Origin of the sequence: Phycicoccus flavus (assembly GCF_004025965.2) — a bacterium.
In the GTDB taxonomy this organism is placed as follows: domain Bacteria; phylum Actinomycetota; class Actinomycetes; order Actinomycetales; family Dermatophilaceae; genus Phycicoccus; species Phycicoccus flavus.
The window spans coordinates 1-55,298 of the sequence record NZ_SAYU02000023.1; the positions used below are offsets into that span (position 1 = coordinate 1).

The following is a 55,298-nucleotide window of genomic DNA, read 5'->3' on the forward strand; positions in this document are numbered from 1 at the left end:
CTCGGTGACGAACCGGGGTGTCGGCGCCTGCGACCGCGGAAGGATCGCGCCGTCGCCGCCGTTGGCACCCGTGTGGGCCGGCCCGCCGGCCGCGCCCCTCTTCCCCCGACGACGCAGGAGAGCCCCATGAGCCTCGACCGCCCGGTCGCCCCCAACCCCTACGAGATGCTGCCCGCGGTGCCCTCGTTCACCGTGACCAGCGACGACGTCACCGACGGCGCCCCGCTGAAGGACGACCAGGTCGCCTCGGCCGGCAACACCTCGCCCCAAGTGTCCTGGTCCGGCGCCCCCGAGGGCACGCAGAGCTACGTCGTCACCGTCTTCGACCCCGACGCCCCGACCCCGTCGGGCTTCTGGCACTGGGTGCTCGTCGACGTGCCGGCCGACGTCACCTCCCTCGACACCGGCGCAGCGGCCGGCGACCTGCCGGGCCAGGCGTTCCACGTCCGCAACGACGGCGGCGAGCACGGGTTCATGGGCGCGGCCCCGCCGGAGGGCGACATGCCGCACCGCTACTACCTCGTCGTGCACGCCGTGTCCGAGCCCAGCCTCGGGGTCGACGCCGACGCCTCCCCCGCCGTCGTGTCGTTCAACCTCGCGTTCAAGACCCTCGGCCGGGCCGTCATCCACGGGACGTACCAGCACTGACGCCGAGCACCGAGGACCACCGCGCCGGGCCGCTCCGGCGACGGAATCCGAAGGTCGCCGCCGCCCTCGCTGCGCTTTCGCGCGGCGGGGGCGGTTCCGTATGCTCACCGGCATGCACCAGTACATCGGCGGTGAGCGGCGCCCGACGAGCACCGGCGAGACCTTCGAGGTCCTCGACCCCAGCACCGACGAGGTCTACGAGACGGTGACCCTCGCGAGCGCCGAGGACGTCGACGCCGCCGTGGCCGCCGCCCGTGCCGCGTTCCCGAGCTGGGCCGGCGCCACGCCCGCCGAGCGCGCCGCCGTCCTCACCCGCGCGGCCGCGCTGCTGGAGGAGCAGGCCGAGGACCTGGCCCGGGTGGAGTCCCGTCAGGCCGGCAAGCCGATCCGGCTGGCCCGCGAGTTCGACGTGCCCGGCACGGTCGACAACACCGCGTTCTTCGGCGCCGCCGCCCGCCGCCTCGACGGCCTGGCCAGCGCGGAGTACTCCGGCGACCACACGAGCTCGATCCGCCGCGAGCCGATCGGCGTCGTCGGGTCGATCGCACCCTGGAACTACCCCCTGCAGATGGCGGCCTGGAAGGTGCTGCCCGCCATCGCCGCGGGCAACACCATCGTCCTCAAGCCCGCCGAGACCACCCCGCTGACGACGCTGACCTTCGCCGAGGCGTTCACCGCCGCCGGCGCGCCGCCCGGGGTCGTCAACATCGTCACCGGGACGGGCCCGGTCGCCGGGCAGCACCTCGTCGGGCACCCCGACGTCGACATGACCTCGTTCACCGGCTCCACCGCCGTCGGGCGGCAGGTCATGGCCACCGCGGCCGCGACCGGCAAGCGCGTCCACCTCGAGCTCGGCGGGAAGGCGCCCTTCGTCGTGTTCGACGACGCCGACCTCGAGGCCGCCGTGCACGGCGCCGCCGCGGCGAACCTCATCAACGCCGGGCAGGACTGCACCGCCGCCGCCCGGGCCATCGTCCACAGCTCGCTCTACGACGAGTTCGTCGCCGGCGTCGCCGACCTCTACGGCGAGGTGCGGATGGGCCCGACGGACGACGAGGCGACCGACCTCGGGCCGCTGTCGTCGCGGGCACACCTGGCCAAGGTGGCGGGGATGGTCGAGCGGGGGCGGGCGAGCGCGCGCGTCGTCCGCGGGGGTGCGGCGCCCACCGGCGACCTCGCGCGCGGCTGCTACTACGAGCCGACCGTCGTCGCCGACGTCCCCGTCGGCTCCGAGCTCTGGCGCGACGAGGTGTTCGGGCCGGTGCTCGTCGTCGTGCCCTTCGACGACGACGACGAGGCGATCCGGCTGGCCAACGACACCGCGTTCGGCCTGGCCGCGAGCGCCTGGACCCGGGACACCTACCGCGCCGGCCGCGCGAGCCGGGAGATCCGGGCCGGCTGCGTGTGGGTCAACGACCACATCCCGATCATCAGCGAGATGCCGCACGGCGGGTACAGACACTCGGGGTTCGGCAAGGACATGTCGATGTACTCCTTCGAGGAGTACACGAACGTCAAGCACGTCATGCACGACATCACCGGCGTCGCGCGCAAGGCGTGGCACCGCACGATCTTCGACCTGCCGGGCGCAGGACCCGACCCCCGAGAGGACCCCCGTTGAGCGAGTTCACCGTCCCCGACGTCCGGCCCGACCCCGAGCGCGGCGCCCGCGTCGCCGCCGACGACCGGGCCCACGTCCTGCACTCCTGGTCGGCGCAGGCGAAGATCAGCCCGCTGCCGATCGCCGGCGCCTCCGGGTCGTGGTTCTGGGACTACGAGGGCACCCGCTACCTCGACTTCTCCTCGCAGCTGGTCAACGTCAACATCGGCCACCAGCACCCGCGGTACGTCGCGGCCATCCAGGAGGCCGCCGCCCGGCAGTGCACCATCGCCCCGAGCTTCGCCGACGAGTCGCGCTCCGAGGCCGCGCGGATGATCGTCGAGCGCGCGCCCGAGGGCATGGCCAAGGTGTTCTTCACCAACGGCGGCGCCGAGGCCACCGAGAACGCGATGCGGATGGCCCGGCTGCACACCGGCCGGCACAAGGTCCTCTCGACCTACCGCAGCTACCACGGCGCGACGGCCGGCTCGATCCAGGCCACCGGCGAGCCGCGACGCTGGGGCAGCGAGCCGGGCGGCGCCGGGTTCGTCCACTTCTGGGGGCCCTACCCGTTCCGCTCGCCGTTCCACTCGACCTCGGTCGAGGAGGAGTGCGAGCGCGCGCTCCAGCACCTGCGCGACGTCGTCATGGTCGAGAACCCGGCGTCCATCGCGGCCATCGTCCTCGAGACGGTCGTCGGGACCAACGGCGTGCTCATTCCGCCGGACGGCTACCTCGCCGGGGTGCGCGAGATCTGCGACGAGCACGGCATCCTCTGGATCGCCGACGAGGTCATGTGCGGCTTCGGCCGCTGCGGCGAGTGGTTCGCCGTCGACCGCTGGGGGCAGGCGCCGGACCTCGTCTGCTTCGCCAAGGGCGTGAACTCGGGGTACGTCCCGCTCGGCGGGGTCGTCGTGTCCGCGCAGGTCGCGGCCACCTTCGACGAGCGTCCCTACCCCGGCGGGCTGACGTACTCCGGGCATCCGCTGGCCTGCGCGTCCGCGGTGGCGTCGATGCGGATCTTCGAGGACGAGGGCATCCTCGAGCACGTCCGGAAGATGGCCGACACCGTCGTCGGGCCGCGGTTGGCGGAGATCCAGGAGAAGCACCCGTCGGTGGGCGAGGCGCGGGGGCTCGGGATGTTCTGGGCGCTGGACCTGGTCCGCGACACCCGGACCCACGAGGCGCTCGTGCCGTTCAACGCCTCCGGCGAGGCCGCGAAGCCGATGTCCGAGCTCGTCGCCGCGTGCACCTCGCGCGGGATGTGGCCGATGACGCACTACAACCGCATCCACGTCGTCCCGCCGTGCACGACGAGCGCCGACGAGCTGCACAAGGGCCTGGACATCCTCGACGCCGCCCTCGACGTCGCCGACGCCCACGTCACCGCCTGATCCCCCACCCCACCCCTCCTCCCCCTCCCCACCCGTCCCGACTTTCCCGCCCCATCCGTAAATGCCGGGGTTCGCAAGGGAAGACTTCCGGCGCGAACCCCCGGTTTCCCGCCCCATCCGGAGCCGCTGGGGTTCGCAAGGCAAAGCTTCCCGCGCGAACCCCGGGTTTCCCGCCCCATCCGTAAAAGCCGGGGTTCGCAAGGGAACACTTCCCCCGCGAACCCCGGGTTTCCCGCCCCATCCGTAAAAGCTGGGGTCCGCAAGGGAAGACTCCCCGCGCGAACCCCGGGTTTCCCGCCCCACCCGTAAAAGCCGGGGTTCACAAGGGAACACTTCCCCCGCGAACCCCCGGTTTCCCACCCCACCCGGCGACGCCGGGGCACGGCTAGATTCGGCGCGTGGACCCCGTCGACGACGACGCCGCGCCGGCCGCCGACGCCCGCCGGCAGCTCGGGCTCATCGCCGCCGCCGTCGTCCTCGTCCTCTCCTGCTGGTTCGCCGCCTCCGCCGTGGCGCCGACGCTGCGGGCGGAGTGGGGCATCACCTCGCTGCAGGCGACGCTGCTCACCGTCGCCGTCCAGCTGGGGTTCGTCGCCGGGGCGGTGACGTCGGCAGCGGTCAACCTCGCCGACCGGTTCCCGGCCCACCGGGTCGCCGGCCTCTCCGCGCTGCTGGCGGCGCTGACCACGGCCGCCGTCGCCGGGCTCGTCGACTCCCTCGGCCCGGCCGTCGTCCTGCGCTTCGCCACCGGCGTCGCGCTGGCCGGGGTCTATCCCGTCGCCATGAAGCTCATGACCTCGTGGTTCGACCGCGGACGCGGCTTCGCCCTCGGCGTGCTCATCGGTGCACTCACCCTGGGCAGCGCCCTGCCGCAGCTCGTGTCCGGGCTGCCGACCCTGCCCTGGCGCGGGGTGCTCGCGGTGTCGGCGACGCTGGCCGCGGTCGGGGGCGGCTTGCTGCTGGCGCTCGTCCGGCTCGGGCCGCACGCCCGGCCCGCGCCACCGCTCGAGCCGCGCTTCGTCCTCACCCTGTTCCGGGACCGCGGGCCCCTGCTCGCCAACCTCGGCTACTTCGGGCACATGTGGGAGCTGTACGCGATGTGGACGTGGGTGCCGGCCTTCCTCATCGCCTCCGTCGCCGCGCGCTCGGGCGTCGAGCTCGGGCGGACGACGGTCGGTGTCACGGCGTTCGTCGTCATCGGGGTCGCGGGGGCGGCCGGGTGCCTGGCCGCGGGACGGCTCGGCGACCGGCTGGGGCGGGCACGGGTCGCCGGCTGGGCGATGCGGGGGTCGGCGACGTGCTGCGTCCTGGCGGCCCTGGTTTTCGCCGCGCCGCTGTGGCTCGTCGTGCCCGTGCTGCTGCTCTGGGGCATCACCGTCATCGCCGACTCCGGGCTGTTCTCCAGCTGCGTCGCCGACGTCGTCGACCCGCGCTACGTCGGCACTGCCCTGACCACCCAGACCGCGGTCGGCTTCCTCCTCACCGTGCTCACCATCAACGCCGTGCCGGTGGTCGTCGACCTCGCGGGCTGGCGGGTCGCCGTGGCGCTGCTCGCCCTCGGGCCGCTGGCCGGCGCGGTGGCGATGCAGCGCCTCGACGTCCTCCTGCGCACGCCCGAGCCCGTCGGCGACGCGGGGAGGCCGGCCCGGCCGGTCGACACCCCGGAACGTCACCGAGACCCCGGTTCGGAACCGGGGTCTCGATGACATTTCGGGGTCACCCCGAAATGTCCGCCGGGGGGCGGGGCGGGGAGGGGCGTCAGTGGGCGCCGGCGTCGGTCCGGGCGCGGCGGGGGAGGAACCAGGCCAGGCCCCAGGCGAGCGCGGCGAGGCCGATGCTCGCGAGCAGGGTGTGCTCGGCGGCCAGGAGGTGCCGTCCCGCCGCCGCGGCGGCCAGCGGGCCGCCGGACTCGAGGTCGTAGACGTGGAAGAACAGCGTCGCGAGCCCGGCGATGCCGAGCGAGGCGCCCAGCTGTTCGGTGGCCGTCAGCAGCCCGGTGGCCGACCCGACCTCGTGGTCCTCGATGCCGCCGAGCACGATGGCGAAGAGCGGCACGAAGATCATGCCCATCCCCAGCCCGAACAGCGCCAGACCGGGCGACAGCGCGGCGACCCCGACCTCGGCGGACCCCCGCAGCGAGAACCACAGGACGAGGCAGCCGGCGGCCATGGTCGTCGTGCCGACGTGCAGGACCGGACGGCCGACCCGCTGCGCCGCCCACGACCCGACCCCGGCCCCGACGAGCGAGCCGACCGCGAGCGAGGACAGGTAGAGCCCGGCGTCGAACGCCGACTTATCCAGCCCGACCTGCAGGAACACGCCGACGACGAACTGCACGCCGACGACCGCGCCGAAGAACACAGCCATGAAGACGATCCCCGCGACGTACGACGACTTGCGCAGGACGCTGGGCTCGATGACGGTGCTCGCCCCCGCGGCGACCCGGCCGCGCTGGTGACGGACGAAGACGACGAGCAGCGGGACGACGGCGAGCAGCAGCCCGAAGACCCACAGCGGCCAGCCGAGCGCGCGCCCCTCGACCAGCGGGTAGGTCAGCAGCAGGCTGACCGCGCCGAGCATCGCCGTGCCGACGACGTCGACGCGGGCCCCGGGCGCGCGCCGGTTCGCGGGGAGGACCCGCCGGCCGACGGCGATCGCCGCCAGACCGACCGGGACGTTGACGAGGAAGAGCGAGCGCCAGCCCGTCCCGAACGCGTCCAGCTGCATGAGCGACCCGGCGACCACCGGACCCAGGACGGTGGAGAGCCCGATGGCCGGGCCCATCGCCCCCATCGCGGTGCCGACCCGCGCCGGGGTGAAGAGCTCGCGGACCAGGCCGAAGCACTGGGGCACCATCGTCGCCGCGGCCAGGCCCTGGAGCGCCCGGGCGACGACGAGCGCGTCACCGGTGGGGGCGGCCGCGCACGCCACCGAGGTGAGGACGAAGCCGCCGAGGCCGAGCAGCAGCATCCGCCGCCGGCCGACGACGTCCCCGAGCCGGGCCGACGCGACGAGCCCGACGGCCAGCGCCAGCGTGTACGCCGCGGCGACCCACTCCAGGCTCGAGGTGCTCATCGCGAGCTCGGCCCGGATGGAGGGGGCCGCGACGTTGACGATCGTGCTGTCGAGGATGTTGAGGACCACGGCGCCGAGGACGACGGCGAACCCCGCCCAGGTGCGGCGGGTGGGTCCGGCGGGGGTGGCGTCGGCGGCCGGTGCGGCGCCCGGCGTGGCGGCGGGTGGGGTGTCTGCGGCGGTCGTCATGACGACTCCTTGCTCTCGGGGCTGTGGGGGCGGACCTCGTCCGCCTGCTGTCGTCGCCGACGCTAGGAGTCCATCAGGCACGTTCCCTTCCTGATTCCGACCTAGTCTGAGGACCGTGTCCGACACCTCCGCCCGGCTCTTCAGGCTCCTGTCCCTGCTCCAGGCGCCGAGGGAGTGGCCGGGGCCGGAGCTCGCGGCCCGGCTGCACGTCAGCGAGCGGACCGTGCGCAACGACGTCCAGCGGCTGCGCGACCTCGGCTACCCCGTCAACGCCACCCGGGGCTCGGTCGGCGGCTATCGGCTCGCGTCCGGCACGGCGATGCCGCCGCTGCTGCTCGACGACGACGAGGCGGTCGCCGTCGCGGTGAGTCTGCGGACGGCGAGCGGCGGCGAGGTCGCGGGGCTCGACGAGTCGTCGGTCCGGGCCCTGACCAAGCTGCAGCAGGTGCTGCCGGCCCGGCTGCGCGGCCAGGTCGAGGCGCTCGGGGCGGCGACGTCACGCGCCGAGCCCTGGCGTCGCCGGCAGGCCCCCGTGGACGGGTCGCTGCTTGCGCTGCTCGCCGGCGCCGCGGGAGCCCGGGAGGTCGTCCGCTTCGGGTACGCCGACCACGCCGGCGCCGGCAGCGAGCGCCGCGTCGAGCCCTACCGCCTCGTCACGCTCGGCCAGCGCTGGTACCTCGTCGCGTTCGACGTGCACCGGGACGACTGGCGCACCTTCCGCGTCGACCGGGTCCGCGAGGCGCGGTCCGTCGGGCACCGGTTCCGGGCCCGCGACCTGCCGTCCGAGGACGTCGCGGCCTGGGTGGCGCAGAAGACGCGGCAGGTGCTGCATCGCAGCACGGCGACGGTTCGGGTCGCGGCGCCGGCGGCGGAGGTGCAGGGACGGCTGGGGCACTGGGTCGAGGGGACGGTCGAGACCTCGCGGCCGGACTCGTGCGTCGTCCGGCTCGCCGGGCCGAGCGTCACGGGGACCGCGTTCTGGCTGGGGACGCTGGGTCACGAGTTCGAAGTCCTCGAGCCGCCGGAGCTGCTCGACGCCGTCCGCGACCTCGGTGAGCGCTACGCGCGGGCCGCCGGCGCGAGCGGAGGCGGCGGCGGGGCGGCGGCGCTGGGGCGTGCACGGCGCGACGGGCCCCGGGCTCCGGCTCGGTGACCTCGCTGGTGCCGGTGGTGCTCGACGGCACGGGGCGACGGGGTGCCGGGCCGTCCGACCGCGTCGTTCGGGCGGCCCCGGTCGGCCATCACCCCGGTTTGTCACCCAAACCCCCGGTTCGTAAGCGGGGGCTCGGTGACAATTCGGGGTGACCCCGAAATGTCACCGGGGGGTGGGGGTCAGGAGGGGGAGGGGAGGTCGGGGCGGTGGCGGGCGGGGGGCTGGACGCCGCAGGAGCGGGCGGCCGCGCGCAGGTCGTCGCGCACCTGTCGGCGCTGGTCCTTGGTCATCGGACCCCAGGGCCGGGTGACGTCGGCGTCCCGCAGGCACTGCCGCTGCTCGTCGGTGAGGCCGCGCCAGAAGCCGTGCGCCCTCCCGCCCGGCAGCTCCACGCCGCAGGCGTCGGCGGCCTGGGCCACCTCCTCACGCAGCGCCCGGCGCTCCTCCCTGCTCAGCGGCCCGACCGGCCGGGTGATGTCGGCGTCCCGCAGGCACTGCCGCTGCTCGTCGCCGAGGCCCTTCCACCAGTGCCGGCCGGGACCCCGACCGTGGTGCCGTCCGGGGTGCCGACGCTCCCCGGGCGCGGCGTCCGGCGCGTCGGCGGACGGCCGGGCCGACGGGGCCGACGGGGCCGCGGCGGGAGGCGCGGCGGTGGCCGAGACGGCGACGACGCCGCCGGTGACGACGGCCGCCCCGGCGGCGAGGGCGACGAGGGCGGTGCGGACGCGGGACATGGGGACTCCTTGCTGGCGACTCCTCCCCGATGACACCACATCGGGCCGCGGCACGCGAGGGTCGCCGGCACCCTCAAGGATCGGCTCGTGCGATGTCGGCCGCTCGTCGTACGGTGGGGTGTTCGGGGTCGCCGGTGCAGGGCCGGTGCGCAGCACGCCGCGAGGGAGGTCGCCGATGGCCCGGGTCGTCGCCGCACGACGCCTCGCCGCGCTCACCAACCGCGAGCTCGGCGACCTCTGCGGCACCGTCACCGTCGCCCGCGGGCTCGCGTACGCGCGGCAGGGTCGGGTCGTCGACGTCGAGGTCTCCGCCGACGGCGCGCACGCCACCGGCTGGGTCGGCGGCAGCACCGGCCAGACGTACACGACCCAGGTCGCGCTGCGGCCCACCGAGGAGAGCTCCGTCCGCCTCCCGCTGCGCCGCTGGCACAGCCAGTGCTCCTGCCCGATGACCGGCGACTGCAAGCACGCGGTCGCCGTCGCCGCCACCGTCCGCGACCTCGCCCCCGAGCCGGTCGACGCCGGTGACCCGCCCGCCCCCACGTGGGAGCAGGCGCTCGGCGGGCTGCTCGAGGACGACACCCCCGACGACGTCACCGCCGTCGGCCTCCTGCTCGAGGAGGCGACCCCCGCGACGGGCCGCGCCCGCCTCGCCGACGACACCGGCCGCGGCCAGCTCCGGCTGCGGCCCGTGGTCCCCGGCGTGCGCGGCAGCTGGATCCGCACCGGCGTCTCCTGGGAGACCTTCGCCGGCGGCTACTACGGCTTCGGCGCCAAGACCTTCGACGACGACCAGCGCGACGCCCTCACCGCCGTCGCCGACGCCCACCGGCGCTCGGTGCGGGCCTTCGGGTACGGCCGGATGCCGGACGCGATCCTCCTGGACCACCTCGGCGCCGGGTGGGTCGGGCTGCTGCGCGCGGCGGACCGGGCCGGCGTCCGGCTGCTCGCGGACCTGCGCGGCGAGGGCGCCGTGGCCTTCGCCCCCGAGCCCGCCGAGCTCGTCGTCGACATCGACCGCAGTGACGACGGCGCGACGCTGCGCCCGCACCTGGACCTGCCGGTCACGCCGGGCACGTCGACCCACCTCGTCGGCTCCCCGGCCACGGGGTTCTGGCTGCGCGACGAGGACACCCTCGTCCTCGGCTCGCTCGCCGAGCCGCTGGACGCCACCCGCCAGCGCCTCCTCGACCTCGGCACCGTCGAGGTCCCGGAGGCCGACTGGGCGCGCTTCACCGTCACCCACCTGCCCGGGCTGCGCCGCAAGGCCCACGTGCGCAGCCTCACCGGCGACCTCGACCTGCCGGAGACGGTGCCGCCGCGCCTCACCCTCGACGTCACCGCCGAGCCCGGCCACCGCACGCACCTGCGCTGGGGCTTCCGCTACGGCGGCCCCACCGGCGTGTCCGTCGGGCTGGGCTCGGACGAGCCGGACCCGATGCGCGACCGCGCCGCCGAGCGCCGGCTCGTCGAGGCGCTGCGCGCGGTCCCCGAGGCGGCGGAGTTCGCGCCGCTGTGGCAGGTCGTCGCCCAGCAGCCCCACCTCGTCCCCGAGGTGCGGCTGCACGGCTTCTCCACCATCGGCTTCAGCGCCGTGCTGCCCGTCCTGGGGGACCTGCCCGACCTCGACGTCACCGTCCACGGGGAGGTCGCCGACTACAGCGAGGCCGACGAGGCGCCGCTCATCCAGGTCTCCGCCACCGACTCCCGCGGCGGCGGCAGCGCGTCCACCGACTGGTTCGACCTCGGCATCTCGGTCACCGTGGCCGGCGAGGACGTCCCGCTGGCGCCGCTCATCGAGGCCCTGGCCCGCCACCACGAGCACCTCATCCTCGACTCCGGCACGTGGTTCGCCCTCGACCGCCCCGAGCTCGAGACGCTGCGGCGCCTCGTCGACGAGGCCCGCTCCCTGCAGGACAAGCCGAGCGACCCGCTGCGCATCTCGGCGGTGCACGTCGGACTGTGGGAGGAGCTCGCGGCGCTCGGCGTCGTCGAGGAGCAGAGCGAGCGCTGGCAGGCCACGGTCGGACGGCTCGTCGACGGCGTGGGCGTCGAGCCCGCCGAGGTGCCCGCCGGGCTCGACGCGACGCTGCGTCCCTACCAGGTCGACGGCTTCCGCTGGCTGTCGCTGCTGTGGGACAGCGGCCTCGGCGGGGTGCTGGCCGACGACATGGGCCTGGGCAAGACGGTGCAGATGCTCGCGCTCGTCCAGCGGGCGCACGAGCGCGGCGAGCTCACCCACCCCGTCCTCGTCATCGCCCCCACCTCGGTGCTGTCGACGTGGGCCGGCGAGGCCGCCCGGTTCGCGCCCGGGCTGCGCACCGCCGTCGTCGAGCGCACCCGCGGCAAGGACCGCCGCCCGCTCGCCGCCGCGATCGGCGACGCCCAGGTCGTCATCACCTCCTACACCGTGGCCCGCATCGACGAGGCCGCCTGGCGCTCGCGGCCGTGGGCGGCCGTCGTGCTCGACGAGGCGCAGTTCGTGAAGAACCACCAGGCCAAGACCTACCAGGCGGTGCGCCGACTGGAGGCGCGGGCGAAGTTCGCGATCACCGGCACGCCGCTGGAGAACTCCCTCATGGACCTGTGGTCGCTGCTCTCGATCGTCGCGCCGGGGCTGCACCCGCGGCCGGGCGCGTTCAAGGAGCAGTGGGCCACCCCCATCGAGCGCGACGGCGACCGTGACCGGCTGGCGACGCTGCGCGGCCGGGTCCGCCCGCTCATGCTGCGCCGCACCAAGGAGTCGGTGGCCACCGAGCTGCCGCCCAAGCAGGAGCAGGTGCTCACCGTCGACCTCCACCCCCGGCACCGGGCGGTCTACGACCGGCACCTCCAGCGCGAGCGGCAGCGGCTGCTCGGGCTCATCGACGACCTCGACGGCAACCGGATGGCGGTGCTGCGGGCGCTCACGGCGCTGCGGCAGATGGCGCTCGACCCCTCCCTCGTCGATGACGAGTACGCCGGCCTCGCGACGTCGGCCAAGGTCGACACCCTCGTCGAGCACGTCTCCGAGCTCGCCCAGGAGGGACACCGGGCGCTGGTGTTCTCGCAGTTCACCGGCTTCCTCGCCATCGTCCGGCGGCGGCTGGAGGAGGAGGGCATCCGCTACGAGTACCTCGACGGGCGCACCCGCGACCGCGCCGACCGGATCGCCGCCTTCCGCGAGGGCGACGCGCCGGTGTTCCTCATCTCGCTCAAGGCCGGCGGCTTCGGGCTCACCCTCACCGAGGCCGACTACGTCTTCGTCCTCGACCCCTGGTGGAACCCCGCCGCCGAGGCCCAGGCCATCGACCGGGCGCACCGCATCGGGCAGACCAAGCCGGTCAACGTCTACCGGCTCGTCGCCCGGGACACCGTCGAGGAGAAGGTCGTCGCCCTCCAGGAGCGCAAGCGCGACCTGTTCACCAAGGTCGTCGACGACGGCGCGGCGCTCGGACAGGCGATGACCGCCGACGACCTGCGCGACCTCCTCGCCACCTGAGCCGGCAGCTCGCCGGGACGCTCGCCGGCTTCCTCGTCGTCGACGTCGAGGAGCCACGACGCGCGACACCGCCGGGGTCCGCTGCAGCGTGTCGCGACCCCTCGACCGCGACGTCGCGGCCCGCCGCGACACGCGCGAGGACGTCCACGGGTTGCCACGTTCCGGGCCGGTGTGGTCGACTCCCTCCCGTGGATGCGCGCGACGGGGTGCCGGTGCTGACGGTGCGCGACGTCTCCGCGGCCGTCGAGGCCTTCCGCACGGTGCTCGGGTTCGACGTCGTCCGCGACCTGGGCTGGATGGCCACGGTCGCCGAGCCGGGCGGGGGCCGGGTGCTCGTCGTCGCCGAGTCGGCCGTGTCGGCCCTGGCGTCGGACCTCGACGCCCAGCCCGTCGTCCGCGTGGCCTGAGCCGGCGACCCGTGGCCGAGCACCTGCGGCCGGACCGCTTCGACCTCGCCGTCGTCGACGGGACACCGGTCGTCACGCTCATCGGCGTGCGCCTCGACTCCACCGCCTCCTGGCGGCTGCTCAACCGGGCCACGCTCGTCGTCGTCGACGGCCCCGAGGACGAGGGCTTCCTCCTCCCCCGGCACCTGGGTGACGGCACCGACGTCGCACCGTCCGGATGGGACGACGCCGTCGACGCCCACGGCGGGGCCGAGGTCACCGCGGGCCCGGAGCGGGTCCGCGCCGCGCTCGTGCGCTGACCGGGTCGCCCGCTACTCGCAGACCACGCCGTCGTCGTCGGCGTCGCGGTACCAGTCGTACTCCGGGTCCTGGCCGCGGACGTAGGGGCCGTAGCCGGGCGGCAGGTCCTTGCAGTACGGGAAGCGCGGGTCCGTCCTCGGCGCCGGCGGCTCGGGCTCGGGCGGCCTCGGGGCGGGCGGGGGCTCCGGCGCCGGCGTGACGACGCGGCCGCCGCCCAGGGGGACCGGCGCCGACCGCGGCACCCCACGGTTCGGGCAGGTCCCCAGCACCCGCCGGACGGCGTCCCGCTCGGCCGCGGTGACCCAGAGGTCGTAGCGCGCCTTGACGGCCACCTGCCGGGCGACGTAGGCACAGCGGAAGGACCGGCGCGGCGGCAGCCAGGTGGCGGCGTCGCCGTCGCCCTTGGCCGCGTTGGTCGGTCCGTCCACCGCGAGCAGGTTCAGCGGGTCGTTCGCGAAGGCGGTCCGCCCGGCCGGCGACAGCTGCTGGGCCCCCTTCTGCCAGGCGTCCGACAGCGCGACGACGTGGTCGACCTGGACCTCGGCCGAGGTCGCCTCGCCCCGGACGAACGGGATGGTGCGCCCGGTGTACGGCCCGCGCAGGGTGCCGGAGAGGACGAGGCAGCCGCGGGTCCCGGCCCCCAGGGTGAGACGGGTGAGGTCCCGGCGCAGGACGTCGTTACGGGTGTCGCAGCCGTTGCGGTCGGTGTCGGCCCAGCGCTGCCCGAACCGGTCCCGGTCGTACCCGGTCCTCGGGGCCCGGCCCTTGACCGGCAGGGTCGCCAGGAGGGCGAGCGCCGTCCCGAGGGCGGGCGGGATCTCGGTCGGCGTGGGCGTCGGGGACGGGGTGGGCGTCGGAGACGGGGTGGGCGTCGGCGTCGGGGACGGCGTCGTGGACGGGGTGGGCGTGGGGACGGGTGTCGGGGTCGCGCTCGGGCTCGTCGACCGCGTCGGACGCTGCGTCTCCGGGGCGGCCGAGGTCGCGTCGTCGTCGGGGGGACCGGCCACGGCACCCCCGACGCCGGCGAGCACGAGGGCCCCGGTGAGCGCGGCCCCGGCCGCGGCCCGCCCGTTGAGGCGCGCCCAGCGCACCCGACCCCGGACCAGCGCCACGACGGCGACGACGAGGGCGTAGAACGCGCCCATGACCAGCGCGTCGCCCGGCCCGCCCGCGGCGCCCAGGAGCACGGCGAGGACCAGCCCGCCCCAGCCGAACCACGCGGCCGGCCCGGAGCCCACGGGGTCGGCGGCCGCTCGTCCGCCCGGCCGGCCCGCAGCGCCCGGCCCCTGAGCGACGGCGGGGACGACGTGCGCGGTCCAGGCGGTGCCGTCCCAGTACCGCAGACCCTCGGGGGTCGGGTACCAGCCGGCGGGGGCGGTGCTGCTGCTCAGACGGTCCTCCCGGGCGGCCGGACCTCGCCCGCCCGGTGGCGAGGCTATCCGGCGCGCGGCGCCCCCGTCCGGCGTTCGCGGGACCCGGCGGGTCGGCGTCAGCCCGGGCGGGTCATCGCCGCCGGGTCGACCCAGCGGTCGTAGTCCTCGTCGGTGACGTCCCCGGAGGCCAGCGCCGCCTCGCGCAGCGTCGAGCCGTCCCGGTGCGCCTGCTTGGCGATGGCGGCGGCCTTGTCGTAGCCGATGTGCGGGGCCAGCGCGGTGACGAGCATGAGGTCGTCCTCCAGGTGCTCGGCGATCCGGACGGTGTCCGCCTCGAGCCCGACGACGCAGTGCTCGGTGAAGGAGCGGCAGGCGTCGGCGAGCAGCCGGATCGACTCCAGCACCCCGTGCGCCATGACCGGGGTGAAGACGTTGAGCTGGAAGTTGCCCTGGGTGCCGGCGAACCCGACGGTGGCGTCGTTGCCGAAGACCCGGGTGACGACCATGGTCATCGCCTCGGACTGGGTGGGGTTGACCTTGCCCGGCATGATGGAGGAGCCCGGCTCGTTCTCGGGGATCCGCAGCTCGCCGATGCCGGTGCGCGGCCCGGAGGCGAGCCAGCGGACGTCGTTCGCGAGCTTCATGAGCCCGCCCGCCAGCGTGCGCAGCGAGGACGACACGGCGACCAGCCCGTCGTGCGCCGCGAGCTGGACGAAGAGGTTGTCGGCCTGCCGGAAGGCCAGGCCGGTCTCGTCCGCCAGGTGCCGCGCGACCGTGGGGCCGAAGTCCGCGGGCGCGTTGAGACCGGTGCCGACGGCGGTGCCGCCGATCGCGAGCTGGAGCACCCGGTCCCCGGCGTGCCGCACGTCGCCCCAGGCCTCGCGCAGCTGCCCGGACCAGGCGCCGACCTCCTGCCCGAGGGTCACGGGCGTCGCGTCCTGGAGGTGGGTCCGCCCGACCTTGACGACGTCGGCGAACTCCTCGGCCTTGGCCTCCAGGGCCAGGACGAGGCCGTCGACGGCGGGCTGCAGCCGCTCGGCGAGCTCGAGGGCGACGGCGACGTGGACGGCGGTGGGGAAGGTGTCGTTGCTGGACTGGCTGCGGTTGACGTGGTCGTTCGGGTGCACCGGGTCCTTGGAGCCCAGCTCGCCGCCGAGGATCTCGACGGCCCGGTTGGCGACGACCTCGTTGGTGTTCATGTTGCTCTGGGTGCCCGAGCCGGTCTGGAAGACGACGAGCGGGAAGTGGTCGTCGAGCTCGCCGCGCGCCACCTCGTCGGCCGCCTGCACGACGGCGTCGGCGATCTCGTCGGGCAGGAGGTCGAGGTCGTGGTTGGCCTGCGCGGCCGCCTTCTTGAGCAGCCCCAGACCGCGCACCACCGGCCGGCCCCAGACGAAGGTGTCCCGGCCGATGTCGAAGTGCTCGAGGCTGCGCTGGGTCTGCGCGCCCCAGTACCGGTCCGCCGGCACCTCCACCTCGCCCATCGTGTCGCGCTCGACCCGCACCGCCCGGCCGTCCTGCTGCTCGTCGTCCATGCCTCCACCGTAGGCGTCGCGCCCCGGACCCGCCCCGGGTCACGACCCGGCAACACCGCCCACCAGGGGGTCCCGTGACGAGCCCCGCTCTGCCACACTGACGGCCGGACCTCGCAGCGCCGCGACGACCAGCCCCGTCGCGGCGCCCGGACCCCGGGAAGGAGCGACGATGACGTCGACAGCGCAGCCCGCCGACGACGCCCCCGGCTCGGCCGCGGCCCTGCTCGCCGCCCCGCCTCTGCGCGACACCGGGCGCGAGTGGCGCACCGCCCTGGACTGGGCCGCCTCGGCCGTCCGCACCCGCGACCTGCACGACTGGCCGGCCGGCGACGGCCACCCGGTCCTCGTCATCCCCGGCTTCCTCGCCGGCCCGGAGTCGACCGCCTTCCTCCGCCAGCACCTGCGCCGCCTCGGCTACCGCACCTACGACTGGCGGCACGGCCGCAACCTCGGCGTCACCCCGACGCTCGCCGCCGAGCTCGAGGACCTGCTGCTCGAGATCTACGACCGGTACGGCCGGCGGGTCAGCATCGTCGGCTGGAGCGCCGGCGGCATCTACGCCCGCGAGCTCGCGCGCAGCCTCGCGCACTACACCCGCGCCGTCGTCACCCTCGGCAGCCCCTTCGCCGGGCACCCCGAGGCCACCCGCGCCTGGGCGATGTACCGGCTCCTCAACCGCGGCGCGCACACCGCCGACCTGTTCACCGCCGAGGCCATCGCCGCCCGGGCCGCGCCGCTGGAGGTCCCGACGACGAGCATCTGGTCACGGACCGACGGCATCGTCGCCTGGCAGTGCTGCGTCGCCGACGAGGCGCCCCTCACCGAGAACGTCGAGGTCGGGGCCACCCACCTCGGCTACGGCCACCACCTGGAGACCCTCAAGGTGGTCTGCGACCGGCTGGCCCAGCCCGAGGGCGCCTGGACGCCGTACGTCCCTCCGGCCGGCGCGGACCCGGCCGCAGCCACGGAGCCACCGACCGCCGAGGCCGGCTGACGCGGTGCCCGCCTCCCGCTGGGCCTCACCGCTGGACTCGGTCTTCCTCGTCGCGGAGACCCCCGAGACCCTCATGCACGTCGGGTCGCTGCTGCACTTCACCTACCCCCGGGGCCGGGAGGAGCACTTCCTCCGAGACCTCGTCGCCGAGCTGCGGTCCGCGCCGGTCGAGCCGCCGTGGTCGCTGCGGCTGCAGACGCGCCGGGTGATGCGCCAGCCGGTGCACCGCTTCGTCGAGGACCGGCGGATGGACATGGGCTACCACGTGCGGCACTCGGCGCTGCCGGCGCCGGGCGGCGAGCGCGAGCTCGGCATCCTCGTCTCGCGGCTGCACAGCAACCAGATCGACTTCCGGCGCCCGCCGTGGGAGCTGCACCTCATCGAGGGCGTCGGACCGGGGCGGTTCGCCGTGTACGTGAAGATCCACCACAGCCTCGTCGACGGCTTCACCGGCATGCGCTACCTGCAGCGCGGCCTCAGCGAGAAGGCCCGCGACCGCACCCACCCGCACTTCTTCAGCCTCGGCCGGCGCGAGCCCAGCGACGCCGCCCGCCCCGAGCCGGTCGGCGACGTCGCGTCGATCCTGCGCAGCGTGTCCTCGGCCACCGGCGCGCTGCCCTCGGTCGCGCGGACCCTGGCCGGCACCCAGCTGCGGCGGGGCGACACCTCGACCCCCGCGGTGACGTCGTACCAGGCGCCGGACTCGGTCCTCAACGGCCGGACCGGCCGGGCGCGGCGCTTCGCCACCCAGCAGTACGCGCTGGACCGGCTGCGCGCCGTGGCCCGCGCCCGCGGGGTGACCCTCAACGACGTCCTCATGGCCACCTGCGCGGGCGGGCTGCGCCGCTTCCTCGGTGACCTCGACGCCCTGCCCGACCGGCCGCTCGTCGCGTTCGTCCCCGTCAACGTCCGCGCCTCCGACAGCGACGGCGGTGGCAACTACGTCGGGGCGACGCTGGTGTCGCTGGCCACCGACATCGCCGACCCGGCCGCGCGGCTGGCGGCCGTCACGGCGTCGTCGCGGGCGGCCAAGGCCCGGATGCGGGGGATGTCCGGGGACGCCGTCATCGCCTACAGCGCGCTGCTGCTGGCCCCGGCGGCCCTGCAGGTGACCCGGGCGATGAGCGGCTTTCCCCTTCCGGTGCCGCTGACCCTCAACGTCTGCATCTCCAACGTCCCCGGCCCGACGAAGCCGCTGTACTGGCGCGGCGCCCGGCTCGAGGCCACCTACCCGGTGTCGATCCCCGGGCACTCGATGGCGCTGAACATCACCGCCCAGTCGTACGCGGGCACCCTGAACATCGGCTTCGTCGGCGACCGCGACGCCCTGCCGCACCTGCAGCGGCTGGCCGTCCACACCGGCGAGGCCCTCGAGGAGCTGGAGGCCGCGGTCGCCCGGGACTGACGGCTCCGACGTACAGTTGCGTCACGTGCAGCTCCGTGGCCTGGTGGCAGACACCCGCCCGCTGGCGAACGACCACTTCCGCCGGCTGTGGGTCGCCAACATCGTCACCGTCGTCGGCGCGCAGCTGACCATCGTCGCCGTCCCGGCCCAGATCTACGCCGACACCGGCTCCTCGGCGTACGTCGGCCTCACCGGGGTCTTCGGCCTCGTGCCCCTCGTCGTCTTCGGCCTGTGGGGCGGGGCCCTCGCCGACGTCTTCGACCGGCGGACCCTCCTCGTCGTCTCGACGTGCGGCCTCATCGGCACGAGCGCCCTGTTCTGGCTGCAGGCGGCGCTCGGCAGCACGAACGTCTGGCTCCTGCTCTCGCTGTTCGCCGTGCAGCAGGCGTTCTTCGCGGTCAACCAGCCGACCCGCAGCGCGGTCCTGCCGCGCCTGCTGGCCCCGGAGCTGCTGCCGGCCGCGAACTCGCTGAACATGACCGTCTTCCAGGCCGGGGCGATCGCCGGGCCGCTCGTGGCCGGCGTCCTCATCCCGTTCACCGGGTTCTCGTGGCTCTACCTCGTCGACACCATCACGCTGTTCGCGACCCTGTCGGCGGTCCTGCGCCTGCCGCGGCTGCGCGTCGAGCGCGGCCCCGGGCAGGAGCGGGCGCGCACCCCCGGCCTACGCTCGGTGGTCGAGGGCGTGCTCGTCCTACGCCACCACCCGGTGCTCATGATGAGCTTCGTCGTCGACATCGTCGCGATGGTCTTCGGGATGCCCCGGGCCCTCTTCCCCGAGATCGCCCACGAGTCCTTCCTCGGCCCGGAGACCGGCGGGCTGGCGTTCGCGCTGCTCTTCGCCGCCATCCCCGCGGGCGCGGTGGTCGGCGGCGTCCTCTCGGGCTGGGTGTCGCGCGTCGACGCCCAGGGCCGGGCCGTCATCGTGTGCATCCTCGTGTGGGGGGTCGCCATCACCGGGTTCGGGGTGGCCGTCGGGCTCGCGGCCCTCGGCGACGGCTGGCGCACCCCGATGCTCCTCGCGGCCGTGCTCATGCTGGCCGTCGGGGGCGCGGCCGACATGGCCTCGGCGGCCTTCCGCAGCGCGATGCTCATGACCGCCGCGAGCGACGAGATGCGCGGGCGCCTCCAGGGCATCTTCATCGTCGTCGTCGCGGGCGGTCCCCGGGTCGCCGACGTCACCCACGGGGCTGTCGCGGCACTCGTCGGCACCGCGGTGACGACGGCGGGCGGCGGGATCCTCGTCGTCGTCGGGACGGTGGTCGCCGCGCTCGCCGTGCCCTCGTTCGTGCGCTACCGCCTGAGCAGCGCGCCGGTGGCCGCGGGCTAGAGGTCGACGGTGTCGCTCTCGCCCGGGTCGGGCCGGCTGCCCGTGGCGCGGGCCTTGACCATCTCGACGAGGGTCGCCGCCTTGCCCGGGCTGTCCCAGTACTGGGCGCTCTCGCCGTCGACGCGGATGACGGCGACCTGCGGGTCCTCGGGCTCGGTCTGGAACCAGGTCTTCGCGAACTCGTTCCACAGGTCACGGGCCTTCTCGGCGTCCTGACGCACCTCGGCCCGGCCGGCGACCGAGACCCACGCGCCCTCCTTCGTGAAGGCGACGTTGACCTGCGGGTGGGCCTCGATCTCCCCGGCGGCGGCGCTGTCGCGCATCCCGAGGAACCACAGCGTGCCGTCCTCGTCGGCCTGCTGGAGGGTCATCGGGCGGGAGGTGAGCATCCCCGTCTCGCGGTGGACGGTCGTGAGCATCGCCGTGCGCTGGTCGCTCACGAGGTCGTGGACGTGCTTGGCACCCTCGGTGTCGTGGGTCATGTGCTGCTCCTTCTCGGTGATCTCGTCGTCCCGTACCCGCGCGGGCGTCCGCCGACGCGGCCTGTCGAGCCCGAGGTCGGGCCGCCGGCGGGTCAGCCGGCGTCGACCTCGGAGCGGTCCTCGGCCCACAGGGTGTGGAACGTGCCCTCGCGGTCTACCCGCTCGTAGGTGTGCGCGCCGAAGTAGTCGCGCAGCCCCTGGACCAGCGCGGCCGGCAGCCGCTCGGCGCGCAGGGCGTCGACGTAGGCGAGGACCGCGGAGTACACGGGGGCCGGCGTCCCGGAGGCGACGGCGGCGGTGACGACGCGGCGCAGCGCGGGCAGCCGGTCGGCGACCGCGGCGGCGAAGGTCGGGGTGGCGAGCAGGCTCGGCGCGTCGCGGTGCTCCTCGACCGCGTCGGTGATGTCGCCGAGGAGGCGCGCGCGGATGATGCAGCCGTCCCGCCAGATCCGGGACAGGTCGGCGGGGTCGATGTCCCAGTCGTGCTCGGCCGAGCCGTCCCGCACCATGTCCAGCCCCTGCGCGTACGACACGACCTTCGCGGCGTAGAGCGCCTGGCGCAGGTCGTCGACGGACACCTCGGCGCCGGCCGGCTCCTGCGCGACCTCGAGGGCCTCGCGGACCGCGGACCGGCGCTCGGTGTCGCCCGAGGTCGAGCGGGCCATCGTCGCCTCGGCGATGCCGGTGACCGGCACCCCGAGGTCGAGGGCGGTCTGGACCGTCCAGCGGCCGGTGCCCTTCTGCTCGGCGGCGTCGCGGACGACGTCGACGAAGGGCCTGCCGGTGTCGCCGTCGGTGTGCGAGAGGACCTCGGCGGCGATCTCGACGAGGTAGGACTCGAGCTCGGTGCCGTTCCACTCCCGGAAGACGTCGGCGATGTCGGCGGGCTCCTGCCCGCCCGGCCCGCGCAGCAGGTCGTAGGTCTCGGCGATGAGCTGCATGTCGGAGTACTCGATGCCGTTGTGCACCATCTTCACGAAGTGCCCGGCCCCGTCCGGCCCGATGAGGGTGCAGCAGGGCTCGTCGTCGACGTGCGCGGACGCGACCTCGAGGAACGGACCGAGCTCGGCGTAGGTGTCGCCGTCGCACCCCGGCATGATCGACGGGCCCTCGAGGGCACCGACCTCGCCGCCGGAGACCCCGACCCCGGCGTAGCGGATGCCCTTCTCGGCGAGGGCGTCGTGGCGGCGGCGGGTGTCGGCGAAGTGCGCGTTCCCGGCGTCGGCGACGATGTCGCCCTCGTCGAGGAGCGGCACGAGCTCGTCGATGACGGCGTCGGTGCCCTCGCCCGCCTTGACCATGACGACGATGCGGCGGGGCCGCTCCAGCGCGCCGACGAGGTCCTCGAGGCTCCGGGCGAGGGTGAAGTCGCCCTCGTCGCCGAAGTCGCGGACGAGCGACTCGGCCTTGCTCGTCGTCCGGTTGTGCACCGCCACCCGGAAGCCGTGGCGTGCGAAGTTGCGGGCGAGGTTGCGGCCCATGACCGCCATCCCGGTCACCCCGATCTGCGCGGTGCCCGTCGGGGTCGCGGTGGCTGCGGTGTCCGGCACGTCGTGTCTCCTCTGCGGTCGCGGAACGTCCTTCTCCTCCGGGCCAACAGGCCCGCGCCGCCCTCTCTTCCCGCGGCTCGGGCGGCCGGTGGCGCCGACACGATCAGAAGACGGCGAGCGGGTTCACCGGCAGCCCGGTGGCCCCGTGGATGCGCGGGGGCGCCACCACGAGCATGAAGGAGGACCGCGAGAGCCGGCCGCAGACCGCCGCCAGGTCCTCGACGCTCGCCCCGTCGACGAGCGGGAGCCCGAGCCGCGCCAGGCCCACGAGGTGCAGCGGCATCGGCATCTCGCCCTCCAGAGGAGGGAAGGCGTCGCCCACGTCACCGGCGAGCAACGCCACGTCGTGCCGGTGCAGCCAGGCGACGGCGTCGAGTGTCAGCCCCGGTGTGGGCTCCTCGGCGTCCCAGGCGAAGGTCCAGCCGCCGCGCAGGACGACCGCGTCCCCCGGCAGGACGGTGACGCCGCCCCGCTCCGCGGCTGCGTCGAGGTCGGTCCCGGTGATGCCGTGGGCGGGCGGCAGCCGGTCACCGGGAGCCAGGTCGAGCAGGACGCCCTTCGTCACGACCCCGTCGCCGAAGGCAGCGGTGGACCCGTGGCGGACCCCACCGGGGTCGACGCACTCGGCGAGGGGGCGACCGGGGTAGACCATGCCGTCGACCGGGATGTGGGCCACGGCGTCCAGGTGGGTGAGCGAGGGGTCGTGCGGGGTGAGGACGAGGGTCTCGGCCATGCCCATCGGCGGCGTCCCCGTGTACAGGAGCGCCTGCTGGACCGCGCTGGACCGCGGCCCGTCCGGCCCGAACGGGCCCCGCGCCGTGGGGGCCGGGGTGACTGCACGTCCCAGGGGGACCACCTCCCCCTCACGGGCCTCGGCCACCCCTCGGGCCCGGACCTCGGCCGTCACGAGGTTGAGGGTGCCGAGCTCGTCGTCCTCGCCCCACCGCCCCCAGTTGGTGGGTAGCTGCTGGTCGGTCCCGTCGGTCATCGAACACTCCGTCCGTCGTCGTTGTCATCCAACCGGATGACTGAGACGACACTACAGTCGACCCATGACCGAGAGCGAACCCGCGCCCGACCGCACCGCAGGCCGTGCGGAGTCACACGAGCCCGTGCGAACCCGCCGGCGCGACCCGGAACGGACGAGGCAGGCCCTGTTGGCCGCGGCGCTCGCCGAGTTCGCCGAGAAGGGGCTGGCCGGCGCCCGGGTCGACGTCATCGCCGAGCGCGCCGGGGTCAACAAGCAGCTCATCAGCTACCACTTCGGCGGCAAGCAGGGCTTGTACGACGCCCTGCTCACCCGCTGGCAGGAGCAGGACGACGCGATCACCGACCCCTCGGTCCCCCTCTCGGAGGTCGCCGTCGCCTACCTTCGCGCCGCCTGCGCCGACCCCGAGCGCGTCCGCTTCTCCGTGCGCGAGGCCCTCGACGGCGACCCGGCGCGCGTCGAGCACGACCCGGACGCCCCCGAGGTGGCGCACGTGCGGGCCCGCCAGGACGCCGGGGAGGTCACCGACCTCCTCGACCCGGCCTTCGTGCTCATGCTCCTGCAGGGCGTGGTCATGTCGGGGACGGTCTTTCCCGTCGAGACCGTGCGCCTCGTGGGGCTGCACCCGGGCAGCCCCGAGCACGAGGCCTTCGTGGCCGAGCAGCTGCGACGGCTGGTCACGCTGCTCGGCCCCGGCTCCCGTCATCCGTCGTAGTGGCCGGCGGCGATGTCCTCGAGCAGGCCCGGCTGCGTCGGCGTCCAGCCGGTGAGGGCGCGGGTGCGCTCGGCGGTGCTCGCGTGGTCCATCGTCTGCATGACGCCGAAGAAGCCGAGCCGCTCCGGCTCCACCGAGGTCACCGGCAGCCCGAGGCGGGCGCCCAGCGCCTCGGCGATGTCCTTGACCGGCACGCCCTCGTCGCCGACGGCGTGCAGCGCGCTGCCCGCCGGGGCGTCCTCGAGGGCCGCCCGGAACAGGCGTCCGGCGTCGCGGACGTGCACGGCGTTCCACCGGTGCGCGCCGTCGCCGACGTACATCGCGGTCCCGGCCTCGCGGAACATCGCGACCAGCTGCGGGAGGAACCCGTGGGCGTCGCCCTCGCCGTGGACCGAGCGGGGCAGCCGCACGACCGAGGGCCGGAAGCCCCGGTCGGCGCCGGCCAGCAGCCGGGCCTCGTTCTCCCCGCGGGCCGCCACCGGGCCCTCGGTGATGGTGTCCTCCTCGGTGGCGGGACGGCCCTGGACCATGGGGATGCCGGAGGCGGCGACCACGGGCGTGCCGGTGCCGTCCAGCCCGGAGACGAGCGCGGCGACGGCCTCGCCCTCGGCCCGGGCGGCGCCGGCGAGGTCGGCGAGGTCCTCGTGCGGGAAGGCGAGGTGGACGACGGCGTCGGCGCGCTCGGCCTCGGCCCGGAGCAGGTCGTGCTCGCGCAGCGAGCCGCGGACGGGGGTGGCGCAGCGGGCCTCGACGGTGGCGGCCGAGGCGTCGGAGCGCGCGAGGCCGCGGACGGTGTGCCCGGCGGCGAGCAGCTCGGGGACGACGGCCGAGGCGACCCAGCCGGAGGCGCCGGTAACGAAGACGTTCATGGGGGTTCTCCTTCGTGGTGACAGATCGTGACATCACCCACGGTACGCCTGATGTCAGTCTCTGTCATCACCTGATGTCAGATCCTGCCGTCGGCTAGGCTCGGACCCCATGGGACGCTGGGCACCGGACGCGCGCGGTCGGCTCGTGCGCGCCGCCCTCGTCCTCGGCGCCGAGCAGGGCTGGGACGCGACGACGGTCGGGGAGATCGCGGCCATGGCGGGCGTCACCGAACGCACCTTCTACCGCCACTTCCGCGACAAGGCCGACGTCCTCTTCCCCGACAACGGCGACCTGCTCGCGATGCTCGCGCAGACCACCCGGGACGCCCGGGCCGACGGCGCGGCGCCCGCCGACGCGGCGCTGGCCGCGGTCCGGGCCCTCGCCGCCCTCGTCATGGAGGAGCCCGAGCGCATCGGCCTGAGCGCCCGGGTCGTCCCCACCTCGCCCGTCCTCGCCGGGCGCGACCTCTACCGCCAGGGGCAGATCGTCGACGCCGTCACCGGGGCGCTCGTCGAGCACGGGGTGGCCGAGCGCGAGGCCCGCCTCGCCGCCGAGGGCGCGCTCGCCGTGTGGCGGGTCGCGCTGCGCGAGTGGTCGCAGGCCCCCGACGAGCGCCCGCTCACCGACGTCGTCGCCTCGCTCGAGGACCACGCGCGGACCGGGTGAGCGGGGTCAGAGGCGGCGCACGACCCGGCGGGAGCGCGTGAGCAGGTCCTCGCGCTTGGCCTCGTCGAAGCCGTCCCAGGTGCGGGTCACCATCCGGCTGCGGGCGTTGCCCTCGAACACCTCGCGGTGGTGGTCGACGAAGCCCCAGTAGAGGGCGTCCCAGTCCTCGCGCCAGTCGCCGGGGCCGAAGTCGGTCATCTTCTTCAGGTAGTTGCTCCCCGAGACGTACGGCTTGGTCGTGATGCCGGTCCCCGCCGCGAACTGCGACATCGCGTAGACGTTCGGCACCATGACCCAGTCGTAGGCGTCGACGAAGAACGCCATGAACCACTCGTAGACCTCGTCGGGGTCGGTGCGCAGCAGGCACATCGCGTTGCCCAGCACCATGAGCCGCTCGATGTGGTGGGCGTACCCGCGCTCGATGACGCCGGCGACGACGTGGTCGACCGGGTCCAGGCCGGTCGACGCGTCCCACCAGCCGTCGGCCAGGGACCGGGTGTGCCGCAGGTGGTTCGAGGTCCGCATGCGCCGGCCGTACAGGTGGTAGGTGGCCCGCATGTACTCGCGCCAGCCGATGACCTGCCTTACGAAGCCCTCGAGCGAGGCCAGCGGCACGTCCCGCTCGTCGGCGGCGTCGAGCACCGCGTCCAGCACCTCCTGCGGCGTGAGCAGCCCGCAGTTGAGCGGCGGGGTGATGACGGCGTGGAAGACGAACGGGTGCTCGGTGGCGACGGCGTCCTCGTACGGCCCGAACTGCTCCAGCCGCTCCTCGACGAACTCGCGCAGGCAGGCCCGTGCCTGCTCGTGGGTCACCGGCCAGTCGAAGGTGTCGGCCCGGCCGGGGGCGTCCGGGAACGCCTCCCCGACCCAGGCGATGGCCTCGTCGACCTCGGGCAGCCGCTCCACCGGCTCCCGCCGCGGCACGTCGTGGCCCTTCGGCAGCTTCTTGCGGTTGTCCTCGTCGAAGGACCACTGCCCGCCCACCGGCCGGTCGTGGCCCTTGCCCTCGACGAGGACGTCCAGCCGCTGCCGCTGCCACTCGTAGAACGAGGCCATCCTGGCCCGGTGCGAGTCGAACCACTCGGTGAGCTGCGGCCGCGTCGTGAGGAAGCACGGTGTCTCCTCGACGTCCTCGGGCGCGAGGTCGACCTTCGCGTCGTGGAAGGCGCGGCGGACGTCGCGCAGCAGCCAGTCGTCGACGACGTCGTGCAGGCGGACCTCGTCCGGGTCGGCATCGGCGAGGTACTCGGTGAGCCGGGTGCGGGTCTTGCGGCGGGTGTCGGTCTCGATGACGTCGACGTCGAAGCCCTTCTCGCGCAGCCGGTCCGCGAAGAGCCGCATCGACGCCCGGTGCAGCACGAGCTTCTGGGCGTGGAACGGCTGGTGCCGGAAGAGCAGGTCGTCCTCGACGAGGACGAACCGGGTGCCCTGGGGCTCCTCGAGCAGCGACTCGAACAGCTGGTGCGGGAAGACGAGGCGCAGCCGGCGGGTGGATCGGGGCACGTCCTCGACCGTAGCCGCCGGGGCGGCGAGCGGTGGCGGCCCGCCCGCCGGTGTCGAAGGTCGGCGTCCAGGACGGCCGCCGGGGTCAGGACGCCCGCAGGGCCTCCAGGACCGCGCCCGCCACCCGCTGCCCCGAGACCAGCGCCCCCTGGATCGACGCGGTGTCGCGGTGGTCGCCCGCGACGTAGACGCCCTCGGCGACCCGCGCCGGCGAGGTGACCCGCAGCGGCGCCGGCTGGGCGGGCAGCGCGTCCCACACGTCGTCGCGCCGGATCGTGTGCCAGCCCGCCGTCGAGGTGCCGAACACCTCGCCGGCCTGGCGGCGCACGTCGTCCTCGGACGGGTCGTCGTCCGGGCCGAGCAGGGTGGTGACCTCGAGGAGGTGACGGCCCGGCGGGGCGTAGGACGGCACGGCGTTGCTGACGACGGCGGCGTTGACCATCGGCCCGCGGCGGCGGCCGTCGACGACGACGAGGTCGGAGTCCGTCGGCGCCTCGTCGGCGGCGAACCACCAGGTCCGTAGGCCCCGGGTGGTCGGCGCGGGCACGTCCGGGAGCAGGTGCCCGACGGTCTCGGGCCCGACGGCGACGACGACCGCGCGGGCGGTGAGCGAGGTCCCGTCGGCGCAGACCACGACCGGCTCCGCGCCCGCCTGCACGCCGATGACCGGGTTCGCCAGCCGCAGGTCCGGCGGCAGGGCGCGGCGCCGCGAGCGGTCGGCGATCCACTCCGGCAGCGCCTGGATCCCGCGGGCCGGCAGCCCGGGCACCCCGAGGGCGAACATCCGCACGAGCAGCCGGACGTAGGCCTCGGAGGTCTCCCCACGGTCCTCGGCGACGACCCCGGCGAGGAAGGGCTCGACGACCTCGGTGCGCAGCGGGCCGGACACCCCGGCGGCGTCGAGACCCTCGCGCAGAGGGCGGTCGGGGCCGCGGACGACCGAGCGGGGGGCGGTGAGCGCCGGCGCCGCCCAGCGGCCCAGCGCCGCGAGCCCCGACGGGGAGAGCAGACCGCTGCGCAGGGTGGCCGCGATGCCGCCCGGCCGGCGCAGCGGGTGCGCCAGCGTCGCCAGCCCGGTCTCGCGGCGCACGAGCAGCCCGGCGCCGAAGGACCGCAGCGCCAGGTCGGCGACGTCGACGAAGCGCCGCACCGCGGGGTAGGCCGGGTTGAGCACCTGGAAGCCGCGGTCCAGCAGGTAGCCGTCGACCTCGTCGGTGCGCTGCCGACCACCGACGACGCCCTCGCTCTCGACGTGCACGACGTGGCGTCCGGCCTCGGCCAGACGGTCCGCGCACCGCAGTCCCGCGAGCCCGGCCCCGACGACGACGACGTCCGCATCCATGCCCCGACCCTACGGTCGCGGGGGCCTCCCGGGGCCGCCCAACGCTGTCGAGGGTCGGGGGCCGCTGTCGAGGGTCCGGGTGCCGGAGTGGGACCCTTTGGTTGAATCGAGTCCCCGGCCCCGACGGAAATGAACGGGTGGTCCATGAGTGCCGAGGCCGTTCCCGACGTCACCGACGTCGCGGCAGCCGACGACGCCGCGGTGGTCGACGACGTGCTGAGCGAGGTCCACGCCGAGCTCTCCCGCACGCTCGACGGTCTCCGCGCCGCCCTGCGGTCGGCGGCCGGCCAGGACGGCCCGCTGCGCCCGGGTGCCCTGCACGTCGACCTCGTCGCCGAGCTCGGTCGGCGACTAGCCGGGCCCGGCAAGCGGGTGCGTCCGCGGCTGGCCCATCGCGGCTGGCTGCTCGCGGGCGGCGAGGACGCCACCCGGCCCGGCCTGCTCCGGGTCGCCGCCGCCCTCGAGCTGCTGCACCTCTTCGGCCTCGTGCAGGACGACGTCATGGACCGCTCGGACACCCGGCGCGGCACCCCGACGGTGCACGTCGAGGCCTCGCGCCGGCACACCGCGCACGACGGGCTCGGCGACCCGGTGCTCTTCGGCGACAGCGTCGCCGTGCTGCTCGGCGACCTCGCCCTGGCCGAGGCCGCGGCGCTCGTCGCCGGCTGCCCGCCCGAGGTGCGGCACGTCTGGCGGGTCATGACCGCCGAGCTCGTCGAGGGGCAGCTGCTCGACGTCACGCACACCGCCGACCGCCGCCGCGACCTCGCCACCTCGCGCCGGATCGCCCGCTTCAAGAGCGGGCGGTACACGATCACCCGGCCGCTGCAGCTCGGCGCGCTCGTCGCCGGGGCGGACGCGGCGCTCGTCGACCGGCTCGGCACCTGGGGCGACCTCGTCGGCGACGCCTTCGCCCTGCGCGACGACGTGCTCGGCGTCTGGGGCGACCCCGAGGTCACCGGCAAGCCCGCCGGGGACGACCTGCGCTCCGGCAAGCCGACGGTGCTGCTCGTCTGGGCCGCCGAGGCACTCCCCGACGCCGACCGCCACCTGCTCGACGCCTGCGACGCCGGCGGGCTCGACCCGGCGGGGACGCTCGCCCTGCAGCACGCCATGGAGCGGGCCGGGGTGCGGCAGCGTGCCGAGGACGAGATCCGCCGGCTCACCACCCGCGCCGACCGCATCGTCCCCCGGCTGACCACCGATCCCGACGCCGCGCAGGCACTGCGCGAGGTCGTCCGCTCCGTCGCCTGGAGGTCCTCGTGAAGGTCGTCGTCGTCGGAGCCGGCCTGTCCGGGCTCGCGGCCGCCTGCCACCTCACCGCCGCCGGGCACGACGTCACCGTCCTGGAGCGCGAGGACGTCGTCGGCGGCCGGGCGGGCACGCTGCGGCTCGGCGACTTCCGCTTCGACCCCGGCCCCGTCGTCATGACCATGCCCGAGCTGCTCGCCGCCCCGATCCGCGCGGTCGGCGGCGACCCCGAGGCGCTCGTCCCCATGGAGCGGCTCGACCCCGCCTACCGGGCGGTCTACCCCGACGGCAGCGAGCTGTCCGTCCGCGCCGACATGGGCGACCTGCGCGAGGAGATCGCGCGGCTCTGCGGTCCCGCCGACGCCGCCGGCTTCGACCGCTTCCTCGACTGGCTGCAGGAGATGTACGACGTCGAGTTCGACACCTTCATCGACGCCAACTACGGCTCGGTGCTCGACCTCGTCCGCTCGCCCGGGACCGCCGCCCGGCTGCTGCGGCTCGGCGGGCTCGGGGCCCTCGGGCCGAAGGTCGCCTCGTTCTTCGAGGACGACCGCCTGCACCGCATCTTCTCCTTCCAGTCCCTCTACGCCGGGGTCGCGCCGGCCAAGGCGCGGGCCGTCTTCGCCGTCATCACGTACATGGACACCGTGCGCGGCGTCTTCTACCCGACCGGCGGGATGCACCGGGTGCCGGTGGGGATGGCGCACGCGCTCACCGACGCCGGGGGCACCGTCCACCTCGGGGTCGAGGTGACCGAGGTCCTGCGCCGCGGCGACGGGGCGGTGGCCGGCGTCGCCACCGCGGACGGCGACCGGCTGGCCGCCGACGCCGTCGTCTGCACCCTCGACCTGCCGGTCGCCTACGACCGGCTGCTGCCCGGCGTCCCCGGCCCGCGGTCGACCCGCCGCGGCGAGTTCTCGCCGTCGGCGGTCGTCTGGCACGTCGGCGCCACCGGCCGGCCGGGACCGCACCTGCGCCACCACAACATCCACTTCGGCGACGCCTGGGACGGCGCCTTCGAGGCGCTCGTCGACCGCCGCGAGCTCATGCCCGACCCCTCCCGGCTCGTCACCGTGCCGACGGTCAGCGACCCGACGGCGGCGCCGGACGGCTCGAGCGCCCTCTACGTCCTGGAGCCGGTGCCGCACCTGGGCTCGCGGCTGGACTGGCAGCGCGAGGCCGGGCCGATGCGCGAGCGGCTGCACGCCTTCCTCGAGGCCGGGGGCTACCCCACCGACGTCGTCGAGGAGCGGCTCGTGACCCCGCCGGACTGGGCGGCCGCGGGCATGCACCTCGGCACGCCGTTCGCGATGGCGCACACCTTCGGGCAGTCCGGGCCGTTCCGGCCGAGCAACGTCGACCGGCGGGTGCCGGGGCTCGTGTTCGCCGGGTCGGGGACGACGCCGGGCGTCGGCGTCCCGATGGTCCTCGTCAGCGGCAGGCTCGCCGCCGAGCGGGTGCAGGAGTACGCCGGGGCCGCCCGCCCCCGGACCCGACCCGCCGGGGTGGCGCGGTGACGGCCCCCGAGGCCGCCCTGCTCGCCGCCGGCTACACCCGCTGCGCCGAGCTGACCCGCGAGCACGGCACGACGTACTTCTGGGGCGCCCGGCTGCTGCCCGCCGAGCGCCGGCGGCACGTCCACGCCGTCTACGCCCTGGCCCGGCTGGCCGACGACATCGTCGACCTCGCCGGTGACGAGCCGGTGGCGACGACGTCCGCGCGGCTGGACCGCTTCGAGGCGTCCTTCTGGTCGGCGCTGCACAGCGGGCACTCCACCGACCCCGTCCTCGCCGCGGTCGTCACGAGCGTGCGCGAGTGCGGCATCCCCGACGAGTGCTTCGCCCGCTTCTTCGGCGCCATGCGCACCGACCTCACCCGGACGACGTACGAGACGTGGGAGGACCTGCTCGGCTACATGGACGGCAGCGCCGCCGTCATCGGCGAGATGATGCTGCCCGTCCTCGAGCCCGGCGCCGAGGTCCGGCAGCCGGCCCGGGCCCTCGGCCTGGCGTTCCAGCTGACGAACTTCCTCCGCGACGTCGGCGAGGACCTGGACCGCGGGCGCGTCTACGTCCCCCAGGAGGACCTGCGCCGGTTCGGGGCCGACCCCGCCGCACGGACGGCGACGCCGGAGTGGCAGCGGCTCATGGCCTTCGAGATCGCCCGCAACCGGCGGCTGTACCGCGAGGCCGACGCCGGGCTGTCCGCGCTGCCCCCGGCCTCCCGCCGCTGCGTCGCCACGGCCCGCGTCCTCTACGCCCGCATCCTCGAGCGCATCGAGGACGCCGGGTACGACGTCTTCGCCACCCGCGTGCGCGTCTCCACCCCGGCCAAGGTCGCGCTCAGCGCCCGGATGGTCCTCTCCCGCGACCCGGTGCGGCTCGTCCGGCGCGACCGGGCCGCCGCCCGCCCGGACGAGGCCTGGGTCGCCGACCACGACGTCGTCCTCCTCGACGACGCCGGCCGCGCCGTCGGCACCGCCCCGAAGTCGACCGTGCACCACGACGCGACACCGCTGCACCTCGGCTTCTCCTGCTACGTCGTCGACGACGACGGGCGGCTGCTCGTCACCACCCGCGCGGCGGACAAGCCGAGCTTCCCCGGCGTCGTCACGAACAGCGTGTGCGGGCACCCCCGCCCCGGCGAGCCGCTCGAGGACGCCGTCCGGCGCCGTGTGCGCGACGAGCTCGGGGTCGAGGTCGGCCCGGTCCGTCTCGTCCTGCCCGACTTCCGCTACCGGGCGGTCCAGGGCGGGCTCGTCGAGCACGAGCTGTGCCCCGTCCTCGTGGCGCGGGCGACCGACACCGCCCTCGTCCCCGACCCGGCCGAGGTGGACGACGCGCACTGGGAGCCGTGGTCGGGGTTCGCCGCCGACGTGCTGGCGGGCCGCCGCGCCGTGTCGCCCTGGTGCGCGGCGCAGGTGCCGTTGCTCGCCGGGCTCGGCCCCGACCCGTCGGGCTGGCCGGAGGGCTCGCCGGACGCGCTGCCCCCGGCCGCGCGGGTCGACGCGCCCGCCGCGGGCGTCCGGGCCGACGACGCCGAGGTGGTCTGAGGGATGCCGGACCGGTACCAGTACCTGCTGCTCATGGCCGGGTGCCTGGCGGTGACGCTGCCCCTGGAGTGGGCCTTCCGGGCCCGGGTCTACCGGCGGCCGCGACGCCTGCTGCTCGCGCTGGCACCGGTGCTCGTCGTCTTCGTCGCCTGGGACGTGCTCGGCATCGTCCGCGGCCACTGGACCTACAGCGAGCGGTACACCACCGGCATCCTCCTGCCGCTGGACGTCCCCCTGGAGGAGCTCGTCTTCTTCGTCGTCGTGCCCGTCTGCGGGCTGCTGACCTACGAGTCGGTCGGCACCGTCCTGGGCTGGGTGCGGTCCCGGTCGCGCGGCGGCGAGCGGGCGCAGGAGCGCGCCGATGCCTGAGTACACCGTGCTCGCCGTGCTGTCGGTGCTGCTCGTCCTGGCCGTCGAGCGGCTGTGGCTGCGCACCGGCGTGCTGCGGACGGCGCAGTTCTGGCTGGCCATGGCCATCGTCGGGGCCTTCCAGGTCCTCGTCGACGGGTGGCTGACCAAGCTGTCGGCGCCGATCGTCCTCTACGACGAGGCGCAGACCCTGGGCGTGCGCGCCCCCTGGGACATCCCGGTCGAGGACTTCCTCTTCGGCTGGAGCATGGTGACCCTGACGATCATCGGCTGGGCGGCACTCGGCCGCCGGCAGGAGCCCCGGCGGCAGCCGCGGAAGGACGAGGCGAGATGACCCCCACCCAGGACTGGACGCTGGCGGAGGCCTTCGACCGCGCGGCGCCGACCTACGACGCGATGGTCGCGCTCTCCCCCGGCTACCACGACCAGCTGCGGACGGCCGCCGACGCGCTCGTCGCCGCGATGGCCCCCGCGGCCGGCTCGGCCGAGGCGGGGCGGCCGGTCGTCGTCCTCGACCTCGGCTGCGGCTCGGGGGCCTCGACGCACGCCGTGCTCCAGGCCTGGTCGGCCGCGGGCCACGACCCCGCCCGGCTGGACGTCACGGGCGTCGACGCCTCCGAGGGCATGGTCGCCGAGGCCCGCCCGAAGCGCTGGGGCCCGGGCGTCTCGTTCGAGGTCGCCGACGCGGTCACCCACCTGCGCGGGCTGCCGGACGACTCGGTCGACGGCGTGCTCGGGGCCTACCTGCTGCGCAACGTGCCCGACCGGGAGGCGCTGGTCCGCGAGGTCGCCCGCGTGCTGCGGCCGGGCGGGGCGTTCGTCGTCCACGACTACTCCGTCGCGGGCAGCGCCCGGGCCCGGGCGATCTGGGCGGCGGTGTGCCACGGCATCATCATCCCGCTGGCCGCGGTGAAGCGCTCCGACGTCCCGCTGCACCGCTACCTCTACACGAGCGTGCGCGACTTCGACTCCGTCGCCCTGGTCTGCCACCGCCTGCAGGAGGCCGGGCTCGTCGGCGTCCGGCACCGCAGCTACCCCGGCTGGCAGGACGGCGTCGTGCACACCGTCGTCGGGAGCGCCCCCGCGTGACGCCGCTGCTGCCCGTGGGGCGCCGCTCGACGTTCCGCCCGGGCCGGGACCCCCGGGCCGAGTTCCACCCGCCGCCCGCGCCGGCACGGCCGGACCGTCCCGCCCCACCGGGCGACCGGCACGTCGTCGTGGCCGGGGCCGGGATCGCCGGGCTGACCGCCGCGCTGGCGCTCGCCGAGCGGGGGGTGCGGGTCACCGTGCTCGAGGCGTCCGGGCGGCTCGGCGGCCGGGTCGCGTCCTGGCCGGTCACCCTGCCGGACGGCAGCCCGAGCCACATGAGCCGCGGCTTCCACGCCTTCTTCCGGCAGTACTACAACCTGCGCGCCGTGCTCCGCCGCACCGACCCGACGCTGGAGCGGCTGCGCCCGCTGGCCGACTACCCCCTGGTGCGCGCCGGCGGCGGCGCGGACTCGTTCGCCGGCATCCCCCGCACGCCGCCGTGGAACCTCGCGGCCTTCGTCGCCCGCAGCCCCAGCTTCGACCGGCGCGGCCTGGCCGGGGTCGACGTCGAGGCCGCGCTCGGCCTGCTCGACGTCCGCTTTCCCGACACCGTGCGGGCACTGGACGGGGTGAGCGCCGCCGAGGTACTGGACCGGCTGCGCTTCCCGGAGACCGCCCGCCACCTCGCCCTCGAGGTCTTCGCGCGCTCGTTCTTCGCCGACCCGCGCGAGTTCTCCGGCGGCGAGCTCGTCGCGATGTTCCACACCTACTTCGTCGGCTCCGCCGAGGGGCTGCTGTTCGACGTGCCGCGCGACGACTACGACCGCACCCTGTGGGAGCCGCTCGGGCGGCACCTGCACGGGCTCGGGGTCGACGTGCGGGTGGGCCGGTCGGTGACGACCGTGCTCGACGGCCGCGACCGCGGGCTCGCCGTCCACCACCGGCACACCGGCGGCGACCCCCACGGCGAGGTGCTCGACGCCGACGCCGTCGTCCTCGCCCTCGACCCCGTCGGGCTGTGCGAGGTCGCCGCCTCCTCCCCCGGCCTCGGCGGCCCCGGCGACGCCGGGCGCGCCTGGCGCACGGCCGTCGCCGGGGTGCGGTCGGCTCCGCCGTTCGCGGTGTGGCGGCTCTGGCTGGACGGGCCCGTCGACGCCGACCGGCCGCCGTTCCTCGGCACGAGCGGGTACGGCCCGCTGGACAACGTCTCGGTCCTGGAGCGGTTCGAGGACCACGCCGCCGCGTGGTCGCGCGCCCACGGCGGGTCGGTCGTCGAGCTGCACGCCTACGCCGTCGACCAGGACCCGGACGAGGAGGCGCTGCGGGCGCGGCTGCTCGAGGCCCTGCACGAGGTCTACCCGGAGACCGTCGGGCTCCGCACGGTGCACGAGGAGTGGCTGCTGCGGGCCGACTGCGTGCTCGTCGGGCTGGAGCCGCACGACTCCCGGCCCGGTGTCGTCACCCCCGACCCGCGGCTGGTCCTGGCCGGCGACACCATCCGCTCCGACCTGCCCGTCGCCCTCATGGAGCGCGCCGCGACCACCGGCTGGACCGCCGCCGACCGGCTCCTCACCGGCTGGGGCCTGCCCGGCCACGGCGTGTGGTCGGTCCCCACCGGCCCCCGCCTCGGCCGCCTGCCCGCCCTCGCCCGCCGCGGCCTGCGCGCCACCCACCCTCGCCCCCGTCCCCGTCGCAACTTTCTCGCCTGATCCCGGAACCTTCGGGTCCGCGTACCCTTCGTTCCCCGGCGGACCCGAACCTTCCGGCGCGTAGGCGACGCCGGGCTACGGGACGACGCGCGATCGCCGGCCGAGGCGCAGCGCCAGCCACGGCGTCGCGACGGCGATGCCCATGACGAGGACGAAGAGCACGCCGGCGACGGCGAGCCGCCAGGCCGGGACGTCACGGGCGGCGGCGTCCTGCAGGCTGCTCACCCCGATGGCGACCCCGGAGTAGAGCAGCAGCCCCGACGACACGGCGAGCGCGGCCCAGCGGCGCCCGCCGCGCCAGCCGAGTCGTCCCACCGCGGCGCCGCCGACCCCCGCCAGCGCGAAGAGCAGGACGATGCCCGCGGTGCCGGAGACGGAGAAGGCCGGCCGGCCCAGCTCGACGAGCGCGACGACGCGCATGAGCACCCGGGCGACGACGGCCGCGACGACGGCGACCGCGAGCCCCCACCCCAGCCATCCCATCCGCACATGGTGGAGCGGGGCGGGCCCGCTGTCGAGACCGGCGCCACCCGGGCCGGCGTCCGTTCCGGCCGGCCGCGGGTCAGCCGACGAGGCCGCGGCGCAGGGCGTAGCGGCGGGCGGCGTACTCGAGGTCGTCGGTCCACAGCTGGCGCTGCGAGGCGCGCATCCCCATCCGCACCAGCGGCGCGAGCCCCCGGGCGACCCGGAAGCCCACCCGGTCCGAGGTCGCGACGACGGCCTCGGTCATCACCGTGCGTGCCGGGTGCACCCCGGGCGCCGTGACGAGGGTGGCGTGCGTCTCGACGACGCTGCCCAGCCCCTCGCCCTCGGTGATCGTCATGACGACGGTCTGGGCGTCGGGGCAGGTGAACTCGGCGCGCACCGGGACGGCGAAGCGGCGGTCCAGCCGGTAGGCGACGTCGAGGACGAGGCGGTCCGGGGTCGAGGCGTCGTCGTCGACGGTGAGGTCGCTGAAGGCGTAGGGGTGGAACCAGGCGCCGTGCCACGGGTCGAGCCGGTTGGCGACGATGTCGCGCGGCTCGCAGGTGACGGGCAGGGCGACGACGGACGCCACCGCCCCGGACGGCGCCGGACGGGTGGCGAGCACCGGGCGGTCGGTCGGCTCCACACCGTCCTCGATCACGCCGAGGCGTGCCCACAGCAGGACGCCGTCGTCGTACGCGGCGACCGTCGCCCACGGCGGGTCGGTGTCGCGCCCGAGCGGCATGCCGTGCCAGCGGCAGCGCACGTCGCCGGCGACCACCGGGCAGGCGTCCAGCCGTGCCCCGAGGTGCGGGCATGCACCCGGCCCGGCCAGCAGCGACCCGTCGACGTCCCGCCACAGCACGACCTCGCGGCCGCCGACGGTGCGGACAACTGAGGTGTCGGACGGCACCTCGCCCGAGGCGCCGACGACGACCCAGCCGTGCGTGGGGCGGGCGAGCGCGTCGGCCAGGGCGGCCTCGATGCGGCCCGGGCGGGCGTCGCGCCAGGTGCCGCGCAGCCGGTCGGGAGTGGCCTGGGGCAGGTGCCGGACCGGCGAGCGGCGCCGCACCTGGTCCAGGACCGAGGACCGCACCTGGTCCCGGACGGAGCGGTCGACGCGCAGGAGGCTCACCCCGTCACGCTATCGCCGCGCCCACGGCCCGGACCAGCGGACCCGGGCCGAGCCTCGACAGCCCCGCGGCGGGACCGATGCGGGAGGATGGTCCGCGTGTCCCTCGTCACCGGCTCGATGCGCCTCGCCGCGACCGGCCCACTGCCGCCCGAGCACGCCTGGGCCCGCTACACCGAGCCGCGCCGCTGGTCGACGTGGGCGCCGCACATCCGCGAGGTCGACTACCCCCACGCGGTGATCGAGCCGGGGTCGAGCGGGCGGGTCACCGGCGTGGGCGGCGTCGTCGCCGTCTTCACCGTCGACACCGTCGACCACGACGCCCGCACCTGGTCCTGGCGGGTGCGCTCCGGGCCGCTGCGGCTGCGCTTCGAGCACGGGGTGGACCCGGCCGCGGAGGGCTGCACCGGATGGGTTGTCACGCACGCCCTCTGGCCCGTCGTCGCGGGCTACGCCCCCGTCGCGCGGTGGTCGCTCGGACGACTCGTGTCGACGTAGGGCCCCTCGGGTCGTGCCGGACGGCCGAGCACGATAGGGTTCCCGTGTTGTTGAGCTTTCCGATGTTGACGTAGTAGCAGGACGGGCCCCGTCGGGGCCCGGCAGCACTTTCTGAGCAGAGGTACGTACCAAGCATCACAACGCCGGGCGTGCCGACCCGCGGTGCACCCACTCAGGAAGAGAGATCTCCATGGCTACTGGCACCGTCAAGTGGTTCAACTCCGAGAAGGGCTACGGCTTCATCGCCCCCGACGACGGCTCGGCCGACGTCTTCGCCCACTTCTCCGCGATCAACGGCAACGGCTACCGCTCCCTCGAGGAGAACGCCAAGGTCGAGTACGAGACCCAGCAGGGCCAGAAGGGCCTGCAGGCGGCGAACATCACCGTCATCGGCTGACCTGCCACCCCTCCGCGCCGTTCCGGCGCGCACGACGACCGCCGTCCGGCTCCGCCGGGCGGCGGTCGCCCGTGTCGGGCGGTCCTCGCAGGTGGCCGGGGTCAGGCGGCTGGCGCCGGATCCACCGTGAGGACGATGCCGGCGCGCGGGTTGCGGCGCAGGCCGACCCGCGAGGTGACAGCGTCGACGAGGTCGGACAGCCGGGCCGGCCAGCCGTACTTGGCGACGACGGCGGCGCGCACCGCCCGCACCTCGTCCGGGCCGCGGACGACGACGCCCTCGCCCCGGTAGGTCGGCGCGTCGTCCTTGACCCGGCCGCGGCGGTCGCAGGGGCGCAGCTCGACCCGGCGGGTGTGGTTCAGGCGCTTGACCTTGCCGGTGTCGTCCACGGTGACGACGACGAGGTGCTCGCTGCCGTCGGCGGCCGGGGCGATCCACACGGCGGTGCGCACGGGCGCGCCGGTGCGGCGGAAGGTCGTCAGCGAGACGTAGGGGGTGTCGGCCAGGGGATGGCGCGCGGCGTCCATCGCCCCAGCGTAGGTCCGTCCGCCCGGGCCGCGCCCGGGCCGCGGCGACGGAAATGCGCGCGCGGTGTCGCGGTGTTCGCTCCTACCGTGGACCAGTTCCGACCCACGACCGCCTCGACCCCGACGGGCCCCATGACCGACACCGCACCGCCCCGCACGCTGCCCGAGCCGCCGACGACGGAGGCCGCAGCGTCCTACCCGGTGCTGCGCTGGCTCGTCGCCGCGACCTTCACCGTCATCCTCAACGAGACGATCATGGTCAACGCCATCCCGCGCCTCATGGCGGAGTTCGCCGTGAGCGCCCGGTCGGCGCAGTGGCTGTCGACCGCGTTCATGCTCACCATGGCCGTCGTCATCCCCGTCACCGGCTGGTTCCTCCAGCGCGTGACCACCCGCACGGCGTTCACCGTCGCGATGAGCACCTTCGCCACGGGCACCGTGATCTGCCTGCTGGCGCCCGTCTTCCCGGTGCTCGTCGCCGGCCGGGTCGTCCAGGCCGCCGGCACCGCCGTCATGTTCCCGCTGCTCATGACGACGCTCATGACCGTCGTCGCCGAGCGCGACCGCGGCCGGGTCATGGGCAACGTCACGCTCGCCATCTCCGTGGCACCGGCACTGGGGCCGGCTCTCTCCGGGCTCGTCCTCGGCGTGGCCGGGTGGCGCTGGCTGTTCGGCGTCGTCCTGCCGGTCGTCGCGCTCGTCTCCGTCGTCGGTCTGCGGCGCCTCACCGACGTCGGCGAGCCCCGGGACTCGGCGGTCGACTGGCTGAGCGTCGTCATGTCGGCGCTCGGCTTCGGCGGGCTCGTGTACGGCCTCAGCCGGATCGGCGAGGAGAACCCCGGCGCCGTCCCCGCCGGGGTGTGGATCGCCGGCGGGCTCGCGGTCCTCGCCGCGTTCGTCCTGCGCCAGCGCGCCCTGACCCGCCGCTCGGAGCCGCTGCTCGACCTGCGCACCCTCACCCACCGCACCTACGCGCTGGCGCTGTCGGTGCAGGCGCTGGGCTTCCTCACGATGCTCGGGACGATGATCCTGTTGCCGCTGTACCTGCAGGACCTGCGCGGGCTGTCGCCGCTGCGCACCGGGCTGCTGCTGGCCCCGGGCGGCCTGGCCATGGGGCTGCTCGGCCCCGTCGTCGGCCGGGTCTTCGACCGACGCGGCGGTCGCGTCCTCGTGGTCCCGGGTGCGCTCGGCGTCCCCCTGGCCCTGGCCGGGCTCAGCCGGATCGGCGAGAGCACGCCCTACGCCGCGATCCTCGGGGTGCAGGCGCTGCTCATGGTCGGCCTGGCCGCGCTCTTCACCCCCGCCTTCACGCTGGGCCTGGGCGCGCTGCCCCGTCACCTGTACTCGCACGGCTCGTCGCTGCTCGGCACCGCCCAGCAGGTGGCCGCCGCCGTCGGCACCGCGGTCACCGTCACCGTGCTGTCCTGGCGCTCGGCGCAGCTGACCGACGCAGGGGCGAGCGACGCCGCCGCCTACGTCGGCGGCGTCCGGGCCGCGTTCGGGGTCGCCGCCGTGCTGGCTGTCGGGCTCGTGGTCCTCGCGGCGTTCCTGCCGAACCGGTCGAGCACCCCGGCGGACGAGCCGGCCGTCCGCGAGCCCGCCGGGGAGGGCGCCCCCGTCAGCTGAGGTGCACCGGCTCGACGTCGCTGCGGTTGCCCTGGTCCTCGCCGGCCTTGACCCGTGAGCCCGCCTCGGCGTCGTGCCGCTCGCAGGACCCGTGCGGGGCGAAGCGGACGACGACCGACTTGCTCGCCGGGCAGTTGCTGCCCTCGGCCACGTGGTCCAGTGGCACGAGGACGTTGCACTCGGGGTAGTACGCGGCGGCGCACCCGCGGGCGGTCGGGTAGGGCACGACCTTGTAGCCGTGGGCGACCCGCTCGGAGCCGTCGGTCCAGCCGGACACGACGTCGTACAGCTCGCCCTCCTGCAGGCCGAGCGCGCTCATGTCCTCGGGGTGGACCATGACGACCTGGCGACCGCCGGCGAGGCCGCGGTAGCGGTCGTCGTGGCCGTAGATCGTCGTGTTGAACTGGTCGTGGCTGCGCAGCGTCTGCAGCAGCAGGTGGCCCTCGGGGGCGGTGAGCACCGCGATGGGGTTGACCGCGATCTGGGCCTTCCCGGACGGGGTCTCGAAGGTGCGGGTGTCGCGCGGCGGGTGCGGGAGGGTGAAGCCACCGGGCCGCATCACCTTGTCCTGGTAGGCGTCGCAGCCGGGGACGACGTTGCCGATGTGGTGGCGGATGCGCGTGTAGTCCTCGGCCATGGCCGCCCAGTCGATGCGCGACCCGCTCGGGCGGTCGCCGAGGGTGGCCTCGGCGATCCGGCACACGATCCACGGCTCGCCGTGCAGGTGCGCGCTCGCCGGCTCGTTGCGGCCGACCGACAGGTGCACCTCGGACATCGAGTCCTCGACGGTGACGCCCTGCCAGCCGGCGGTCGTCAGGTCCTTCTCGGTGCGCCCGAGGCACGGGAGGATGAGCATCTGCCGGCCGGGCAGCATGTGGGTGCGGTTCGGCTTGGTCGACACCTGGATGCCGAGGTCGACCGAGCGCATCGCCTCGTGGGTGACGTCGGAGTCCGGGGTGGCGGCGGCGAAGTTGCCGCCGAGGCCCATGAGGACCTTGACCTTGCCCTCGACGAGCGCGCGGACGGTGTTGACGACGTCGTGGCCGCGCTCGCGCGGCGGCTCGAAGCCGAACTCGGCCCTGATCCGGTCCCCGAAGTGGGCGGGCAGCTTCTCCCAGACGCCCATCGTCCGGTCGCCCTGGACGTTGGAGTGACCGCGGACCGGGCACAGACCCGCGCCCGGCTTGCCGATGTTGCCCTGGAGCAGGGCGACGTTGGTGATCTCCTTGATCGTCGCGACGGCGTGCCGGTGCTGGGTCACGCCCATCGCCCAGCAGAACACCGTGCGGGAGGAGGCGGCGAGCAGGTCGGCGACCCGCTCGATCTGGGCGCGCTCCAGACCGGTGGCGCGCAGCACGTCGTCCCAGTCGAGGTCCTTGACGTGCTCCTTGTACGACTCGAAGCCGGTGGTGTGCCGGTCGACGAAGTCGGTGTCGACGGCGCCGTTCTCGACGAGCAGCGCGCCGAGCGCCTGGAAGAGCGCGAGGTCGCCGCCGAGCCGGATGGGGAGGAACTCGCTGGCCAGGTCCGTGCCGACACCGGTGAGGCCCTTGACGGTCTGCGGGTTGTCGAACTTCATCAGGCCGGTCTCGGGCAGCGGGTTGACCGCGACGATCCGGCCGCCGCCCTGCACGCACTTCTCCAGCGCGCTGAGCATCCGGGGGTGGTTGGTCCCCGGGTTCTGCCCGGCGATGATGACGAGCTCGGCGTCGTGGATGTCCTGGAGGCTCACCGAGCCCTTGCCGATGCCGATGGACTCGGCGAGCGCGACGGACGTCGACTCGTGGCACATGTTCGAGCAGTCCGGCAGGTTGTTCGTGCCGAAGGCCCGGGCGAAGAGCTGGAAGGTGAACGCCGCCTCGTTGGAGGCGCGACCGCTCGTGTAGAAGACCGCCTCGTCGGGGCTGTCCAGACCGTTGAGGGTGTCCGCGACGAGCCGGACGGCCTCCTCCCAGGTCACCGGCTCGTAGTGGGTGCCGCCCTCGCGCAGGAGCATCGGCTCGGTGATGCGGCCCTGCTGGCCGAGGCGGAAGTCGCTCCACGTCGCGAGCTCGGCGACCGAGTGCTCGGCGAAGAACGCGGGGTCGGCCTTGCGCTTGGTGGCCTCCTCGGCCACGGCCTTGGCACCGTTCTCGCAGAACTCGGCGAAGCTGCGGTGCTCGGGGTCGGGGTCGGGCCACGCGCAGCCCATGCAGTCGAAGCCGTCGGCCTGGTTGAGGCGGCGCAGCGTGTTCAGCGTCCGGGCCGGACCCATCTGGCCGGCGGCACGGTTCACCGAGACGGCGACGGCCTCGACGCCGGCGGCGGCGTGGCGTCGGCGGTGGACGTCGACGTCCGTCGCGACGACGTCGTCGTCGGGCGCACCGCGCCAGGGCTCGAGCATCCGGGTCACGCGGGAGGAGTCCACCATGGCTCCAGCCTCGCACCCGCACCTGTGCGACGGACGGCCGGTGACCAGGACATCCGTCACGACGTCTCGACTCCCGCCGCCACCGGAGGGGCGCCGGGACGGAGCCCCGGCGTCAGGAGCGCCAGGTGTAGGTGACCTCGGGACGACCGGTGCCGGCGTAGCGGTTGCCGCGGGCGGCCCGGCCGGAGTCGACGAGGTGCTCGGCGTAGCGCCGGGCCGTCACCCGGCTCACCCCGAGGGCCTCGCCCAGCTCGGCCGCCGACCGTCCGGTGCCCGCCTCGCGCAGCACGACGACGACCCGGCCCAGCAGGTCCTCGGTCATCCCCTTCGGCACGCTCACCGGGGCCGCCGGCCGCAGCCGGGTGAGCAGGCTGTCGACCTGCGCCTGGGTGTCGGCCTCGCCGGCGTCGTGGCGGTAGTCGCGGTAGGCCAGGAGGCGCTCGCGCAGCGTCGCGAAGACGAACGGCTTGAGGACGTACTGGACGACCCCGAGCGAGACCGCCGACCGCACGGTCTCGAGGTCGCGCGCCGAGGTGACGGCGACGACGTCGGCCCGGTGGCCGTGCGCGCGCATCGCCCGGACGACGTCGAGCCCGCGCAGGTCCGGCAGCCCCATGTCCAGGAGCACGAGGTCGACCCGGTGCTCCCCGAGGTGGCGCAGCGCCTCCCGCGCGGTGTGCACCCGACCCGACACGACGAAGCCCTCGACCCGGCCGACGTACGTCGCGTGCGCCTCCGCGGCGACGGGCTCGTCCTCGACGACGAGGACGGCGATGGGCTCGTCGGGGCTCACCGGCCGAGGCCGACCCGGTCGGCGGTGTCCACCGGTGCGCCGGCGCCGCCGCGCAGGACCGGCAGCGTCACCGTGACGACGGCGCCGGGTGGGCCGGCGAAGCCCAGCGTCCCGCCGAGCCGCCCCACCGTGCCGTGCACGAGCGCCAGCCCGACCCCGCGCCCGGCGTCCCCGGAGGCCGGCTTGGTCGAGAACCCGCGCTCGAGGACCCGCTCGCGCAGCGCCGGCGGGATGCCGGGGCCGGTGTCGGCGACGACGAGCTCGACCCGGTCGCCGCGGTCGTGGGCGGTGAGCTCGACCCGGCGCTCGCCGGGCTGCCCGGTGACGGCGTCGAAGGCGTTGTCGACGAGGTTGCCGACGACCGTCACGAGGTCGCGCGGTGAGGCCACCCCGGCCGGCCACCGCAGCCCGGCGTCGAGGACGAGGTCGATGCCGCGCTCGTGGGCCTCGGCGGCCTTGCCGAGCAGCAGTGCCGACACGACCGGGTCCTCGACGCCGGCGACGACGCGGTCGGTGAGGTGCTGGGCCCGGCTCAGCTCGTCGGTGGCGAAGGACAGGGCCCGCGAGGTGTCGCCGAGCTCGATGAGCGAGACGATCGTGTGCAGCCGGTTGCCCGCCTCGTGCGCCTGCGAGCGGAGCGCGTCGGCCAGGCTGCGGGCGGCCCCGAGCTCGCCGGTCAGCTCCTCGAGGTCGGTGCGGTCGCGGATCGTCACCACCGCCCCGAGGTCCTCGCCGTCGCGCCGGGCCCGGGCCTTGTTGAGGACGAGCACCCGCGACCCGGTGACGTGGAGGTCGTCCTCGCGGACGTCGGGGTCGCTCATCGCGCGCACCAGCGCCGGCCCCAGCCCGAGGTCCGCCACCGGGCGTCCGGCGGGGTCGTCGGCGAGCCCGAGCAGCCGCCGCGCCTCGTCGTTGGCCAGCCGCACCCGGCCCTCGGGGTCGAGCAGGACCAGGCCCTCGGTGACCGAGTGCAGCACGGCGTCGTGGTGGTCGTGCATGGCCTGGAGCTCGGCGGCGCGCAGCCCGCGGGTCTGGCGCCGGACCCGCCGGGCGATGAGGGTCGCCCCGATCCCGGCGAGGACGCCGGCCACGCCCCCGGCGACGAGCAGGGGCGGCAGCTCGCCCGCCATCCGGGCGTCGACGGCGGGCTCCCCGATCCCGACGGCCACCAGCCCGACGACGGACCCGCCGGCGCCGGTGACCGGGACGACCGCCCGCCGGCTCGGCCCGAGCGTGCCGGTGTAGTCCTCGACGACGGTGCCGCCGGCCCGCGCGGCGTCGATGTGGCCGACGAACCGGCGGCCGACCTGCGCCGGGTTGGGGTGGCTGTAGCGGATGCCGTCCGGGCTCATGACGACGACGAAGTCGGTGCCCGTGCTCGCGCGGACCCCTTCGGCCAGGGGCTGCAGCACCCCGCCGGGGTCGCCGTCGGTCACCGCCGTGACGACGTCGGGCTCGGCCGCGACCGCCCGCGCGACGGCGAGCACCTGGGCCGTCGACTCGTCGGTCACCGCCCGCTCGGCCTGCACGTACGCGGCCGCCAGCCCCGCGGCGATGACCCCGAACACGAGCGCGACGACGAGCACGGCGGTCTGCCCCGCGACGCTGAACCCGCGGCGCTGCTCCTCGGGGGTCGGGGTCACGCCGCTCACCGGCCGACGCCGGCGTCGCGCGTGAACACTGCGTACACAAGCGTGACGATAGCCGCGGGCGGCACCACCCTGTCTGGCAGCGCACCCCCGCGTCGGACGAAGGAGTTCACGCCCATGACCGCATCCACGACGACCACGCCCGAGCGGCCCGAGACCGGGGGACGTCGCGACCGCACGCACTTCCTCTACATCGCCGTCATCGCGGCGATGGTGCTCGGCATCCTCGTCGGCTTCCTGTTCCCCGAGTTCGGGGTGCAGCTGAAGCCGCTCGGCACCTTCTTCGTCAACCTCATCAAGATGATGATCAGCCCGATCATCTTCGCGACCATCGTCCTCGGCATCGGCTCGGTCCGCCGCGCCGCCCAGGTCGGCAAGGTCGGCGGGCTGGCCCTCGGCTACTTCCTCGCCATGTCCACGGTGGCCCTGGCCATCGGCCTCGTCGTCGGCAACATCGTCAAGCCCGGCGCCGGCCTCAACCTCACCGACGAGCTCGCGAAGAGCGGCCAGTCGCAGGCCGCCACCGGCGGCGCCGAGTCGACGACCGACTTCCTCCTCGGCCTCGTGCCCGACACGCTCGTGTCGTCGCTCACCTCCGGCTCGGTCCTGCAGACCCTGCTCGTCGCGCTGCTCGTCGGGTTCGCGCTGCAGAAGATGGGGACGGCGGGCGAGCCGATCCTGCGCGGCATCACCCACTTCCAGCGCCTCGTCTTCCGCCTCATGGCGATGATCATGTGGGTCGCCCCGGTCGGCGCCTTCGGGGCGATGGCCGCGGTCGTCGGCGCCACCGGCCTGGACGCGCTGAAGAGCCTCGGCCTCATCATGGTCGCCTTCTACGCCACCTGCCTGATCTTCGTCTTCGGCATCCTCGGGACGATCCTGCGCCTCGTCGCCGGGGTCAGCGTCTTCGCCCTCTTCCGCTACCTGGCCCGCGAGTTCCTCCTCATCCTCTCGACGTCGAGCTCGGAGTCGGCCCTGCCGCGGCTCATCGCGAAGATGGAGCACGCCGGCGTCTCGCGCCCGGTCGTCGGCATCACCGTCCCCACCGGGTACTCGTTCAACCTCGACGGCACCGCGATCTACCTGACGATGGCCTCCCTGTTCATCGCCGAGGCCATGGACAAGCCGTTCAGCATCGGCCAGCAGATCGGCCTGCTCGTCTTCATGATCATCGCGTCCAAGGGCGCGGCCGGCGTCACCGGCGCCGGGCTCGCCACGCTGGCCGGCGGCCTGCAGAGCCACCGCCCGGACCTCGTCGACGGCGTCGGCTTCATCGTCGGCATCGACCGGATGATGAGCGAGGCGCGCGCCCTGACCAACTTCGCGGGCAACTCGATCGCGACGGTGCTCATCGGCACCTGGGTCGGGGCGATCGACCGCGAGCAGCTGGACGAGGTCCTCGCCGGACGCCGCCCGTTCGACGAGTCGACGATGGTCGACGAGCGCGAGCAGGGCAGCGTCCTGGAGTCCGGGCCCGACCTGGACCGGGCCCCGGCCGCCCCCGCCGTGGCGTCGGCCTCGTCCGGCGGCGCGACGTCCGGCACCCGCTGAAGACCCCGGCGCGACCCCGGACGGCTGCAGCCCCGGGGTCGCGCCGGCCCGACCCGGGGCGGCAGGCTGGGGGCGTGACGACGTCCGACCCCCGCCGTGCCGCCTCGTCGGCGCTCGAGGTCCTGCGGGAGGGCGGGGTCCCGGAGGACGTCGTCGCCGACGTGGCCGCACTGCTGGAGGCCCGGCTCGAACCCTCCACCGCCGGACCGGTCGGCCGGCCGGAGCCGCTGGAGGTCACGGCACCGGTGCTCGGCGTCGACGGCTGCCCGGGCGGCTGGGTGGGAGCGCTGCTGGAGCCCGGCGCGCCCCGTCCGCGGGTCCTCCTCGCACCGGGCATCGGCGAGCTCGTCGAGCTGGCCCGCGAGGCGGTGGGGCTCGCGGTCGTCGGCATCGACATCCCCATCGGCCTCCCCGACGCCTCGCTGCGGCAGGCCGACGCGCTCGCCCGGCGGGCCCTGCGCGGGAAGGCGTCGTCGGTGTTCACCACCCTCACCCGCTCGGCGTACGCGCAGCCCGACCGCGCGAGCGCCGACGCGGTGAACCGGCCGCTCACCGGGCAGGGCGTCGGCGCGCAGGCGTTCGCCCTGAGCCGCAAGGTGCTCGAGGTCGACGCCTGGCTGCGCACCCGGCCCACCGTCACCGTGCTCGAGGTCCACCCCGAGGTCTCGTTCGCCGAGATGGCCGGCGCCCCGCTGCGGCCCAACAAGAAGACCGACGAGGGGCGCGAGGTGCGGCTGGCCGCGCTGGCCGCCGCGGGCGTCCCCCGGCCGTCGGTGCTGAGCGGGCGCGGCTACGCCGCCGACGACGTCCTCGACGCCTGCGCCGTCGCGTGGACCGCCGCCCGCCACGTCGCCGGCCGCAGCCGCCGCCTGCCCGACCCGCCGGAGGTCTTCTCCGACGGGATCCCGGCCGCGATCCACGTCTGAAACCTGCTCGCGCCCGGGGAGCGGCGCTGGCAGGGTGGGCGGCATGACCGCCCGCGTGTCCCACACCTCCGTCGACTGCCGCAACGCCTACGAGCTCTCACAGTGGTGGAAGGGCGTCCTGGACTACGTCGACGTCGCCGGGGACCCGAACCTGCCGGGGCACGACGAGTGCATGATCCTCTCGCGCGACGGCGCCCACCGGCTCCTCTTCATCGAGGTGCCCGAGGGCAAGACCGTGAAGAACCGGATCCACCTCGACCTCGAACCGGTGGAGGGCGGCCGCGAGGACGAGCTCGCGCGCCTCCTCGCGCACGGCGCCACCGAGGTCGCCGACCACCGCGGGCAGTACGGACCCGGCACCGGCTGGGTCGTGCTCGCCGACCCCGAGGGCAACGAGTTCTGCATCCTGCGCAGCGCCGACGAGCGCGGCGAGGCATCGCCCTCGCCCGCGACCTGACCGCCGCGGACGTCCCGGCTCACGAGCGCCGGCGCACCATCGTCCACACGTTGACGCCGTCGGCGCGGCCGTAGGTCAGCTCGTCCAGCACCGCCGTGGCGAGCGGCAGGCCGCGCCCGCTCTCGTCCTCGACCCCCGGCATCACCGCGGATCCGACGTCCACGGTCGCCGGCAGCGCCTCCCCGTCGTCTGTGAGCACCCCGACGACCCGGTCCGGGTGGACGTCCACCCCGAAGGTCCAGCGCACCGCGCCGGGCGGGCGGCCGTGCTCGACGACGTTGTTCGCGATCTCGATGACGGCCGTCTCGAACAGGCCGAGGTCGAGCGAGGCGAGGTCCGGGTGGTCGCGACCGACCCGCTCCAGCAGGTCGTGCAGCGCCTCGATCTCCTCGGGGACGGCGAACCCGGTCAGCCGGTGGTCACCAGCCACGGGCCGCGGCCTCGACGTCCGGGTGCGGCGTGAGGACGCGGTCGAGGTTGGTGAGCGCGAGCACGCTGCCCACCTGGTCGTTCGGTGCGGCGATGCGCAGGTCGCCGCCGGCGGTCCGGGCCGCGCGCAGGCCGCCGACGAGCGCGCCGAGGCCCGAGGAGTCGACGAAGGTCGTCGCCCCGAGGTCGACGACCACGCGGGGGTCGCCGTCGCGCACGGCGGTGTCGACCGCCTCGCGCAGCCGACCGGCGGTCGTCATCGTCAACCGGCCCTCGCAGGCCAGGACGGTGTAGCCGGAGCCGGCGCGGGTGTGGATCTCCATCAGGGGGTGTGCTCCTTCTCGGGCAGCGGGGCGAGGACGGGGGCGGGCTCGGGCTCCGGGGCCCGGTAGAGGGCGGCCTGGAAGATGACGCTCATGACGACGAGGTCGTAGACGACCCAGGCCAGGTTGACGCCGGTGCCGATGACGCTGTCCGCGGCGCCGGTCCACAGCCGGACGACGCCGGCGATGGCGGCCAGGACGAGGACGACGGTGGCGAGCAGCTGCGGCCAGACGAGCCGCACCGGGAAGCCGCCGCCCGCGGTGCGGGTCTTCGGGGTGACGACGAAGCCCAGTGGCCGCTTGAGGAACACGTTGGCCGCCGCCGTCGTGCAGGCGCGGATCCACAACGGGAACAGCGCGAGGCTGTACTGGTGGCCGCGCCAGGTGCGCACGCCGTACCCGACGACGACGAACATCAGCTGGTTCATCACGACGTACGGCGCGAAGAGCATGAGGAAGGTGAGCCCGTAGGCGTGCACCGGCAGGACGCCGTAGGTGAGGTAGGCCACCGGCGCGGCGAGGAAGGCCAGCGCCGCGAAGCCGGACAGGTAGCTCCACATCGTCGCGAAGTACATGAGCCGCTGCCCCGGCGCCAGACCGCGCTTGGTCAGCGGGTTCTCGCGCAGCAGGACCTGGAGGGTGCCCTGGGCCCAGCGCAACCGCTGGCCGAGCATGGTCCCGAGGTCCTCGGGCGCCAGGCCGTGGGCGAGCACCTCGTGGTGGTAGACCGAGCGCCAGCCCTGGGCGTGCAGCCGCATGCAGGTGGCCATGTCCTCGGTCACCGAGATCGTCGCCATCGGCATCACCGGCTGGGCCTCGTCCGGCCGGTCGACGTCGACCGCGCGGAGGATGTCGCGCACCGAGGCGACGGCCCCGAGCGGCGACCACTCGCGGTCGGCGAGCGCGTCGACCGCGACGTCGTCGAGGACGAGCTGCCCGCCCTCGCCGTCGACCCGCACCGGCAGCGCGGCGACGGCGGCGAGGTCGGCGCGCATCGTCGCGACGTCGTCCTCGACGACCTCGCGGCTCGCCGTCGCGACGGCCTCGCGGAAGCGGTAGGTGACGTCGGCGACCGGCGTGCCCGCCGCCAGCAGCGCCCGGGCCTCCTTGGCCTCGCGGCGCAGGGTGCGCATCGCCTCGGCGGCGCGGGGGGTGGCCCCGCCCAGGTCCTTCGCGGCCCGCGAGAGGATCCGGTCGGCCGCCCGCAGCGCGTCGGCGACGGCCACCTCGACCTCGCGGACGTACCCGACGATGCCGAGCTGCATGAGCGCCTCGCGCCGCAGCAGGGCGTTCGAGCCGCAGAAGAAGGCCGCGTTCCAGCCGTCCTTGCCCTGCTGGATGGGGCCGTAGAACAGCGGCGCCTGGCTGCCGAGCGGGTCGGAGTCGGTGACGTTGGTGAACCACTGCGGCGTCTGGACCAGCGCGACCTCGGGGTCGCGGAACCAGCCGACGGTGCGCGTGAGGATCGCCGGGTCGGGGATCTGGTCGGCGTCGAGGATGAGCAGCAGCTCCCCCTCCGTGGCGAAGAGCGCGTTGTTGAGGTTGCCGGCCTTGGCGTGGCGCGGCTTGTCGGCCCAGTCCGGGCTGCGGGTGAGGTAGCCGACCCCGAGCTCGGCGGCCGCGGCGGCCATCTCGGGCCGGGCGCCGTCGTCGAGCACCCACGTCGTGTGCGGGTAGGTGATGTCGCGGGCGGCGCGGGCGGTCTCGACCACCATCTCGACCGGCTCGTTGTACGTCGTGATGAGGACGTCGACCGTCGTGCCGGGCTCCGGCTCGGGGGCCGGTCCGCGCTCGCGGGAGCGCCAGACGGTGACGGTGAAGAGGAAGGCGTCGACGAGCGCGTAGGTCTCGGCCAGCGCCAGCGGGACGGCGATCCACCAGTGCTCCCAGTAGACCGACATGCTCCAGCGCCAGCCGACGTAGACGACCCCGAAGAGGACGGTCAGCGTGCCGAGCACGCGCACGAGGGCGCGCTTCACGACGCCCTCCGCAGGGCCAGGGCCGTGACGTCGTCGAGGGGGTGCTCGCCCCCCGACGCGGTGACGGCGTCGACGACGTCCTGCACCCGGCGGGCCCCGGCGACGAGCTCGACGCCGGCCCTGAAGGCGCTCGGGGTGTCGGGGAAGACGTCGAGCACGCCGTCGCTGACGACGAGCAGCGTCTCGCCGGGCGCGAGCCGGTCGTGGGCGACCCGCCACTCGGTGCCGGGGACGACGCCGACCGGCGGGTGGACCGCCGCGAGGCGGCGGGAGGAGCCGTCGGGGGCGACGACCAGCGCCAGGCCGTGGCCGGCGTCGATGTACTCGATCTCTCCGGTGGCGGGGGTCAGGCGGGCGCCGAACATCGTGACGAAGGTGACCGCGCCGGTGTCGTCGTCGGCGAGGAAGCTCTCGATCCGGCCGAGGATGCGCTCCAGCGGGATGAACCGCGAGGCGCCGCGCAGGATGGCCCGCACGCCGGAGGCGACGACCGCGCCCTCGACGCCCTTGCCCATGACGTCGGCCAGGCAGACCTGCACCGTGCCGTCGGGCAGCGCGAGCCAGTCGAAGTAGTCGCCGCCGACCTCACGGGCCGGGCGGCAGCCGCCGGCCAGGTCGTAGCCGTCGACGAGGAGCGGACGGGCGGGCAGCAGCCGGGCCTGGATGCGGCGGGCCTGCTCGGCCTCCGCGTCGTGGACGAGCTCGCGCTCGACCCAGTTCGCGAGGTCGCGCAGCATCCGGGCCTGCTGCGGGTCCAGGTCGCGCGGGCGCGAGTCCAGGAGGCACAGCGTCCCGACGGCGCTGCCGTCCTGGGCGTGCAGCGGCTCCCCGGCGTAGAACCGGATGCCGGGGTCGGCGCCGACGAAGGGGTTGGCGGCGAACCGGCGGTCGGCGGCGAGGTCGGGGACGACCAGGGCGGCGTCGGTGTCGACGGCGTGGGCGCAGAAGCTGTCCCGGCGGGGCACGTCGTCCCCGGGGAAGCCGGAGCAGGCCAGGCTCGACTGGACCTCGGCGTCGACGAGGTTGACGGCCACCATGGGCACGTCGAAGAGGTGCCGGGCGAGCCGGACGACGTGGGCGAACCGCTCCGCACCCGGGACGGCCTCGGCCGGGGTGTCGATCGTGCGGTCCAGGACGGGAGGCAGGGGGTTCATCGGCGTCCTCGGAAGGTGCAGCAGGGTGGTCGTCAGCGTAGGCAGCGCGCTGCGTGGGCGCCTGCGGAAACGCTTCCCCCGGAGGCGCTCCGTCCCATCGGCGCGCGACCGTGGCCGAACGGCCGACCGACCCCACCCGACCGGCCCCCATCCCCTCCCCCCTCTCCGCAACCCTCTTCACCTCCCCCTCCCCTCGCTCGCCCCACCCGTCCGCACTTTCTCGCCTGATCCCGCAACCTTCGGGTTCGCCCACCCTCCGAAGCTGCGCGAACCCGAAGGTTCCGGGGCGCAGACCGCCCCGGCGGACGGCGCACCGGAACAGGGGTCCCGGCGACGCGGTTGTCCCCGCCGGACGACACGTCGGGACACGGAAGAGGCGAGCACGGATGTCGGACTGGAACGAGAAGGTCATCGAGGAGTTCCGCAGCAACGGCGGCACGGTCGAGACGATGGGCTTCGGCCGCCGCCTCGTCCTGCTGCACCACACCGGGGCACGCAGCGGCACCGAGCGCGTCGCCCCGCTGGCCGCGATCCGGGACGGCGAGGACCGCTGGTTCATCGCCGCGTCCAAGGCCGGTGCGCCGACCAACCCGGACTGGTTCCACAACCTGCGCGCCCACCCCGACACCCGCATCGAGACCCCCGACGACGGCACCGTCGAGGTCACCGCCGTCGTCCTCGAGGGCGCCGAGCGGGACGCCGCCTGGGAGCGCTTCAAGGATATGTCCGACGGCTTCCGCTCCTACGAGGAGAAGACGACGCGGGTCATCCCCGTCGTCGCGCTGGAGCGCCGCGGCGACTAGGCCCGCGCACCGCCCGGTGCCCGACCGTGCTCAGACGCCGAGCGCGTCCGCGACCCGGGCCGAGCGACGCAACGCCGGCGCGGACGTCGGGTGCTCCGGTACGAGCAACGCGGTGAGCACCCGGAAGAGCAGCCCGCGGGCGACCGCGCCCATCGGCACCCCGAGCCGCCGCGGCAGGTCGGCGGGAGCGTCGTGCCAGACCAGCGCGTCGGCGACGAGGACGCCCTCGGCGAAGCCCACCGGGCGCCAGGCGGGCGTGACGTCGATGACCGCCGGTGGGTGTCCGTCGGCCAGCAGCACGTTGCCGGTGAGGTCCCGGTGCACGAGCCGCGTCGGTCCTCCCGGGCCGGGGACGACCCGGAGCCGGTCGACGAGGTCGCGGACCGGGTCCGGGACCGGCACGTCGTCCTCGCCCCAGGCCGCGCGGTCGGCGCGCGACCAGGGATCGGTGGGCCCGTCCAGGAACTGCGGGCGGGGCAGGGGTGCCACGGCGACGTGGAAGGAGCGCCCGGCGGCCAGCACAGCGGCCCAGTCGGCGCCCGCCCCGCTCGCCGGGTGGCCGGGCACCCACGCCTGGGCGCCCCAGCCCTCGACCACCCAGCGGCCGTCGGCGGCCCGCAGCACCTCGGGCAGCCGGAAACCCCGCTGCGGCACGGCGGCGACCTCGGTGGCGAGCCAGCGCTGCACCACCGGGTCGGCCGGCCCGAGCACCGCCCCGCCGGCCCGCCAGGCCCGCCCCTGACCGCCGGGCAGGTGCGCCGGCGTGCCGGTGAGGCCGAAGGCGGCGAGCACCGTTGGGCCCGGCGCCGCGCTCACCCGGCCGGGTCGACGATAACGACGTGCAGCCGCCGCGGACCGTGCACGCCCTCGACCCGGTCCAGCTCGATGTCGCTCGTGGCGCTGGGGCCGCTGACCCAGGTCTGGGGGCGCGCGGGGTCGAGGGCGGCGACGGCGTCGACGACCCCGCGGACCACCTGCCCGGCCTCGACGACGCACACGTGGAGGTCGGGGACGAGGGTCACCGCCCGGCGGCCCTGCCCGGGGCCGTGGGTGAGGACGACGGTGCCGGTCTCGGCGACGCCGAGGGCCGCGCGGGTGACGACGGCGTCGAGCGCGTCGAGGTCGGCGGCGGACAGGTGCTCGTCGGGCACGGCGCCCGGCACGTCGAGGTCCAGTCCGTCCGGCACGAGCACCCGTGCGGCACCGTCGAGGACGGCGGCGACGGTGGCGGCGAGGTCACCGGCGGCGCAGCGGGTGACGGTGGCGCGGTAGTCGGCGACCCGCTCGGCGAAGAGGTCGACGACGTCCGCGCCCGCGGGCAGCGGGTCGCGGTCGCGGTAGGCGCGGTCGACCAGGACGGCCGGTCGATCACCGTCGCGCAGGGCCGCCCGCACGGCGGCGAGCACGTCATCGCGGGCGCTCATCGCCGGTCCTCCCGGCCGCCCGCGACGCCGGGTCCCTCGTCGCGGCCGGTCCGGGCCCACCACGCGCGGAAGGACTCCGCGGGCGGGGTGGGCAGGTCGCGGGCGCCGGTCCAGCGCGAGCCCGGGAAGGGCAGCCACGTGAGGCCTCGCCGTCCCCCGGGCATCCCGCGCCCCAGCGGCAGCCGGCCGGCCAGCGCCGCGGCCCGCTCGGCCAGGCCCGTCCGGCGCGCGTCCGCGAGGCCCCAGGCGGCGGCCCGCATCGCGAGCGCCTCGGCCTTGGGGCGGGCGTCGGCGCGGTGGGCGTCGACGACCTTCGTCCGCTCGTGGACGAGGATCCCGGGGATGTCGATGGCGACGGGGCAGACGTCACCGCAGGCGCCACAGAGGGTGGAGGCGTAGGGCAGCGAGTCCGTCGTGGGGTCGGAGCCGACCCCGTGCAGCAGCGGGTTGAGGATCGCCCCGATCGGCCCCGGGTAGACCGAGGCGTAGGCGTGGCCGCCGACCCGCTCGTACACCGGGCAGACGTTCAGGCAGGCCGAGCAGCGGATGCAGCGCAGCGCCTGCCGGGCGTAGCTGTCGGCCAGGGCCCGGGTGCGGCCGCCATCGAGGAGCACGACGTGCACCTCCTGCGGTCCGTCGCCGGGCGTCACGCCGGTCCACGTCGAGGTGTACGGGTTCATCCGCTCGCCCGTCGACGAGCGCGGCAGCAGCCGCAGGAACAGGTCGAGGTCGGCGAAGGTGGGCACGACCTTCTCGATGCCGACGACGGACACGAGCACCTCGGGCAGGGTCAGGCACATCCGGCCGTTGCCCTCGGACTCGACGACGACGAGCGTCCCGGTCTCGGCGACGGCGAAGTTCGCTCCCGAGACGGCCATCCGGGCGGAGAGGAACTTCTCGCGCAGGTGCAGCCGGGCGGCGTTCGCGAGCTCGGCGGGCTGGTCGGTGAGGTCGTCCGGGGCGGCCCGGCCGGCCGCGGACATCCGGCGCCGGAAGATGTCGCGGATCTCGGCCCGGTTCCGGTGGATGGCGGGGACGAGGATGTGGCTCGGCAGGTCCTCCCCGAGCTGGACGATGAGCTCGGCCAGGTCGGTCTCGACGGCCGCGATGCCGCGCTCGGCCAGGGCCTCGTTGAGCCCGATCTCGGCGGTGGCCATCGACTTGACCTTGACGACCTCGTCGATCCCGTGGCCCGCGGCGACGTCGCCCACGACCCGGCATGCCTCCGACGCGTCCCGGGCCCAGTGGACCGTCGCGCCCCGGGCGGTGAGGGCGGCCTCCAGGGCGAGCAGGTGGGTGTCGAGGTGGGCCAGGGTGTCGTCCTTGACCGCGGCCGCCTGCACGCGCAGGTCCTCCCAGTCCTCGACCTCGGCGACGACGCGGGCCCGCTTCTCCCGGATCGTGCTCGTCGCGTGCGCCAGGTTGCGCCGCAGCTGGGGGTCGGCGAGGGCCTCGCGGGCCGCGACGGGGAACGGGGGCATCCCGACGAACGTGCGCGGCATCGCCTCAGGCCACCCCCGCCGGGTCGTCGGCGGTGGCCGCGAGCACCTCGGCCAGGTGCAGGGTGCGCACCCCGGCCCGCTGCCGCGACAGCAGCCCTCCGACGTGCAT

The 55,298-nt window shown here is 75.2% G+C and carries 50 protein-coding genes and 2 pseudogenes; 27 read left to right on the plus strand and 25 right to left on the minus strand.

The window, feature by feature from the left end; all coding sequences use genetic code 11:
• The first annotated feature begins 126 nt into the window (after nucleotides 1–126).
• From EPD83_RS08575 to EPD83_RS08590, 4 genes are all read left to right on the plus strand, one after another.
• Nucleotides 127–648, plus strand: coding sequence for a YbhB/YbcL family Raf kinase inhibitor-like protein (locus EPD83_RS08575; RefSeq protein ID WP_128366274.1), 522 nt, complete (start codon nucleotides 127–129; stop codon nucleotides 646–648).
• 112 nt (nucleotides 649–760) lie between these two features.
• Nucleotides 761–2,269 carry a gamma-aminobutyraldehyde dehydrogenase gene (locus tag EPD83_RS08580; RefSeq protein WP_128366273.1) on the plus strand — a complete coding sequence of 503 codons (1,509 nt, stop codon included), beginning with the start codon at nucleotides 761–763 and terminating at the stop codon, nucleotides 2,267–2,269.
• A complete protein-coding gene (locus tag EPD83_RS08585) occupies nucleotides 2,266–3,642 on the plus strand; it encodes an aspartate aminotransferase family protein (protein ID WP_128366272.1) in 1,377 nt (458 codons plus the stop codon). Before EPD83_RS08580 ends, EPD83_RS08585 begins: the two co-directional genes overlap by 4 nt.
• A 398-nt stretch (nucleotides 3,643–4,040) precedes the next feature.
• Nucleotides 4,041–5,348 (plus strand): MFS transporter, encoded by a 1,308-nt coding sequence (locus EPD83_RS08590; RefSeq protein WP_128366271.1) that lies wholly within the window; start codon nucleotides 4,041–4,043, stop codon nucleotides 5,346–5,348.
• A gap of 52 nt (nucleotides 5,349–5,400) precedes the next feature.
• Here the strand turns inward: EPD83_RS08590 and EPD83_RS08595 are convergent, their stop codons facing one another.
• Entirely contained in the window at nucleotides 5,401–6,906 is a 1,506-nt protein-coding gene (locus EPD83_RS08595; RefSeq protein WP_128366270.1) for an MFS transporter, read from the minus strand.
• Nucleotides 6,907–7,021: 115 nt separating this feature from the next.
• Between EPD83_RS08595 and EPD83_RS08600 the strand changes: the two genes are divergently transcribed.
• Nucleotides 7,022–8,059, plus strand: a complete 1,038-nt coding sequence (locus EPD83_RS08600; protein WP_128366269.1) for a helix-turn-helix transcriptional regulator — start codon at nucleotides 7,022–7,024, stop codon at nucleotides 8,057–8,059.
• Between the two features lie 179 nt (nucleotides 8,060–8,238).
• On the opposite strand, the gene EPD83_RS08605 is transcribed toward EPD83_RS08600, so the two are convergent.
• Nucleotides 8,239–8,793 (minus strand): hypothetical protein, encoded by a 555-nt coding sequence (locus EPD83_RS08605; RefSeq protein ID WP_128366268.1) that lies wholly within the window; start codon nucleotides 8,791–8,793, stop codon nucleotides 8,239–8,241.
• A gap of 175 nt (nucleotides 8,794–8,968) precedes the next feature.
• On the opposite strand from EPD83_RS08605, the gene EPD83_RS08610 reads away from it, so the two are divergent.
• The 3 genes from EPD83_RS08610 to EPD83_RS08620 all read left to right on the plus strand — a co-directional run bounded on the left by EPD83_RS08610 (nucleotide 8,969) and on the right by EPD83_RS08620 (nucleotide 12,980).
• The gene (locus EPD83_RS08610) at nucleotides 8,969–12,274 is read left to right on the plus strand and encodes a DEAD/DEAH box helicase (RefSeq protein ID WP_128367405.1); all 3,306 of its coding nucleotides are present in this window, start codon (nucleotides 8,969–8,971) and stop codon (nucleotides 12,272–12,274) included.
• Between the two features lie 188 nt (nucleotides 12,275–12,462).
• Entirely contained in the window at nucleotides 12,463–12,681 is a 219-nt protein-coding gene (locus tag EPD83_RS08615; protein WP_128367404.1) for a VOC family protein, read from the plus strand.
• Nucleotides 12,682–12,692: 11 nt separating this feature from the next.
• Nucleotides 12,693–12,980: a hypothetical protein gene (locus EPD83_RS08620; protein ID WP_128367403.1), complete on the plus strand. Its 288-nt coding sequence runs from the start codon at nucleotides 12,693–12,695 to the stop codon at nucleotides 12,978–12,980.
• A 12-nt stretch (nucleotides 12,981–12,992) separates the two neighbouring features.
• Here EPD83_RS08620 and EPD83_RS08625 read toward each other — a convergent pair whose 3' ends face one another.
• The 3 genes and pseudogenes from EPD83_RS08625 to fumC form a co-directional block, all read right to left on the minus strand.
• On the minus strand, nucleotides 12,993–14,219 hold the full coding sequence (locus tag EPD83_RS08625; protein WP_235950421.1) for a GmrSD restriction endonuclease domain-containing protein: 1,227 nt from the start codon (nucleotides 14,217–14,219) through the stop codon (nucleotides 12,993–12,995).
• A 54-nt stretch (nucleotides 14,220–14,273) separates the two neighbouring features.
• Nucleotides 14,274–14,507 (minus strand): annotated as a pseudogene (locus tag EPD83_RS21045) (DUF2510 domain-containing protein); the annotation flags it as partial.
• Nucleotides 14,471–15,889, minus strand: a complete 1,419-nt coding sequence (fumC, locus tag EPD83_RS08635) for a class II fumarate hydratase (RefSeq protein ID WP_128366793.1) — start codon at nucleotides 15,887–15,889, stop codon at nucleotides 14,471–14,473. The pseudogene EPD83_RS21045 and the gene fumC, both read right to left, overlap by 37 nt.
• A 169-nt stretch (nucleotides 15,890–16,058) precedes the next feature.
• On the opposite strand from fumC, the gene EPD83_RS08640 reads away from it, so the two are divergent.
• Genes EPD83_RS08640 through EPD83_RS08650 form a run of 3 tightly spaced genes read left to right on the plus strand, consistent with a single transcriptional unit; the run spans nucleotide 16,059 to nucleotide 19,618 of the window.
• The gene (locus EPD83_RS08640) at nucleotides 16,059–16,883 is read left to right on the plus strand and encodes an esterase/lipase family protein (protein ID WP_128366794.1); all 825 of its coding nucleotides are present in this window, start codon (nucleotides 16,059–16,061) and stop codon (nucleotides 16,881–16,883) included.
• Nucleotides 16,884–16,887: 4 nt separating this feature from the next.
• Entirely contained in the window at nucleotides 16,888–18,288 is a 1,401-nt protein-coding gene (locus tag EPD83_RS08645) for a WS/DGAT/MGAT family O-acyltransferase (RefSeq protein WP_128366795.1), read from the plus strand.
• A gap of 43 nt (nucleotides 18,289–18,331) precedes the next feature.
• Nucleotides 18,332–19,618, plus strand: coding sequence for an MFS transporter (locus EPD83_RS08650; protein ID WP_235950422.1), 1,287 nt, complete (start codon nucleotides 18,332–18,334; stop codon nucleotides 19,616–19,618).
• Here the strand turns inward: EPD83_RS08650 and EPD83_RS08655 are convergent.
• From EPD83_RS08655 to EPD83_RS08665, 3 genes are all read right to left on the minus strand, one after another.
• Nucleotides 19,615–20,100: a pyridoxamine 5'-phosphate oxidase family protein gene (locus EPD83_RS08655; RefSeq protein WP_128368197.1), complete on the minus strand. Its 486-nt coding sequence runs from the start codon at nucleotides 20,098–20,100 to the stop codon at nucleotides 19,615–19,617. The genes EPD83_RS08650 and EPD83_RS08655 overlap by 4 nt on opposite strands.
• Nucleotides 20,101–20,192: 92 nt before the next feature.
• On the minus strand, nucleotides 20,193–21,650 hold the full coding sequence (gene gndA, locus EPD83_RS08660) for an NADP-dependent phosphogluconate dehydrogenase (RefSeq protein WP_268951197.1): 1,458 nt from the start codon (nucleotides 21,648–21,650) through the stop codon (nucleotides 20,193–20,195).
• Nucleotides 21,651–21,753: 103 nt separating this feature from the next.
• Entirely contained in the window at nucleotides 21,754–22,638 is an 885-nt protein-coding gene (locus EPD83_RS08665) for a cyclase family protein (protein WP_128368477.1), read from the minus strand.
• A gap of 64 nt (nucleotides 22,639–22,702) precedes the next feature.
• Here EPD83_RS08665 and EPD83_RS08670 point away from each other — a divergent pair, with 64 nt between their 5' ends.
• A complete protein-coding gene (locus EPD83_RS08670) occupies nucleotides 22,703–23,353 on the plus strand; it encodes a TetR/AcrR family transcriptional regulator (RefSeq protein WP_164896814.1) in 651 nt (216 codons plus the stop codon).
• Here EPD83_RS08670 and EPD83_RS08675 read toward each other — a convergent pair.
• Entirely contained in the window at nucleotides 23,341–24,222 is an 882-nt protein-coding gene (locus EPD83_RS08675; protein ID WP_165566475.1) for an SDR family oxidoreductase, read from the minus strand. The genes EPD83_RS08670 and EPD83_RS08675 overlap by 13 nt on opposite strands.
• Nucleotides 24,223–24,331: 109 nt before the next feature.
• On the opposite strand from EPD83_RS08675, the gene EPD83_RS08680 reads away from it, so the two are divergent.
• The gene (locus tag EPD83_RS08680; protein ID WP_128365857.1) at nucleotides 24,332–24,889 is read left to right on the plus strand and encodes a helix-turn-helix domain-containing protein; all 558 of its coding nucleotides are present in this window, start codon (nucleotides 24,332–24,334) and stop codon (nucleotides 24,887–24,889) included.
• A gap of 6 nt (nucleotides 24,890–24,895) precedes the next feature.
• Here the strand turns inward: EPD83_RS08680 and EPD83_RS08685 are convergent, their stop codons facing one another.
• Nucleotides 24,896–26,392, minus strand: a complete 1,497-nt coding sequence (locus tag EPD83_RS08685; RefSeq protein ID WP_165566476.1) for a cryptochrome/photolyase family protein — start codon at nucleotides 26,390–26,392, stop codon at nucleotides 24,896–24,898.
• 85 nt (nucleotides 26,393–26,477) lie between these two features.
• Entirely contained in the window at nucleotides 26,478–27,734 is a 1,257-nt protein-coding gene (locus tag EPD83_RS08690) for an NAD(P)/FAD-dependent oxidoreductase (RefSeq protein ID WP_165566477.1), read from the minus strand.
• A gap of 144 nt (nucleotides 27,735–27,878) precedes the next feature.
• On the opposite strand from EPD83_RS08690, the gene EPD83_RS08695 reads away from it, so the two are divergent.
• The 7 genes from EPD83_RS08695 to EPD83_RS08725 are packed head-to-tail and all read left to right on the plus strand — an operon-like array spanning nucleotide 27,879 to nucleotide 35,144.
• The gene (locus tag EPD83_RS08695) at nucleotides 27,879–29,000 is read left to right on the plus strand and encodes a polyprenyl synthetase family protein (protein ID WP_164896190.1); all 1,122 of its coding nucleotides are present in this window, start codon (nucleotides 27,879–27,881) and stop codon (nucleotides 28,998–29,000) included.
• Nucleotides 28,997–30,502, plus strand: coding sequence for a phytoene desaturase family protein (gene crtI / locus EPD83_RS08700; RefSeq protein ID WP_235950423.1), 1,506 nt, complete (start codon nucleotides 28,997–28,999; stop codon nucleotides 30,500–30,502). Before EPD83_RS08695 ends, crtI begins: the two co-directional genes overlap by 4 nt.
• Complete coding sequence (idi, locus tag EPD83_RS20960) at nucleotides 30,499–32,037, plus strand: isopentenyl-diphosphate Delta-isomerase (protein ID WP_322095775.1); 1,539 nt, start codon at nucleotides 30,499–30,501, stop codon at nucleotides 32,035–32,037. Before crtI ends, idi begins: the two co-directional genes overlap by 4 nt.
• Before the next feature lie 3 nt (nucleotides 32,038–32,040).
• Nucleotides 32,041–32,406 carry a lycopene cyclase domain-containing protein gene (locus EPD83_RS08710; RefSeq protein ID WP_128365861.1) on the plus strand — a complete coding sequence of 122 codons (366 nt, stop codon included), beginning with the start codon at nucleotides 32,041–32,043 and terminating at the stop codon, nucleotides 32,404–32,406.
• On the plus strand, nucleotides 32,399–32,740 hold the full coding sequence (locus tag EPD83_RS08715) for a lycopene cyclase domain-containing protein (protein WP_128365862.1): 342 nt from the start codon (nucleotides 32,399–32,401) through the stop codon (nucleotides 32,738–32,740). Before EPD83_RS08710 ends, EPD83_RS08715 begins: the two co-directional genes overlap by 8 nt.
• Nucleotides 32,737–33,495: a class I SAM-dependent methyltransferase gene (locus EPD83_RS08720; protein WP_128365863.1), complete on the plus strand. Its 759-nt coding sequence runs from the start codon at nucleotides 32,737–32,739 to the stop codon at nucleotides 33,493–33,495. The genes EPD83_RS08715 and EPD83_RS08720 overlap by 4 nt, the downstream gene beginning before the upstream one ends.
• Complete coding sequence (locus EPD83_RS08725; protein ID WP_322095776.1) at nucleotides 33,492–35,144, plus strand: FAD-dependent oxidoreductase; 1,653 nt, start codon at nucleotides 33,492–33,494, stop codon at nucleotides 35,142–35,144. Before EPD83_RS08720 ends, EPD83_RS08725 begins: the two co-directional genes overlap by 4 nt.
• Before the next feature lie 75 nt (nucleotides 35,145–35,219).
• Here the strand turns inward: EPD83_RS08725 and EPD83_RS08730 are convergent, their stop codons facing one another.
• Nucleotides 35,220–35,627: a hypothetical protein gene (locus tag EPD83_RS08730; RefSeq protein ID WP_128365864.1), complete on the minus strand. Its 408-nt coding sequence runs from the start codon at nucleotides 35,625–35,627 to the stop codon at nucleotides 35,220–35,222.
• A 79-nt stretch (nucleotides 35,628–35,706) separates the two neighbouring features.
• A complete protein-coding gene (locus EPD83_RS08735; protein ID WP_205859473.1) occupies nucleotides 35,707–36,744 on the minus strand; it encodes a DUF5914 domain-containing protein in 1,038 nt (345 codons plus the stop codon).
• 96 nt (nucleotides 36,745–36,840) lie between these two features.
• On the opposite strand from EPD83_RS08735, the gene EPD83_RS08740 reads away from it, so the two are divergent.
• Nucleotides 36,841–37,239: an SRPBCC family protein gene (locus tag EPD83_RS08740; protein WP_205859474.1), complete on the plus strand. Its 399-nt coding sequence runs from the start codon at nucleotides 36,841–36,843 to the stop codon at nucleotides 37,237–37,239.
• Nucleotides 37,240–37,429: 190 nt separating this feature from the next.
• Nucleotides 37,430–37,636: a cold-shock protein gene (locus EPD83_RS08745; protein WP_128366030.1), complete on the plus strand. Its 207-nt coding sequence runs from the start codon at nucleotides 37,430–37,432 to the stop codon at nucleotides 37,634–37,636.
• Nucleotides 37,637–37,737: 101 nt separating this feature from the next.
• Here the strand turns inward: EPD83_RS08745 and EPD83_RS08750 are convergent, their stop codons facing one another.
• Complete coding sequence (locus EPD83_RS08750; RefSeq protein ID WP_128366031.1) at nucleotides 37,738–38,163, minus strand: PPOX class F420-dependent oxidoreductase; 426 nt, start codon at nucleotides 38,161–38,163, stop codon at nucleotides 37,738–37,740.
• Nucleotides 38,164–38,295: 132 nt separating this feature from the next.
• Between EPD83_RS08750 and EPD83_RS08755 the strand changes: the two genes are divergently transcribed.
• Nucleotides 38,296–39,789, plus strand: coding sequence for an MDR family MFS transporter (locus EPD83_RS08755; protein ID WP_165566478.1), 1,494 nt, complete (start codon nucleotides 38,296–38,298; stop codon nucleotides 39,787–39,789).
• On the opposite strand, the gene EPD83_RS08760 is transcribed toward EPD83_RS08755, so the two are convergent.
• From EPD83_RS08760 to EPD83_RS08770, 3 genes are all read right to left on the minus strand, one after another.
• Nucleotides 39,782–42,199 (minus strand): FdhF/YdeP family oxidoreductase, encoded by a 2,418-nt coding sequence (locus EPD83_RS08760; RefSeq protein ID WP_322095777.1) that lies wholly within the window; start codon nucleotides 42,197–42,199, stop codon nucleotides 39,782–39,784. The genes EPD83_RS08755 and EPD83_RS08760 overlap by 8 nt on opposite strands.
• A gap of 112 nt (nucleotides 42,200–42,311) precedes the next feature.
• A complete protein-coding gene (locus EPD83_RS08765; protein ID WP_128366033.1) occupies nucleotides 42,312–42,992 on the minus strand; it encodes a response regulator in 681 nt (226 codons plus the stop codon).
• Nucleotides 42,989–44,635: a sensor histidine kinase gene (locus tag EPD83_RS08770; RefSeq protein ID WP_128366034.1), complete on the minus strand. Its 1,647-nt coding sequence runs from the start codon at nucleotides 44,633–44,635 to the stop codon at nucleotides 42,989–42,991. Before EPD83_RS08770 ends, EPD83_RS08765 begins: the two co-directional genes overlap by 4 nt.
• A 123-nt stretch (nucleotides 44,636–44,758) precedes the next feature.
• Between EPD83_RS08770 and EPD83_RS08775 the strand changes: the two genes are divergently transcribed.
• The 3 genes from EPD83_RS08775 (at nucleotide 44,759) to EPD83_RS08785 (ending at nucleotide 47,575) form a co-directional block, all read left to right on the plus strand.
• The gene (locus EPD83_RS08775; protein ID WP_128366035.1) at nucleotides 44,759–46,192 is read left to right on the plus strand and encodes a cation:dicarboxylate symporter family transporter; all 1,434 of its coding nucleotides are present in this window, start codon (nucleotides 44,759–44,761) and stop codon (nucleotides 46,190–46,192) included.
• A gap of 74 nt (nucleotides 46,193–46,266) precedes the next feature.
• Nucleotides 46,267–47,118: a DUF429 domain-containing protein gene (locus EPD83_RS08780; RefSeq protein ID WP_128366036.1), complete on the plus strand. Its 852-nt coding sequence runs from the start codon at nucleotides 46,267–46,269 to the stop codon at nucleotides 47,116–47,118.
• 43 nt (nucleotides 47,119–47,161) lie between these two features.
• Nucleotides 47,162–47,575 carry a VOC family protein gene (locus tag EPD83_RS08785; RefSeq protein ID WP_165566479.1) on the plus strand — a complete coding sequence of 138 codons (414 nt, stop codon included), beginning with the start codon at nucleotides 47,162–47,164 and terminating at the stop codon, nucleotides 47,573–47,575.
• Nucleotides 47,576–47,594: 19 nt separating this feature from the next.
• On the opposite strand, the gene EPD83_RS08790 is transcribed toward EPD83_RS08785, so the two are convergent.
• The 4 genes from EPD83_RS08790 to EPD83_RS08805 are packed head-to-tail and all read right to left on the minus strand — an operon-like array spanning nucleotide 47,595 to nucleotide 51,460.
• Nucleotides 47,595–48,005, minus strand: coding sequence for an ATP-binding protein (locus tag EPD83_RS08790; RefSeq protein WP_128367036.1), 411 nt, complete (start codon nucleotides 48,003–48,005; stop codon nucleotides 47,595–47,597).
• The gene (locus EPD83_RS08795) at nucleotides 47,995–48,327 is read right to left on the minus strand and encodes an STAS domain-containing protein (protein WP_128367035.1); all 333 of its coding nucleotides are present in this window, start codon (nucleotides 48,325–48,327) and stop codon (nucleotides 47,995–47,997) included. Before EPD83_RS08795 ends, EPD83_RS08790 begins: the two co-directional genes overlap by 11 nt.
• Nucleotides 48,327–50,306, minus strand: coding sequence for a glycosyltransferase family 2 protein (locus tag EPD83_RS08800; protein WP_235950426.1), 1,980 nt, complete (start codon nucleotides 50,304–50,306; stop codon nucleotides 48,327–48,329). Before EPD83_RS08800 ends, EPD83_RS08795 begins: the two co-directional genes overlap by 1 nt.
• Nucleotides 50,303–51,460 (minus strand): PP2C family protein-serine/threonine phosphatase, encoded by a 1,158-nt coding sequence (locus tag EPD83_RS08805; RefSeq protein WP_128367034.1) that lies wholly within the window; start codon nucleotides 51,458–51,460, stop codon nucleotides 50,303–50,305. The genes EPD83_RS08800 and EPD83_RS08805 overlap by 4 nt, the downstream gene beginning before the upstream one ends.
• Before the next feature lie 386 nt (nucleotides 51,461–51,846).
• Here EPD83_RS08805 and EPD83_RS08810 point away from each other — a divergent pair, with 386 nt between their 5' ends.
• Nucleotides 51,847–52,263, plus strand: coding sequence for a nitroreductase/quinone reductase family protein (locus EPD83_RS08810; protein WP_128367033.1), 417 nt, complete (start codon nucleotides 51,847–51,849; stop codon nucleotides 52,261–52,263).
• A gap of 30 nt (nucleotides 52,264–52,293) precedes the next feature.
• Here the strand turns inward: EPD83_RS08810 and EPD83_RS08815 are convergent, their stop codons facing one another.
• The 4 genes and pseudogenes from EPD83_RS08815 to EPD83_RS20645 all read right to left on the minus strand — a co-directional run.
• Nucleotides 52,294–53,079, minus strand: coding sequence for an aminoglycoside phosphotransferase (locus tag EPD83_RS08815; protein WP_165566480.1), 786 nt, complete (start codon nucleotides 53,077–53,079; stop codon nucleotides 52,294–52,296).
• A complete protein-coding gene (locus tag EPD83_RS08820) occupies nucleotides 53,076–53,687 on the minus strand; it encodes a LutC/YkgG family protein (protein ID WP_128368539.1) in 612 nt (203 codons plus the stop codon). Before EPD83_RS08820 ends, EPD83_RS08815 begins: the two co-directional genes overlap by 4 nt.
• Entirely contained in the window at nucleotides 53,684–55,189 is a 1,506-nt protein-coding gene (locus tag EPD83_RS08825; protein ID WP_165566481.1) for a lactate utilization protein B, read from the minus strand. Before EPD83_RS08825 ends, EPD83_RS08820 begins: the two co-directional genes overlap by 4 nt.
• 4 nt (nucleotides 55,190–55,193) lie before the next feature.
• A pseudogene (locus EPD83_RS20645) lies at nucleotides 55,194–55,298 on the minus strand ((Fe-S)-binding protein); the annotation flags it as partial.

Coding starts and splice junctions, on each gene's coding strand:
- EPD83_RS08755 (WP_165566478.1), top strand. CDS start 38,296: ATGACCGACACCGCACCGCCCCGCACGCTGCCCGAGCCGCCGACGACG.
- EPD83_RS08575 (WP_128366274.1), top strand. CDS start 127: ATGAGCCTCGACCGCCCGGTCGCCCCCAACCCCTACGAGATGCTGCCC.
- EPD83_RS08595 (WP_128366270.1), bottom strand. CDS start 6,906: ATGACGACCGCCGCAGACACCCCACCCGCCGCCACGCCGGGCGCCGCA.
- EPD83_RS08610 (WP_128367405.1), top strand. CDS start 8,969: ATGGCCCGGGTCGTCGCCGCACGACGCCTCGCCGCGCTCACCAACCGC.
- EPD83_RS08655 (WP_128368197.1), bottom strand. CDS start 20,100: ATGACCCACGACACCGAGGGTGCCAAGCACGTCCACGACCTCGTGAGC.
- fumC (WP_128366793.1), bottom strand. CDS start 15,889: ATGGACGACGAGCAGCAGGACGGCCGGGCGGTGCGGGTCGAGCGCGAC.
- EPD83_RS08760 (WP_322095777.1), bottom strand. CDS start 42,199: ATGGTGGACTCCTCCCGCGTGACCCGGATGCTCGAGCCCTGGCGCGGT.
- EPD83_RS08825 (WP_165566481.1), bottom strand. CDS start 55,189: ATGCCGCGCACGTTCGTCGGGATGCCCCCGTTCCCCGTCGCGGCCCGC.
- EPD83_RS08690 (WP_165566477.1), bottom strand. CDS start 27,734: ATGGATGCGGACGTCGTCGTCGTCGGGGCCGGGCTCGCGGGACTGCGG.
- EPD83_RS08775 (WP_128366035.1), top strand. CDS start 44,759: ATGACCGCATCCACGACGACCACGCCCGAGCGGCCCGAGACCGGGGGA.
- EPD83_RS08820 (WP_128368539.1), bottom strand. CDS start 53,687: ATGAGCGCCCGCGATGACGTGCTCGCCGCCGTGCGGGCGGCCCTGCGC.
- EPD83_RS08730 (WP_128365864.1), bottom strand. CDS start 35,627: ATGGGATGGCTGGGGTGGGGGCTCGCGGTCGCCGTCGTCGCGGCCGTC.
- EPD83_RS08810 (WP_128367033.1), top strand. CDS start 51,847: ATGTCGGACTGGAACGAGAAGGTCATCGAGGAGTTCCGCAGCAACGGC.
- EPD83_RS08720 (WP_128365863.1), top strand. CDS start 32,737: ATGACCCCCACCCAGGACTGGACGCTGGCGGAGGCCTTCGACCGCGCG.
- EPD83_RS08750 (WP_128366031.1), bottom strand. CDS start 38,163: ATGGACGCCGCGCGCCATCCCCTGGCCGACACCCCCTACGTCTCGCTG.
- EPD83_RS08640 (WP_128366794.1), top strand. CDS start 16,059: ATGACGTCGACAGCGCAGCCCGCCGACGACGCCCCCGGCTCGGCCGCG.
- EPD83_RS08715 (WP_128365862.1), top strand. CDS start 32,399: ATGCCTGAGTACACCGTGCTCGCCGTGCTGTCGGTGCTGCTCGTCCTG.
- EPD83_RS08695 (WP_164896190.1), top strand. CDS start 27,879: ATGAGTGCCGAGGCCGTTCCCGACGTCACCGACGTCGCGGCAGCCGAC.
- EPD83_RS08785 (WP_165566479.1), top strand. CDS start 47,162: ATGACCGCCCGCGTGTCCCACACCTCCGTCGACTGCCGCAACGCCTAC.
- EPD83_RS08680 (WP_128365857.1), top strand. CDS start 24,332: ATGGGACGCTGGGCACCGGACGCGCGCGGTCGGCTCGTGCGCGCCGCC.
- EPD83_RS08745 (WP_128366030.1), top strand. CDS start 37,430: ATGGCTACTGGCACCGTCAAGTGGTTCAACTCCGAGAAGGGCTACGGC.
- EPD83_RS08805 (WP_128367034.1), bottom strand. CDS start 51,460: ATGAACCCCCTGCCTCCCGTCCTGGACCGCACGATCGACACCCCGGCC.
- EPD83_RS08675 (WP_165566475.1), bottom strand. CDS start 24,222: ATGAACGTCTTCGTTACCGGCGCCTCCGGCTGGGTCGCCTCGGCCGTC.
- EPD83_RS08710 (WP_128365861.1), top strand. CDS start 32,041: ATGCCGGACCGGTACCAGTACCTGCTGCTCATGGCCGGGTGCCTGGCG.
- EPD83_RS08670 (WP_164896814.1), top strand. CDS start 22,703: ATGACCGAGAGCGAACCCGCGCCCGACCGCACCGCAGGCCGTGCGGAG.
- EPD83_RS08605 (WP_128366268.1), bottom strand. CDS start 8,793: ATGTCCCGCGTCCGCACCGCCCTCGTCGCCCTCGCCGCCGGGGCGGCC.
- EPD83_RS08580 (WP_128366273.1), top strand. CDS start 761: ATGCACCAGTACATCGGCGGTGAGCGGCGCCCGACGAGCACCGGCGAG.
- EPD83_RS08795 (WP_128367035.1), bottom strand. CDS start 48,327: ATGGAGATCCACACCCGCGCCGGCTCCGGCTACACCGTCCTGGCCTGC.
- EPD83_RS08665 (WP_128368477.1), bottom strand. CDS start 22,638: ATGACCGACGGGACCGACCAGCAGCTACCCACCAACTGGGGGCGGTGG.